Below are 57671 nucleotides of genomic sequence, written 5' to 3' on the forward strand. Positions count from 1 at the left end.
GAATTTTTATTATTTATTTGGAGGAGTATGATATGAAGAAACGTTTCAAATTAGCTGCTATTTTTGTGGCTGAAATGTTCGCAGTTGCCCCTGTTGTTGGTATGGCAGAAACATCAACTACTGTTTCAGCTGATGCTGACATCATGCAACAATACACTTTTAATGACTCGGGTTTGGACTTTACTCCTACTTTAAAGGTTTATATTGCTAAGGGTCACAAATTCACCACCAGTAAAGAAACTGTTTACAAGGCAAAATAATTAGGATTAATTCCGAAAATATAAAGCTGTTAGATTTACCGTGGTCTAGCAGCTTTTTTGATGCAAAAAATACCACTCACCGTTAAATTTAGACCATTCACCTGAATTTAATAATTTAACGAAAATAAGCAGGTATACTAATAATCAATCAAGGAGGGATGCAATTGAAAGTTAAATTGAATATCGATCCAAGTTTACCAGAAGAAAAAGCTGAATTTTGGTTAAAGAAAATGACTGCTAGATTTGAACGGATTACTAAAGAGTTAAATTCGGAGCAGGATTTTCTTTGGTGCTATCGAGATGGGGATGCCTATGAAATTAATTTTTCTCAAATCTATGCAATTCAAATAGAAAATGAAAAAACAATGATTTGTACTCAAAATCAAAAATATGTTTATAGAGGCAGATTGTATCAAGTACAAAGTGTTCTACCTAACGATTTTATAATGATTTCTAGAGGTGCTATTGTTAATTATCATTTTATTGATCATCTAGAAATTATAAATACAGGCAATATTGATGCGCTTTTGGAGAATGGACTAAGAGTACAAGTTTCTCGTAGAAGAATAAAGGATTTAAAAGAGAGGCTAGGATTATGAAAAATATTAAAGATCTTTTATATAACGGTCTGATTAGTGGACTGATTGGTATTGGTATCGGTACGATCTGGATAGCTATGAATTTCTTGTTTTCACTAAATGGTCAAAATCCTGCAACAGCGAAGATATATTTGACGACCTTTCTTTTTTGGACGATTATTTCTTTTCTCATTGGTATTTTCTTTTATCTAGCTAGCTGGATTTTTAATAGTGAAAAATGGTCATTGAAAAAACAAATTTTTATTAACTTCTTCGTCTGTTTTATTGCATGGTTCTTGTTAAACCTCCTAATTGATAATTTTAGTATTTCACTAAAGATGGTTATTAGAGTAACAGTTGATTTTATTATTATGTACGCTATTGCATACAGTGGATATTTTTTACATTTATGGAACACTGTTAGACGAATAAATGCAAAGTTAAAGGAAAAATAGAATACCATAATTAAAAAATGAAAGAGGTACCCTTGCATGACTTTATTATCTGTAAATAATATTTCAAAAACATATCAAAAAGCACATAAAAAGGCAGTATCTGATGTTTCATTTAATGTTGATAGTGGTGATATTGTTGCCTTCTTAGGTCCTAATGGTGCAGGAAAAACTACAACATTAAAAATGATTCTTAATTTAGTTAGTCCTGATAAAGGAACGGTTGTATTCGACGGAAAAGATGTAACTCACAACAATCTCTTTTTATTGAAAAACACTGGCGTTTTATTAGAAGGATCTAGAAATATGTATTGGGCCTTATCACCAATGGAAAATTTTGTTTATTGGGGTGGCCAACGTGGTTTAAGCAAGAAAGAGGCAGAAAAAAGAGGAGAAACTTTCCTCAAACAGTTTGGTCTGTTGGATAAGAAATATACCTCTATTACCAGATTGAGTAGAGGTATGCAGCAAGTTGTGGGAATTTGCTGTGCTATGATTGCCGAACCAAAGCTTTTAATTTTAGATGAGCCAACTTTAGGTTTGGATCTTAATGCTACTCAAATAATGATTAAGAGTCTGAATATGTTATCCGCCAATGGAGTAGGGATTCTAGTTACTACACATCAAATGGAATTTGCTCAAGAGATAGCTAATAAAATTTTATTAATCAATCATGGTAAACTTGTCTTTTCTAATAGTATAAAAGATAGTTTGAAGAAGCTGAATAAACAAGAAATTTTTGAAGTGCATTTCACCCAAGAACTTACCGCCTCAGAAAAAGAGGATATACTTGCAAGCTGTGAACTTACAAAGAAGACTGACGGAGTTTATCGTTTGGGTGTTAAACCGCAAGCATCTCTTTCACAAGTACTTAAACTATTGAGTGAATTACCAATAAGTAGTATACAAACTGTGACTAGAGGATTAGATGAAATTTTTAAGTACTACACGGAGAAGGAAAAATGATAAGTTTTAAAGCTGAATTTTGGCGTCAATTCTATTTATATAAGAGATACCTCTTCAATTATATTTCAGAATTTTTCTTATTAATTTTAATGTTTATGGCTATTTTTTGGGGCGGTAGCTTGTAGGAGGTGGCGTTTTAGGAAAATCATTGAATGCCCTAGTAGTTGGATATGTTTTGTGGAGTTTAATTGAAAACACTATTAGCCAAATGGGATCAACAGTGATGAATAATGCCAAAAGTGGTATTTTAGAACAACAATATCTTATGCCAATTTCTTCTAGAAGATTATTTTTAAATAAAAGTATTGCAAATATTGTTGTGGCATTCGTCCAAGCAATTTTAATTCTGATAGCAGTAATGGCAATTTCTGATCACTGGATTAGTTTTCCAGTAATAATGATTGTTCCATTTATATTAGCTTTACTAACTACAGTGGGATTAGGCTATTTAATTGTTAGCTTAGTTTTACGTTTTAAAAGAATTGGCAGTACCTTAGTGATTTTTCAATATATTTACTTAGGTATACTACTAGTTAATTTTGAAAACTGCTCCAATCTTACAAAATGCTTATCTTGTTTATTGCCAATTTGTCCAATGGTTAGTTGGATGAGATTAGCAGTTAACAATCGACCATACAATTTAGCGTTTTATTTAAGCGAATCTATCTTTAATACCGTATTATGGTTGATTATTGGATTGCTAGTATTTAATTTAGCTGATAAATATGTAAAGAAAAATGGGACTTTATCTTTTTATTGATTTTAGTTGCTAATAAATTCATTCATCCCTGAAAAGTGATTCTTGCCCACAAAAATTCCAAGGAATAACTTCTACTTATGCATTGTTCTGTGGTAGGAACGCTGTAAAGTTTGTGGCTGCAGCTTGGGTAAATAATAACGATCTTCATGTTTAAAAATAGGGCAAAAATTGCTCTATTTTTAGCTCCCATTAGAATTTTCCGTGGCATAATTGACGTATAAATTTGAAAGGGAGATATAAAAAATGAAGAAAAAAGTTTTATCATTTATTGCCGCTTTTTTAGTTGTTTTAGGTTTGGCTAGCGTTCATGCAAACACAGCAAATGCTGCTAGTTAGGGTGCTACCAAACTTTTCACCACACCTAAGAATACGCGTGGTGTTTGGTAACACAAAGAAGCTGGTAAAGTTATTAGAAATAAAATTACTGCACATACTATTAACGGCCTCAAGGTTTATAAGGTATTAAGGGGTAAAGAAGCAGATAAGTGGGATAAAAGGATAAGAAATTAGCCAAATAATTTAATTCAGAAAAGATAATAATTTTATTGACGGAAAAGGGCTAAACGCGTATAATACAACTAGTTGAGAACAAGAAGAAGCTCCCGCTTCTCGCCTAAGTTAAATTAACCTCTGGGCTGATCGATATTTTCTGTTGATTAAAGGCGGGTGATACTTATCCCGCCCTTTTTCTTGTCCTCGAAATTAACACGGAGGTGAACAGTTATACCAAAAAGTTTAATCTTAAACGATAAAATTCGCGCACGCGAAGTTCGTTTAATTGATGAGGATGGTAAGCAAGTTGGCGTCATGAACAAGATGGAAGCTTACGTCGCGCAAGCGATGCTGGTCTTGACCTTGTTTTGATTTCACCAAATGCCAAGCCACCTGTAGCACGTATCATGGACTACGGTAAGTACCGCTTCGAACAACAAAAGAAGCTTAAGGAATCCCGTAAGAAGTCCAAGACAGTTAGTGTCAAAGAAATTCGCTTGAGTCCAACAATTGAAGGCAATGACTTCGAAACGAAGTTGAAGCACGTTCGTAAGTTTGTTTCTAAAGAAGGAGCTAAGGTTCGTGTATCAATCCGCTTTAGAGGTCGTGCCATCACTCATAAGGAATTAGGTCAACAAGTACTTGAGAAGATGGCTGAATCAACTTCCGATATTGCTAATGTAATTAGCAAGCCTAAGATGGAAGGTCGTTCAATGTTCTTAATGCTCGCACCTAAGAGTGAAAAGGACAAAAAATAAAAAGTAGTTAATTGGAGGAAATAGAAATATGCCAAAGATGAAAACACACCGCGCTTCTGCTAAGCGTTTTAAGAGAACTGCAAATGGTGGTTTAAAGCGTCACCACGCATTTACTGGCCACCGTTTCCACGGTAAGACTAAGAAGCAACGTCGCCACTTGAGAAAAGCTGCTATGGTTTCAAGCAGTGATATGAAGCGTATCAAGCAAATGGTTGCTCAAATGCACTAATTATTTGTTCTTGAAAAGACTATAGTAGGAGGAAATTTAAATGCCAAGAGTTAAAGGTGGAATTGTAACACGTAAACGTCGTAAGAAGGTCATGAAGCTTGCCAAGGGTTACCGTGGCGCAAAGCACATGCAATTTAAGGCTGCAAGCACTCAATTATTCGTTTCATACAAGTACGCATTCCGCGACCGTAGAAGACGTAAGAGTGAATTCAGAAAGTTATGGATTGCTCGTATCAACGCAGCTGCAAGACAAAACGACATCTCATATTCTAAGTTAATGCACGGCTTGAAGTTAGCTGGTGTTGACATGAACCGTAAGATGTTAGCTGATATTGCTTACAACGATTCAAAGACTTTTGCACAATTAGCAGAAACTGCTAAGAAGGCATTGAACTAATTAGTTCAAAAATAGAGGCCAGGAAAATTATTCCTGACCTCTATTTTTTTACTATTTTTGAATTAAAGCTCTTAACCTGATTTTTTCATCTGGTGTTGTAAATGCCGCATCAACTGCATTTAGATAAAGCGTCGTTTCTTCTGCTGGCGTTAAATTGGTTTGTTGCTCGAGTAACTTATATTCATGCGGTAAATTAGTATTTGAAACCGTCATATCGTCAGAATTCAGGGTAACTTTCATCCCTTTATGCAGCAATTTTTTAATCGGATAAGAATCAATCTGATCGAATGCTTTAGTGTTCATGTTGGAAGTAGCACAGCATTCAAGCACGATCTGCTTTTTAATTAATTCCTGCGTTAACTCTGGGGCCTCAGTGCAACGAATGCCGTGACCAATTCTTTTGGCACCCATGGCCAGGGCTTGGCGAATAGAATCGGGACCGTCTGCTTCACCAGCATGGATCGTGTAGGGCACGCCAAGTTTTTGTGCCTCATCGAAGAAAGATTTATATTTGATATTAGGGATCGGACCTTCGGCACCAGCTAGATCGATACCTACCACGCCTTTACCTAAAAACTTTTTGGCGAGTTTGACTGTTTCCATATTTTCTTTTTGATTATCAGCAAATCTCATCAAACAAAGAATTAACCCAGCGTGTAATTCGGGCAAGTTCCGTTCTTCTTTTTGATCAGCCAAAAATTTATTTAACCCAGCAATTGCGGCTTTAATTGCGTCTTCTTGGGTTAATCCTTTTTTCGTATGAAGTTGCGGCGCAAAACGAATTTCTGCATAGACCAACCCTTGCTCTTTTAATTCAGTCAGTAAATCATAAACAATCGTTTCAAGATCGTGCCTTGTCTGCATTAGTTTGTTAGGTATGGCAAACTTCTCTAAAAATTGTTCCAAACTTTTGCAGCTGGAGTCAACAGATAGCTCTTGACGTAATTCTTGATCAGTAGGAATGGGTATATCATGTTCTCGCATCAATTTTTTAACTGTAGCAACAGGTACTGAGCCATCTAGGTGAAGGTGCAAATCGATAAACTTTCTCATTTTTCTCCCTTTCTGATTTTTTGATGAAAATAAAATAGGTTAAATTGTTTAGTATTGTATCACTTTTTGCTAAGAATGAAACAAAAGTTTCTAATACAAACGCATTTTTGATATCATAGAGAGTGATAAAAAATGGAGAGTTTATATGTTATTTAGACCAAAATATACAATAAATACTATTTATAATCTGGACCCCCAGAAATTGAATGAGATGGGAATAAAAGCAGTTTTTTCAGACCTAGATAACACGCTTCTTGCTTGGAATAAGTTTGAAACTGCCAAAGAGATGGACAAATTAAACAAGCAATTGGCCAAGGCTAACATTAAGCTGGTCGTAATTTCGAATAATAATGCTCAACGTGTAGGGAAAGTGCTCAATCCTTACCACATTGATTTTGTTTCTGCGGCACGCAAGCCATTGCCGTTTGCAATAACACGTAAACGCGAAGAAATGCATTTGCAAAAGGATCAAGTAATGATGGTGGGTGATCAGCTGATAACCGATATGCAAGCCGGAAATTTGGCTGGAGTTGAGACGGTATTGGTTAAGCCACTGGTTGAAACAGATAAGTGGAACACCAGAATTAATCGATTCTTTGAAAAGATCATCTTTTTCTTTCTTGGTTTATCGCATCGAGTAACATTTAAGGAGACTTTGCAAAATGGATGAGGATATTATTTGTATTGGTTGTGGGGCAGTGCTCCAATCCGATGATCCTAAAAAAGCGGGCTACTTGCCTAAGAGCGCACTAGACAAAGCAAGAAATGAAGAAAACGCAGAAGTTTACTGCCAACGTTGCTTCAGATTGCGTCACTACAATGAGATCATGCCAGTCGATTTAAACAACGATGATTTCTTGGCATTGCTTAACTCACTTTCTGAAAAGAAGGCTTTGATTGTTAACGTTGTTGACTTGTTCGACTTCTCAAACTCACTTTTGTCATCACTAAAGCGTTTTGTCGGCAATAACGATTTTATTTTAGTCGGTAACAAGTTTGATCTTTTCCCTAAGAATTCTAGACAAAGCAAAATCAAAGATTGGATGAGACAAGAAGCTAACCGCATGGGTCTTTATCCTAAAGAAATTTTCTTGGTTTCTGCTAAGAGAAAGGTCAATCTTGAAAGTTTGATTGCTTACATTAATAAACAATCACAAGATAAAGACGTTTATTTTGTAGGAACTACCAATGTTGGTAAGTCTACTTTGATCAACGCTATCATTGACATGATGGGTGATATTCAAGATTTGATTACCACTTCACGTTTTCCTGGCACTACTTTAGATCGAATCGAAATTCCACTTGAAAATGGTCACTTTTTGATCGACACACCAGGGATTATGACTGATAATCAATTGGCTACTCACTTAAATGCTAAGGACTTGGAATTAATCTCACCAAAGAAGCCGCTCAAGCCAGCTACTTACCAGCTTATGCCTGGTAACACCTTATTCTTAGCCGGACTTGGACGAATCGATTATTTAAAAGGCGAGTCAACTAGTTTTACTGTTTATGTAGCGCGCGATATGTACGTTCACCGCACTAAGACGGCCAACGCTGATGCCTTTTATGAAAAGCATGTTGGTGAATTGCTTGCTCCACCTGCTAAGGATGATAAGTTGCCTGCACTTAAGGGTCAGGAATATCGAACTGAATACAAGAGTGATCTTTTATTTGGTGGGATCGGTTTTGTGACCGTTCCAGAGGGATGCGTTGTTAAGACTTACACGCCAGATGGTATTGGTTTAGGAATTCGTCGTGCATTGATTTAGAGGTTTTCGTATGGTAAATCCAAAATGTATTGAAAAAGCACCTGCTGCTGAAGTTAAAGCTCAATTAGAACGTGAAAATGTTAAAGGCCGTCAAATCGGCATTATGGGCGGTACTTTTAATCCTGTCCATATTGCTCACTTGGTTGCGGCCGAACAAGCAATGACTAAATTGCGTTTGGATGAGGTTTGGTTTATGCCAGATAATATTCCACCTCACAAGAATGCACCATTAACATCAGCTAAAGATAGAGCGACGATGTTAGATTTGGCAACTCGTGATAATCCTAAGTTTAGGGTTAAATTGCTTGAATTGTTCCGTGGCGGCGTTTCTTATACTGTAGATACAATGCGCTACTTAAAGGAAAAAGCACCACAGAACAATTACTATTTAATCATGGGAAGCGACCAAGTTAACAGCTTCCATACTTGGAAAGAAGCACCAACTTTGGCTAAAATGGTTACGCTGGTCGGAATTCGTCGCCCTGGCTATCCACAAGATCCGCAATATCCAATGATTTGGGTAGATGCGCCAGATATTCGTCTGAGTTCTACTGCAATTCGTCGCTCAGTGGCAACTGGCACTTCAATTAGATACTTGGTACCAGAACCAGTTAGACAATATATTGAAGAAAAGGGGCTTTACCTTGACGAAACTAACATTTAAAAAGACCTATTCACCATTATCTAGTGATGAAATTATTGCTAAAGAAAAAGCTAACATGGACAAAAAGAGATTTAAGCACTGTGTTCGCGTTAGTGAAACTGCTCGTAAATTAGCAAAGTTGAACCACTATGATGAAGATAAGGCAGTACTTGCTGGATTTGTACATGATTATGCCAAACAAGTTCCCATTGAAGAATACCGTAAAGTAATTAAGGAACAAGACTTTGACAAGGATTTGCTTAATTGGAATCGTGCAATTTGGCACGGTATCGTCGGGACTTACTTTATCGAACACGATTTAAAGATTAGAGATCCCGAAATTTTGACAGCCGTTCGTCGTCACACTACAGGTGATACTGAGATGACTACATTAGATAAGATCGTCTTCATGGCTGATTATATTGAACCTGGTCGTGATTTCGATGGTGTCGAAGAAGCGCGCAAAATTACTTATGCCAACCTTGATGAAGGTGTTGGCTACCAATTGGCTCACACCTTAGAGTTTTTAGTTGAAAAGAGAAATAGAATTTATCCACGCACTATAGAAGCATATAATGTTTGGAGTGCAAAATAATAAAAATAAGGAGAAAAAATTTGACTAGTCAAGAAATTTTAGATTTTACAACAAAAGCAATTAGCGATCGTCACGGTGAAGATACCGAAGCGTATGATATGCGCGGTATCAGTATTTTAGCTGACTACTATGTAATCACTAGTGCAGGTTTCAACCGTCAACTTCACGCTATCGTTAACTCAATCGTTGATGAAGCTCACCAAAATAACTACACTGACTACCGTATTGAAGGTACTAGAGACTCTAACTGGCTCTTAGTAGACTTAGGCGACGTAGTAGTTAACATCTTTACCAAGGAAGCACGTGAGTTTTACAACCTTGAAAAGCTCTGGGCTAACGGTAAACGCGTTGAATTAAAGGAAGACTAATAAAAATGAGCGTTGTGGGGATTATTTCAGAATTTAATCCTTTCCATAGTGGTCACGAATTTTTGTTAAATCAGGCACGTTTAATTGCTAAAAATGATCCGATTGTAGTTATTATGTCAGGCAATTACGTCCAACGTGGCGAAATGGCGATCATGAGCAAATGGGAGCGAGCTAAAGCTGCCTTGCAATCAGGTGCTGATTTAGTATTTGAAACGCCTTTTTCTACAGCGGTTGAACCGGCTGATTTATTCTCATTAGGCAATATTGAACAATTGTCTAAGTTAGGCGTTACCGATTTAGTATTTGGGGTTGAAGATGCCAATTTGAATTTTGCTTACCTTGGTAGCAAAATTGCAGAAATTCCCCAAAATCATATGGACTTTAAGGATTATAGTCAGACCTATTCAACTCAATATAATCAAATGGTAGCCCGAGAAGTAGGCCATGAAATTAATCAACCTAATGCCATTTTAGGTTTAGCCTATGCTGTGGCAAACCACAATTTGGGCTCACCTTTAAAATTGCATCCCATCAATCGAATCGGTGCGGGTCACGACGATTTATTGCAGCGTAGCAGCGTAGTACAAAGTGCCAGTGCAATTCGAAACCTGCTTTTGCATGGCGAAGATACCAGCAATTTGAAGTACTGGATGCCTAAAGCAGAAGCCGCAACTTTGAGCAAGCAAAAAATATATCCTAACTGGAACTTGCTATATCCATTTTTGAAGTACCGCATTGAATCTTCTTCAGTTGAAGAATTGCGTCAGATTTATCAAATGAGTGAAGGACTTGAGTATAAGATGAAGCAAGAGATTCACTTGTCACGTGATTTCACTGAATTCTTGCGTAGAATCAAGTCCAAGCGGTATACTTATTCTCGTTTGCGTCGTTTGAGCTTGTATACATTATTGAATGTAACTCAAGATGATATGATTGCTAGTTTTAATCATGAATCGTTGATGTTACTTGGCTTTAGCAAAATTGGACGTAAATTTTTAAAAAATAACCGTAAGAATTTCCAAACGGAAATTATTTCTAAAGTTGATAAAAGAAGTGCAAAGGATGGTTCTCTTGCACTTCAAGTTAGAACTGATCGTTTATTTGAACAAATAATGGGGGTTGACCAAAACTTTGGCCGGCGTCCAATCGAGGTGTAATATGTTAGAAATTAGTTTTTCTAAAATAAAGAATGCTTCTGAGCCACTTACTCATATTGAACGTGATGTAGAGATGCGCCCAGAATTTTTCAAGCGAAGTAAGGAACTTTTGATTGATGCAAAAAACGTGCATCTATCCGGAGATTTGTTCTATCAAGAACCATTTGTGACCGGCAATTTTTATATAACAGCTGACTTAACAGTTCCATCTAGTAGAAGCTTAAAACCGGTTGCTTATCATGAAGATTTTACTTTTGTAGAAAACTACATTGATCGCAAACCTACAAAAGAAGAATTAGAAGATAATGACACAATTGTGCAAGTAGATAATGATGTTATCGATCTGCAAACTGCTGTTGAAGATAACATGTTGCTGAATATTCCAACTACTATTTTGACACCGGAAGAAAAGGAAAAGAATATTTTCCCAGAAGGTAATGGCTGGGAAGTTATCTCTGAATCTGCCTTTGATGAAGGAAAGAAGAATCAAGTTAACCCAGCTTTCGCAAAGCTGAAAGTATTGCTTGATAATAAAGATGACAAAAACGATAAAAAATAGTAACAAAATTATCGAAACAATCAAAGAAATTTAACTTTGATTGTTTTTTAATCTTGTTTTGAAGTGATATTTAAAGTATCCTTTAATTATACAAACATTTTTTAATTAATTTATTAGTAATAAAGAACAAATTGATCTATGAGGAACTGAGATAACATGGCAAAAATTCTTATTATTGAAGATGAAAAGAACTTGGCTCGCTTTGTAGAGCTTGAATTACAACATGAAAATTATGAAACTGTAGTAGAAAATAACGGTCGTAAAGGTTTAGACGATGCCCTTTCCCAAGATTTTGATGCAATTTTGCTTGACTTAATGCTTCCAGATTTGAACGGTTTGGAAATTGCACGTCGTGTACGTCAAGTTAAGACTACTCCTATCATTATGATGACTGCGCGTGATTCCGTAATTGATCGTGTATCAGGCTTGGATCACGGTGCTGATGACTATATCGTTAAGCCATTTGCTATTGAAGAACTTCTTGCACGTTTACGTGCCGTTTTGCGCCGTGTAAAGATTGAAAAGGATGCTTCTAAAGTAACTGTTGCTAAGCAAAAGATCGTTAAGTTCAAGGACTTGACTATTGAAACTGCCAACAGAATTGTTCACCGTGGTGATGGTAAGGCAATTGATTTGACTAAACGTGAATACAACTTGCTTATGACGTTGATCGAAAACAAGAACAACGTTGTTAGTCGTGATCAATTGTTAAACAAGATTTGGGGACCTGAATCAAACATTGAAACTAATGTTGTAGAAGTTTACGTTCGTTATTTACGTAACAAGATCGATGTACCAGGTCAACCATCTTACATCAAGACAGTACGTGGTACTGGATACATGGTAAGAGATGAAGATGATGATCAAGAATAAAAGAGATAGAGCTAAAGAGACCAAGCATTCATCGCTAGTTGTACGATGGGTAAGTATCGTTGCACTGACGATTACGGTCTCTTTTGTCTTATTTTCAGTTGTGGTTTATCAAATTGTAAGTAAGCAATCGATGAACCAGCAGGAAGAAACTTCCAACAATGTAGTGGTTACGCTTGAGCGGACGTTAAGTTCGATTCCAGATGAGTTGGAGATTTCGAATGTCATTCCGTCGCTATCGCCATCTACAAGGCGAATCTTGAACGGCGGTCCTGCCATTAGCAGCAAAGATACGCGGAACAATGCCTTTAGCGACAACCTGATTTCGTTAATATCCAATCCTGATATTAACGTAGCTGTCTACAATCGGCATAACGAGGTTGTCTTTGCCAATGGTGATACGACGCCAAAGTTTAGTCCTTTTAAGGGTAATCGCAGGGTAGTACAGGTTAAACGAAATAATAAAACGACTCTAGTCACCTACCAAAAGGTGTACTCGGCCGTTAATAATAAATTGACTGGGTATGTGGTTGTCTCAAATAAAATGACGTATTACAACCATTTGATGAGCAACTTGCTGCACTGGATGCTGATTATTTCGCTGATTGCAATTATCTTCTTTGTGGCTATTTCATATGTCTTGGTAGTCAATGTTGTTAGACCGATTAAGACAATGTCTAAAGTGGCTAAGGAAGTTAATGCTGATCCAAATAGTGAGGCCAGAATTAAGCCGCTTAATCGTGACGATGAATTAGCAGAGCTGGCCAGTTCTATCAACCAGATGCTGGATCGGATGCAGAGTTATATTGAACAGCAAAAGCAGTTTGTTGGGGATGTTTCTCACGAATTGCGGACCCCTGTTGCCGTAATTGAAGGACACTTAAACATGCTGGAGCGGTGGGGCAAGGATGACCCGCAAATTTTGGATGAATCAATCAAGCCTCATTGCAAGAAGCCGATCGAATGAAGCACCTGATCCAAGAAATGCTTGATTTAACTAGAGCTGAACAAATTGATGTGCAATATCCATATGAAATAACTAACGTCAATGAAGTAGTACGAAGAGTTGTTTCTGATTTGGCAATGGTTCACCCTGACTTTAAGATTCAGCTTGATGAGGATGACTTGCCTGATGATACTGAGATTCAAATGTATCACGGTCACCTTGAACAACTATTGGTCATTTTGATCGATAATGGTATTAAATACTCAACGGATCGTAAGCAGATCAATGTTTCTGCCGGTGTAACCAAAAAAGAAGTCAGCATCATGGTGCAAGACTTCGGTGAAGGTATTTCACCAGAAGATCAAAAGAAGATCTTTAATCGCTTCTATAGAGTGGACAAGGCCAGAACCCGTGAAAAGGGCGGTAATGGTTTAGGTTTATCAATCGCTCAAAAATTAGTTGATAGTTATAAGGGCGAAATCAGTGTTGAATCTGTAGAAGGACAAGGCAGTCAATTTAAGATGGTCTTCCCAGTTCTTTCTAAAAAGCGTGCCGCTAAATTACGAAAGATTGAAGCAGAAAAACATAAAAATGATGTGCCAGATGGCATTTTAAAGTAAAAAAATAGGACCTGGAATTTTCCAGATCCTTTTTTTGTATCTTAATTATTTTCTTCTTTGTTGCTTACCCTTGTTGCGGTTACGTAAATCTTGGTGCAATTCTTTCTTAGCTTCGGTATTAGCAGTATTGCTTTCGCCGCTAGGATTGAATAAAGCATCAACCTTTTCTTTGGTAACAACTACTTCAACCGGCTTTTCCTTTAATTCTTCAGCCACGTGTTGCTTAACCTTAGGGGTGAGGACGAAGGTGACGATTAATTGTTGGATAATCATTACCAAGTTACCTGCGGCCCAGTATAAAGCTAACGCACCTGAGAATGACAAACTGAAGAATAAAGTCATAATTGGGTTAACGATCATCATCGATTGCATTGTCTTCTTTTGTTCTTCAGGGATGCCGATCAATGAGATGTAACCTTGAATAACTGTGAAGACAGTCGCAATGATAGCCAAAACTACTGATTTTTGACTAAGGGAGATGCCAAAGAATGTTGAGTGCGCTAATTGTGGTGAGTAAAATACCGCTTGGTAAATTCCCCACATAATAGGCAACTGAATAATCAAAGGCAAGCATCCCATACCGCCAGTCAAAGAAACTTGGTTCTTTGAATATAGCTCTCTTTGCCAACCTGATAAGGTCATTTGTTGGTCAGGGGTAATTCCCTTATGCTTCATTGCAGCTTGAATGAGCTTCATTTGTGGCTGCAGACGAGCCATTTTTTCTTGTTGGCGTACGCTCTTATTTTGTTGCACAAGCATAAGAGGCATCAAAATAAGACGAACGACAAAAGTAATGATCACGATACCCCAGCCAGCGCCATTTTCGCCGCCGATCATGTGGGCAGTTTGGATCATAATGTTTTGCAAGGGACGACCTAACCATTGGTAAACCCAACCGTAGATTCCGCTGTGGGGAGCCACATTAGGGTTATTGGTAGCGCCACATGCACTCAATACAAGAGCAGCGACTACTAAGAGTGCCAATACTCCTGTATATCTCTTAATTTTTTTCATTAAAATAATCACCACTTAGTTTCTATTAAAAAATGTATCTCTAATATAATACATTAAAGGTATGCATTTTTTCCACATTTGAGGCTAATTCTTGGTCAATGTTTTCAATATGAGCAAAACCTGATGCAGATGGCAATTTTTCAATAAAGCGATCAAGCTCGCTAGGTTCGCCTTGGATGTAAATAGTTACGGTGCCGTCTGAATTATTTCTTACTGTGCCGGGGATGCCCATTTTATTGGCCAGCATTTGTGTGCTCCAGCGAAAACCTACGCCTTGAACTAAACCCGAAACAACTAATTTTCTAGTTTCCATAGTGAATGCCTCGTTTTCAATTAATTTATCTTTTTTCTATATACAATTATCCATTATAATGGGGACAGAAGCAAAAAGGAGCAGAGAATTATGCAACAAATTAGTTCAGTTAATAATGCAACAATTAAAAAATTAGCTAAATTAAAGCAAAAGAAATATCGTGATGAAGAAAACCGCTACTTAATTGAAGGGTTTCACTTGTTTGAAGAAGCTGTTAAAGCAGGCAAGAAATATCAATATGTCTTAGGAACAGAAGAAGCTCTTGATCAAGTAAACGAAGACTACGATATTGATTTAGATGGCAAAAACGTAATTTTAATCAATAAAGCAATTGCCCGTCATTTGAGCAGCACTAAGAATTCACAAGAAATCTTCATGGTACTTAAGATCGATCAACCTAAGGAATTTCCATTTAATTATGGTAAATGGGTCTTGCTTGATAATTTAGCTGATCCAGGCAATGTTGGTACGATCATTAGAACTGCCGATGCCGCTGGTTTTGATGGCGTGGTTTTGTCACCAGAAAGTGCTGACTTATACAATCCTAAGACGCAACGCGCTATGCAAGGAAGTCAATTCCACATTGATTTGATTAAGCGCGACTTAGCAGACGTCATCACTGATTTCCAAGATTCTGCAATTCCTGTTTATGCCAGCATGCTTGATAAATCAGCTAAGCAATTGCAAGACTTTGAGAAGGTGCCACAACTTGCTTTAATTATCGGTAACGAAGCACATGGCGTAAGCGAAGCTATTGCTAGTTAAGTGATGAAAAGCTCTATATTCCAATCAAAGGCAAGGCAGAATCATTGAATGCGGCTGTGGCTGCCGGTATTATGATTTACCACTTTGCTTAATACTTGTAATTAGTAAGTACTTTCTCTATAATAGATAAGAAAATATATTAATATTTTTATTGGAATTATACCAATGAATAGGGGAGATACTTATGCAAGAAGTTAAAGAAAAAAAGGAGTCAACTCCTTGTAAACCGGAGGATTATGAATTGTGTGGTCACTTTATCAATGCCTTTCGAATTATTGGTAAAAAGTGGAATGGCTTAATCATTAGCTCATTGTGCAACACAGAAGATATGCGCTTTAAGGATCTGGCTCGCTGCATTGAAGCTTGTTCAGATAGAGTTTTAGTTGAACGCTTGAAGGAACTTGAAAAAGACGATATCGTAAAGCGTACTGTCAACCAAGACACAGGCATTATTTCCTATAGCTTGACCGAAAAGGGGGCTGAACTTAAGCCAGTCTTTGATCAAGTTCATGATTGGGCAGATAAGTGGGCCTAAGGGCTTGCAAGAATTCCAAAAAAGAAATATTATATTAGGTAATTACTAAGATCAAGACTAGTAACAATATTGGCTTCTAAAAAGAGAGTCTTCTTTAACAAGCTGAAAGAGAAGATAGAAGAACAGTTGTGAATTTCATCTTGGGAGTAGAATCTAACCCATTCCGGTATTTCACCGTTAACGAAAACTTAAGTGTGGACATACTATGTCCAAACTAGGGTGGTACCGCGAAGCTTCGTCCCTATTAGGGACGGAGCTTTTTTGTTTTTGAAAGGAAAGAATTAATGGACTTATTTGATAAGTTAAAAGAGCTTCATGAAGAAGGACTCAAGCAAATCAATAAAGCTACTGACGAGCAAACTTTAAATAAGGTAAGAGTTGAGCTTGTTGGTCGTAAAGGTGAATTAACCAAAATTTTGCACTCAATGCGTGATGTTGCACCAGAAGACAGACGTAAAGTCGGTCAAAAGGTTAACCAATTGCGTGACTTGTTCAATGCGCAATTAGATGCAGCCAAGGAAGATATTGTTAAAGCTGTTTTAGCTAAGCGTCTTGAAGACGAAAGAATTGACGTTACTTTGCCAGGTCGCGAAGGCCACTTAGGTTCAAAGCACCCAATCAACATCATCTTGGATGACCTTGAAAGTTACTTCATTGGTATGGGCTACAAGGTTGTACAAGGTCCAGAAATTGAAACAGACCACTACTGTTTCGAAATGATGAACTTGCCAAAAGATCACCCAGCACGTGATATGCAAGCTACTTTCTACATTGACGATGAAGATTTGCTTAGAAGTCAAACTTCAGGTGACCAAGCTCGTGTCCTTGAAAAGCATGACTTCTCAAGAGGCCCACTTAAGATGGTTGGTCCTGGTAAGGTTTACCGTCGTGATGATGACGATGCAACTCACTCACACCAATTCATGCAAATGGAAGGTTTAGTTGTCGATAAGAACGTAACCATGAGTGATTTGAAGGGTACTCTTGAAATGATCGCTAAGCACGTCTTCGGTCAAGATAGAGCAACTCGTCTTCGTCCAAGTTACTTCCCATTCACCGAACCATCAGTTGAAATGGACGTATCTTGCTTCAACTGTAACGGCAAGGGTTGTCCTATTTGTAAATACACTGGCTGGATCGAAGTATTAGGTGCCGGTATGGTTCACCCTAATGTTTTGGAAAGTGCTGGCGTTGACTCAAACGTTTACGGTGGTTTCGCCTTCGGTGTAGGACTTGATCGTTTTGCAATTTTGAAATACGGCATTGACGACATCCGTGACTTCTACACTAACGATGTTCGTTTCTTAGAGCAATTCCGCAAGGAGGAAAAATAATAGATGTTAGTTTCATATAATTGGTTACAAGATTTTCTTAATTTAGATCAAGAACCTCACGCTTTAGCTGAAAAGATCACTCGTACTGGTGTTGAAATTGCTGACGTTAAGCACCCAGAAGAAGGACTTAAGAAGCTTGTTGTAGGTAAAGTCCTTGATTGTAAGGCTGTTGAAGGTACCCATCTTCACTTAACTCACGTTGACGTTGGCGAAGATGAACCACTTCAAATCGTTTGTGGTGCTCCTAACGTAGATGCAGGCGAATTAGTAATTGTTGCTCTTCACGGTGCTAGAATTGCTGGCAATGAAAAGATCAAGAAGGGCAAGATCCGCGGCATGGAAAGTTACGGTATGATCTGTGGTTTGCAAGAAATTGGTTTTAACGATTCTGTAGTACCAGAAGAATTCGCTGATGGTATTTACGTCTTCCCTGAAGATGCTGATGTAAAGCCAGGTCAAGATGTTTACGAAGCTTTAGGCATGGATGACTACATCTTAGACTTCGATATTACGCCAAACCGTGCTGATACTTTAAGCATGGAAGGTGCAGCTTACGAAGTTGGTGCTATCGTTGATCAAAAGCCTAAGATCGAAGACGTTGTCTTAAAAGAAGATGGTCCAGACTGGACTGATTCACTTGACGTTAAGGTAGACAAGAAGCTTGCTCCTAAGTTCTACTTACGTAAATTGACCGGTGTTAAGATCCAAGATTCACCACTTTGGATGCAAAGACGTCTTTGGAATGCAGGTATTCGGCCAATCAACAACGTAGTTGACGTAACTAACTATGTCATGCTTTTAACTGGTCAACCAATGCACGCTTACGATGCTAAGACTTTTGCAAATGGCAAGTTAGAAGTTAGATTGGCTAACAAGGGCGAAAAGCTTACTTTGCTTAACGAAAAAGAAGTTGAACTTGATCCAAAGGATATCGTTATTACAGATGGTGAAAAGCCAGTGATGATGGCTGGCGTAATGGGCGGTTTGAACTCAGAAATTACCTCTGAAACTACTGACGTAATTCTTGAATCCGCAATCTTTGATCCAACTTTGGTTAGAAAAGCTGCTCTTCGTCACGCTAACCGTACTGAAGCTTCAAGCCGTTACGAAAAGGGCACCAACTGGGATGCAACTGAAAAGGCAATCAACATGGCTGCACTTCTGCTTAGAAATGATGTTAGTGCCACTGTTGATGAAGGTATTATCAAGGCTGCCGACACTAAGCGTGAACCAGTTGTAGTAAAGACTACTATTTCTTACATTAACAAAGTTTTAGGCTCAGAAATTAGCCCAGAAGATATGCTTAAGATCTTTGATCGTTTAGGCTTCCCAGTTGATCGTGATGGTGACGATATTACTGTTCATGTTCCTAACAGAAGATGGGACATTTCAATTCCTGCAGACTTAGTTGAAGAAGTTGGTCGTATCTATGGCTACGACAATTTGAAGTCTACTCAACCACTTTTGGCTGAAACCCACGGTGGCTATTCAGAAAAAGAAGAAATGATGCGCCGCATGAAGCTATTGTTGAAGGCCAAGGCATGATGGAAGCAATTTCTTACTCATTGACCTCACCTGAAAAGGCAACTCGTTACACTAAGGATCCTAAAGATATCGTTAAGGTACAAATGCCTTTGAACTCAAGCCGTTCAGTAATGCGTCAAAACTTGATGACTGGTTTGGTTGATGCAGCTAGCTACAACTTTGCTAGAAAGCAAACTCAACTGGCATTGTTTGAACAAGGTCGTGTATATGACCATGATGGTGGCACATTTAACGAACATGAACACCTTGCTACTTTGTACTCAGGTAATACTTTAGCAGAAAACTGGCAACACTTGACTCAAAAGGTAGACTTCTACTTTGTTAAGGGTCAATTGACTAACTTGTTTACTGCAATTGGTATTGATCCAGAAAAGGTAGTTTACAAGGCTGAAGGTATTAGAGGGATGCACCCAACCAGAACTGCAGGTATCTACGTTGATAAGCAATATGTAGGTATGATCGGTATGATTGCTCACGCTGTAACCTTCGCTGACAAGGCTCTTCGTAACGCAGAACTTTACGGTTACGAAATCAACTTGGATGCTATTATCTCAATGCTTACTAAGGGTATGACTGCTGTTCCAGCTCCTAAGTTCCCATCAATTGAACGTGACCTTTCACTTTTGGTTGATAAGGAAGTAACTAACCAAGAAGTTGAAAATGTAATTAAGTCTAATGCTGGTAAGTATTTGACTGGACTTAAGGTAATCGATGTTTATGAAGGTGCCCACATTGACAGTGGTAAGAAGAGTTTGGCTTACAGCTTGACCTTCTTGAACAGAAAAGATACTTTGACTGATAAAGTTGTTAACGACGCAATGGACAAGATCGAAGCCGGTTTGGAAAACGATCTTGATGTTAAAGTACGTTAAAGGTTGACTTTAGTGGTGTAAACCAATATCATTGATCAGTGCAAAGCAAATTTAATTTCTGAGGAGTTAAAAATATGCCTGAAAAATCTTATCCAATGACTGCTGAAGGTAAAGAAAAACTTCAAGCAGAATTAAAGAATTTAAAGTTAGTTAAACGTCCGGAAGTAATTCAACGTATTAAGGTTGCTCGTTCATTCGGTGACTTGTCAGAAAACTCCGAATACGATGCCGCTAAGGATGAACAAAGTCACGTAGAAGATAGAATCGCACAAGTTGAAGAAATGCTTAAGTATGCTCAAGTTGTAGATGCTGACAGTGTTGATCCAAACGAAGTTTCAGTTGGTAAGACTATTACCTATACTGAAGTTGGTACAGATGATCCAGAAACCTACACTATCGTAGGTAGTGATGAATCTGACCCATTGAACGGCAAGATTTCAAATGATTCACCAATTGCACAAGCTTTGCTTGGTAAGAAGAAAGGTGAAACCGTATCAATTACCACTCCTGGTGGCCAATTTGACGTTGTAATTAACAAGGTTGAAGCTTAATAATAAAAGAGGGGTAGGTAACTACCTCTCTTTTTGCTCTTTATAGAAAGGATCCCCTTATGAGAAAAGTAGGTATTATCGCTTAGGCCATGTTGGTGCGACTGTTGCGTATACTTTGTTTACTCACGGTATGGCTGATGAATTGGTTTTGCTTGATAAAAATGAAGACAAAGTAGCTGCAGAATACAATGATTTACACGATACATTAGCTAGAAACAATTACTACGTTCGTGTAACTATGCAAGATTGGCATGAATTAAAAGATGCCGATATCGTAGTAACTGCTTTTGGTGATATTGCTGCTAGTGTTAAGACTGGTGACCGTTTTGGCGAATTTGAACTTAATGCTAAAAATGCTAAGGAAGTTGGGGAAAAGATTAAGAACTCTGGCTTCAAGGGCGTATTGATCAACATTTCTAACCCATGTGATGCCGTTTCACAAATTTTACAAGAAACTACTGGTTTATCTAAGAACCAAGTCTTTGGTACTGGCACTTTCCTTGATACTGCTAGAATGCAAAGAATTGTTGGTGAAAAGCTTGGTCAAGACCCAAGAAACGTTGAAGGTTGGGTATTAGGTGAACATGGTTCATCACAATTTATTGCTTGGTCAACTGTTCGTGTAAACAACAAGATTGCCATTCAATTGTTCAGTGAAAATGAACAAAAGAAGTTGAGTAAGCAACCTAATAAGAACTCATTCGTTGTTGCTAACGGTAAGGGCTACACTAGCTATGCAATTGCTACCTGTGCAACTCGCTTGATCCAAGCTGTATTTTCTGATTCTCGCTTGTTTGCACCTGTATCTGTTTACAACCCAGAATACAAGACTTATATTGGCTACCCAGCTATTATTGGTCGTGATGGTATTGAACAAGTTGTTGAATTAAAGCTTACTTCAAGTGAACGTGAAAAGCTTCAAGCTGCAGCCGACAAGATTAAGGAACACCTTAATCAATTGAAGAACAAGTAAAAAATACAAATAATAATTAAAGGACGAAATTTCTAAAAAGAAGTTTCGTCCTTTTTTGGCCCTAAGTCTGATGGCTCTTTGACCCATCTTCATATGCAGATCGTTGGTTTGAATCACAAGGATGGATATCAAGATATTGGCGAAGATAATTTTACTGGATTTGAAGTGGGTAGATCTGGAGATGTAGAGATGAATCTTTCAGCTTATCCAGTTCAAGGTTATCAAGAAGTTAATATTTTGACTAAGCATAATCAAGATTTAGACATTTGGGCAGACTTAATTCAAAAGGAAACACAATATGTACGTTCGGTTTTGTCTCATGGTATGGACTCATATAATTTATTCTTTTATCCTTTAAATGAAGGTGAGGAAACTTGATGTAAAATCATTCCACGATTTTATGCATCCCCATATTTTTTTGGTTATAAGATTTCACAAGTAGATGATGCTTATATATAAATAAGGCTATTGAATATATATTTATTCAAGGCCTTTTATTTTTGCTCTCTGTTGAAAGGCAAAAAGCAATAAATAACAGTAGCTTAAAACATTATAACTGTTACTTAATACTTTTATATAAAAAGCGTAACCGCTTGCAAAAAATTACATACGATATATAATACAGCTGAAGCGTTCAGTATTTAAGATTTATTATGGAGGTTGATATCTATGGATTTTGAGAAAGAACCTAAGTATTCTTTGCGAAAGTTAGCAATAGGTCTTGTTTCAGTAATGTTTGGAACTATTATTTTTGCAGTTTCAAATACCAGTGTGCAAGCAGCTACCAATCAGTCTAATGATAAAACTATTGTACTTGAAAAGGGTGAAGCAGTAGGAACAGATACAGAAACTAAAAAAGATTCAACTGTTGAAGTAGAGAAACCTAAATCAGCTAGTGAACCTACTGATAAAATGGAGTCTAAAGCTAGAGAAACAAAAGAAGGTGTCGAGCCTAATAAAAGCCCAGAAGCTTCAACTGCTAAAGCTGAAATTAACGAAGTAAAGCCAGCAGAAGCCAAGATAAAGACTCAGACTGAAACACAACCAGCCGATCAAACAACTAAAAATGAAGTGGCTACTGAGGATAAAATCAATTGGGCAGCAATCAAATATAAGATATCGGATGACGATAATAGTAGAGGAGTAGAAATCACTGGTTGGGATATAACCAAAGGTGGTTATGATGTTGTGTTGCCAAATACTGCTGATTTTGTCAAAAGAGGAACAATCACTGAAAAGCAAGCCGCATATGTAAGTCGCGATGATTTGCATAATATCTTCTTGACATTGGCAAGTAAAGCTAATAATCCAGAAGGAAAAGATTTTACCATTACTATAAGCCATAACAAGGATTCAAAATTAAGCGACTCACGTTTACATGTAATACCTGCATTTAATTACAACAAAGTCGGTTTTAAAGGTGAATTGACTTCAGCTTTTGGAACCTATTCTGAGCACAATAGAGGTACTGACACACATTACCAAAATAATCTGACTAAGGCTGATTTAGCCAACTTAGATGTTTCAAATGTCTATGACATGTCAAAAATGTTTTGGAATGCTGCAAAACTTAAAGAAGTGAATTTAACCGGCTGGCAAACAAATTCTGTACGTTATTTTGATAGCATGTTCTTTGGTACCAAGCAATTATCAGATTTAAAATTTACTAATTTGACGTCTTATCCAAGTGCAACTCTCGCGCATATGTTTGATGGTTCAGGTATTGAAAATCTAGATTTAAGTACTTGGAATGTTTCAAATGTTGCTGATTTTACATCTATGTTTGCTAACACTAACAATCTAAATGTTTTAAATATTAGCGGCTGGAAACTTAATGAAACCGTTGAATTTAACGGTATCCCGGGGGTTAGTGGTCTTTTCTTATTTGGTAGAGGTGCTAATAATAGTTCAGTTAGAACAATCATTGCCAATGATACTGACTTGAATGGACATTATTTGCAAGCTTTCAAGCAATCACATCCAATGGAAATTATTTCAAATACTGATAAGCCTATCTTCATCAAGGGTAATTTCGTTATTAAGGATCCAACAAAACCATCAAGTATTGGTTCACCGAACTTTGTATATGTAACATTTGTTGATAACCAAACAGAAAAAATTATTGCTCAGGACCCATATGCACAAGTTAAACGTCCAGTTAGAGATGCAGTGGATCAACGGCAAGCCTTTAATGAAGCAATTCAAGCATCCTATGACAAACCACTAAAAGCTAATGACAAATCACTAAAGGATAAGGGTTATGAAATAGTAGGTGAAAAAGCATTTAAAGTAGTTAATGGCAAAATCGATCCAGCTCAATTGGCTACCAAGCCTGATGAATTAGTTGACAACTATTATGACAGTAGTAAAAATTCTCCAATTATGTGGAAGGTTTACTTAAGTCATAAAACGACTACCATTTACCCGAATGCTGTACCAGAGGGAATGAACAAGGATGATTTTGTCAAAACGGTTAAGAGGGTTATTAATATTACTGATCCACAGACAAATCAAACCAAGACCATTACTCAAGAAGTAACATTTACTCGTTTAGGCGTTTTGGATGAAGTAACAAAAGGGCTTACTTATAAGCATTGGAGTGAAGATGGCAAACATACCTTTGATAAGATTGATGTGCCAACAATTCCAGGCTATACTCCAAGTCAAGAAACTATTGACAGTTTAGTTGTAACGCCAGATACAGATAGTAACAAGACTACTGTAAATATAACTTACAGTAAAAATTCAGCTGATGAGATTAGCTATACAGCTAATAAGACCTCAGAGCAACCAAATTACAGCAAGGACAAAGGTAATAATGACAACAATGGTGGTAACAATTTAGATGCGATTGTGCCAGTAAATCCTAGTGACAATAATTCAAATACTGCACCAACTGACAATAATACCGATACGTCGAAGCCAACTGATAACAATACTGATACCTCAAAGCCAACTGACAATAAGAAGCCAACGCGCACCAACAGAACTGATGATATATCTCCTAAGGCAAATGTTATGAACATGACTAAGCGAACCACTAAATCTGGTACGATTAGCCCTAAGGCAGTCGCTTTAGCTAATACTACTGCTGGTCCAGCTACTTCAGCTAAGGCAAATATGGAAAACGGTATTGCCAAGAACAACAGCCAAAATTCTCAAACTTTGCCACAGACTGGTGAAAATGAAAGTAAGGTAGCATTTACCGTTGCCGGGTTGTTAGCAGCTGCTTTGGGTATTTTTGGTATAGCTATTAATCGTAAAAAAGAAAATTAATGGCTCTTTGTCAAATGGCGTTGATAAAAGTCAATTAAAAATTAAATAATAGGGAAAGGCATTAGGCTGCTAAATAGTAGTCTGATGCTTTTTCTTTAATAATGGCATCCTTTTCTTCTAGCTTGATTCTGGTTACTAGATGATTGAAGTTAGCGTAACCGCAGGCAGTACGTTCAATCTGTTTAATCTTACGGTTGGTTCCTTCAAGGCAACCGTTTGATTCATCGAACTTAGCAGCGTTGAGAATATCATGTAGATTACGTTTGAAAGTATTTAAAGTGGTGTGCATCATATTGCCAACATGATCTTTGCTTTGAATTAGGCTTCGTAACTTCTTGGTATCTCTATCTTTTAAAGCTTTACTGATATCTTGCATAAGGTTATAAGTATTTTCAAGCTCATTGTTTAAAGAAAGCCCATCAGCCACGATTTGTTCTTGAGTTAGGGTATCTTTTAATCTGGATTAATAGCACGGCTTAACTTTTTCCAGGTCATCAAAAGGCTTAAGATAAAATTTCCAGTAATATTTAAGCAGGTTGTATTCCCATGAACCTTTTTTGTGCTTCTTCATTTCTTGAATGCGACAGGAATTAAAGGAACGATTAAGCATCTGAACGATATGGAAACGGTCGAGGATTACTTGAGCATTAGGAAAAAGCTCCTTAGCCATAATGTCATAATAGTAATTAAGATCCATAGTTACAGTCTTAACCTTGTTTCTTACGGTTATTGGGAAACGTTTAAAGTAATTGATAATATCTTTTTTTTAATCTGGTAGGCAGTACCTTAACTATTTTGTGCGTGTGACCATCAATGGCAATAAAGTGCAGCCGTCTGCCAACGCCTCTGAATTCATCAAAAGCCAGGCATTCCGGCAGCCAGTCGGTATCTTCAAAGGAAGACGGACTATATTTCTCTAGTACGCGTTGCACGGTATTGGTTGAAGTTGAAGTTTGTCTGGCAATGCTCTTCATGGACCAGTCTTCGGTTAAAGAGCCAATAATTTTACGCTTGGTGGCATTAGAAATACAGCAGTATTTATCTACTAGTTCCGTTTGAGCCATCGAATTCGTCTAACAATTACGGCAGATAATTCTTTCTTTAGCTATTCTGATAAAGACAGGTAGACTAGCATCTAAAGCAGGATAACGCACATTTGAATATAAGTGACCATTATGTACGATGTTATCTGAGCCGTAGTTTAAGCAATGGTCTAAATGTACAATAGCGTGGTAGAACTTGGCTTCACGATTACGATATTTGCCAGTTGAGATATCCAAAAATTCTAACAAAGGGTCTTTAATATTCAGAGAAAATTTAATACAATCATTACAAGAGGACATAAGCAATTCATCTTAATTTCTAAAGAGTGGTATCAAAGGACATTATGCAGTGAGGCTTGTGCCTCTTTTTTAATGCAAAAAATCCTATTGATAGAATATCATAGAAATCTATCAACAGGATTTATCATAGAACCAAATTATACAGCCCTTTTTTTATGTAAAAATTAGTGTAAAATTAAATAAAGATTAATTTTTGAACAGGAGGAATTTTATGTCCTTTTACGATTTAGACTTTATTGAAAAAACATTTATCCATTACGCTAAAGAAAATACTAGATCTTATGAAGAAAATCATGACCAAGTGCCAACATCTCCTAGTCAAGTTAAGATGGGCAAAGAACTAACTAAGCACCTTCAGGATATTGGTCTAGATGCCTATTACAATGAAAAAACTGGTTTTGCGATTGGTCACTTAAAGAAAAATGTGTCAGATGAAGTAACACCGATTGGTTTCTTTTCTCACATTGATACGGCAGATTTTAATGCAGAAAATATTAGACCACAGGTTCATCGCAATTATGATGGTAAAAGAGTGGTACTAGATGAAAAAGAAGGGATTTATCTTGATCCAAAAGATTTCCCAGCTTTAGCCAGTTGCAAAGGTGAAACTTTGATTACTTCAGATGGTCACACTTTGCTTGGAACAGATGACAAAGCAGGAATTGTCGGTATTTTAAGCATGCTTAAGTATTTGACTGAACATCCAGAAATCGAGCATGGGGATATTTATATCGGTTTTGGTCCGGATGAAGAAATCGGTTATGGTGGTCGTCGTTTTGATGCAAATGATTTCCCTAATGTTGAATTAGCCTATACTTTGGAAAATGGTCGTCCCGGTGATTTTGAATATGAAACCTTTAATGCCACAGAAGCGCAAATCCATATTCGTGGCACTGTTGTTCACCCAGGTGAAGCTTATGGCTTGATGGTGAATGCCGCAACGTTGATGAATGATTTCTTGGATCGTTTACCAAAAGATGAAGTACCAGAAAAATCTAAGGGATACGATGGTTTTATCTTGGTGTTAAATGCGACAGGTTCAGTTGATCATGCTGACATTAGTTTGATTATTAGAGATTTTGATTGGAATAAATTTACTGCAAAAGAACAATTAATTAAAGATATTGTTGCTGAACTTAATAAAAAATATAGTGATCGTTTTTCACTGAAGATGCGGCGTCAATATGAAAATATCTACAACGTGATTAAGGATCAACCATATGTGGTCAACTTGGCGCTTGATGCATATAAAAAGCTTGGTATTAAGCAAAACATTCAAACTTTTAGAGGCGGCACTGACGGTAACTTCATTACGCAAAAGGGTATCCCTACGCCTAACTTGTTCAACGGTGGCGGTAATTACCATGGTCGTTACGAATATGCGACAGTTGAACAAATTGATAAATTGGCCGAAGTATTGACCGAAATCGTGAAAGAGCATTTATACCAGACTAGAAATGGTCGTGATGAGGCACCTTTGAAGAAATATTGGTAAAATTAAGCGATAGATATTTTTTAAGGGGATAAGTATGAAGAAAATAATTGCTAAACCGGTAGGGATGTTTGAACTTTTTTACGATTTAGTTTTTGTTTATGCAATTTCAAAGACCACAGCCATGGTTCACCATCCAGTAAATGGCGGTATTCCGTGTTTGCCAGTTATGTGAATTTTTCTAAAAAAATCATCAATCATCATCAGATAAGCAAATGTTTTATCTTGATGTATAGTCACATTGAAATCGTAGTGGCTATTTTGATGACGACAGTTGCTACCATATATTTGAATTTAACAAAGGTAAATTTTACTTTTGTAGCATGGCTCATAGTGGCATCAATTGGGCTATATTACTTAGCTAATATTAATTTTCATTGTCGGTGCCGTACTTGTTCTTGCTTTACGTCAGAGCATGGTGGCAATGATGATTATCTTGTTCATTTGGAATGCAGCTTATGCTATGTTTGTTGGCATAAAAAGTCAAAATGAGTAGAAAAAAGAGATCCGAAATTTTCGGATCTCTTTTTTGTGTAACTATCAGAACTTGGATTAACGATCTTCGTGGTTAGTGAAGTAACGGTAGTCCTTACTCTTGTCGAACAATACGGCACGAGCGTTTTCACCGTTTGAAATTGAGAAGATTACGTCAGGATACTTGCTCTTAACTTCGTCTTCTACAAGGCCTCTAAGCATAGAGTTGTTAGCTAAAACTGAACCAGTTAAAGCAATCTTCATTGGCTTAGGATCTTCGTAACGATCCAAACCAATAAGAATGTCACGAGCTAAAAGATGAGCTTGTTCCTTAATGATCTTAGTTGCATCTTCGTCGCCTTCGTCAGCAAGCTTAGCAACGTGAACAGCCATACCAGCAACTTCTGGGTTAGACATCTTGTAGAACTTAGCGTTACATTCATCCATGTGTTCAACGTTGAATAAATTGGTAAACATATCGATAAGTGAGTTGTGTTCACGTTTGTCCCAGCTAAGAAGAGCAGATTGCATAGCTGAACGAGCAATAGCGTAACCTGAACCTTCGTCACCTAAGATGTTGCCGTAACCACCTACAGCGATTAAGTGACCGTCTTGTAAGCCGTTGTAAACAGAACCAGTACCAGCGATAACTAAAGCACCGTCATCACCTTCAAGGCCTGCGTAAAGAGCTAAAAGTGAGTCAGTAATAGCACGAGTTGGCAAGTTGTTGATTCTTGATGAAATAGTTGCGGCAACTTCTGGAGCGTTACCAACAACAGAAAGACCAGCGATACCAACTAAAACACGCATGCAGTCACCATCAACCTTGTCGATTAATTCGTTGATAGTATCTGAAATATTTTTAATTCCGCCTTCGTAGTCAGCGTTAATTTGACCTGGACCGCCTTCGGCACGACCAAGTTCTTTTCCATTTTCATCATATGCGATTGCAGTTGAGTGAGTACCACCTGCATCAACACCAATTTGGTATGTAAGAGCCATATTCTAAATCTTCCTTCTATATTAATTTATCCGAATGATAACGTATACATTTTATCCTATTTTTGTATGACAGGTCTAGTATTAATTTTAATGTTAGCGCTAACACTTATTATTTTCTAATTCTTAGATAAAGAAATAGAGTAAGCAAACTAAGAAAAATTCCTGCCAAAAAGATCCATGGAACATAGATTAAAGTGATTTTATGAGTGCCTTTATTTAACTTGAAGTTTAAAAAGGTGTTCATAAATAAGATTTTATTTTTGTGAACTACATGTCCATTGTCTAAAACAATCCAATTGAAATCATTAGGGATCGTTGAATTCATTGTTTCAGTCTCTTTAGTAGTAAAAGCATCTGATCTAATCGTTAAGGCAGAAGTTTGTTTAAACTGAGGCTGCCTTTTCTTAAAGGCTGTTATTGTTTGTTCGAGCTTCTTGGTGTTTAAACGCCAAAGATTAGCTGCATTTAGATTTAATTGATTGTTTTTAAGCGTGAAAACTAGATGAATAGTTTGACCACGTTGACGGCTGCCTAAGTTGATTAAACGAGAATTTTGATCACGTACGCTGGTAGTAATGTTAGTCCCATTTACAGTTAAATCAATTAGATCTTCATCGACATCACCAGGAAGCTCAAGGTAATAAGAATCATCAGTTTGTGGCTTAAAGTTGAAAATGACACGACCTTCTTGGCTTTTATTCTTCTTGGTATATTGCATCCAGCCGCCGTCCCAGCTTGAAACATTAATTAACTTGGGGTCTGGCCAAATTACGCTAGAAAAGAGCTTTTGTTTGTTTCCTGTAGCTGCTTCAAAAAATTTGGTTTGATTGCCTGTAATGTCAGATGAATCAAATTTGATTTTCTTAGTAGCGTTAGGACTTAAGAATAAAAATGGTAGGGCATCATCATTTCTCATTAAGAATAATTGCTTAAAGCGTTTTTCGATAGCGTAGTCACTGGTATCAATACGATTATTTGAGTTGCTATATGTCATCTGCTTTTTAGTCTTAAGCGGTGTGATATCGTCGTTAGGCAAAATATAGTATTTAATGCCAAATAAATCATCAGTGATAGGCGTGCCACCAAAGTTAGTGTATGAATTGCTGTTATTAACGAAACCTAAGTTGCTTACCAAGTTTAAAACACGCTGGTTAGAGATTGAGTTGAAGGTACTCAAACCATAATAGTTTGCACTAAATGGATCGTCGTCAGAGCGATAGAATGTTTTTTCTGTTCGATATAAAGTATCATCATGATCTTTGGTATACTGAGTAATTTGACTGGTATTTTGTACGAAATTGCGATAATCAGCATTGTCTTGGTAAGCCAAATTATTCAAAGAGAGAACTAAATTAATGATCAGTTCTAGTTCAATAATCAAGCAAAAGAACGGAGCAGCAAAACTACTTCTATTGTAGATAAAGCCAATGAAGAGAATGCCCAAAGCCAAAAAGGCCGCTGAGGCAGTCTGTGCATTTTGATTTAAAAAGGCAAAGGACTTGGAGTTTAAAGTGATAAAGACGATTAAACCAATAGCTAATAAAATTAAGATGCCTATTTGCCAGAATTTAACTTTTTCACGTTGATTTAGCGCAATTATTGCTAAGTTCAGTGCAAAGAAGATTAAAACAAAGGAGAAACGGCCTGGATACCAGACTGGGAACTGACCTAAGTGCCAAATTAAAACTAGTGGTGTCCAGAACAAAGAAGCTAGCAAAAGGATTAATAAGAGACCATTAGCTAATTTATGTTGCCAATCAATTTTTTTGCTTAAGAAATAAAAGACGGCGAGTAAAACAAAGGGCAGAGCAATGTAGATGTTAGGCATTCCTTCTTGCATTTCATGGAAGTCATATGCACCGTCTGCTAGCTTGGCTAATTCGTTATACGGAGTAAATTGGAAACCTAAAGACCAATCAGCACTCGAAGCCGCCTTCCCTTGCAGCATTTCAACAGCCACAGGTAAAAGCATGAATGCATCTAAAAATGAGCCCCACATGTTTTTCTTAAGGTAATCCCAGAAAAGTGGCCAACGCTCTTTTTTATCGAAGAAAAATAATTTGCTTAAAAGATAAAACAAACCAAATGCTAGAGCCATATAAGCAGTGTAAAAATTGGTGAACCACAATAAAAAGGTGATCAAAATCAAATGATTCTTTTGTTGTGCTAATACACGATCGATTGCATTAATTAATAAAGGCAAAAGCAATACCGAATCTAGCCACATTAGGTTAAAATGGTTAGCGATGGTGTAGCCAGATAGAGCATAAGCGGCACTAGCTGCTAAAGCGTAAAATTCATTATCGATTTTTTGTTTCCAATAATAATAGCTAGTCAGACCTGCCGTCGCAATTTTGGTAGCGATAATGATTAACACCATCTCCGGCAGGAATCTCTGCGGCGCCAAAAATAAGAGCAGGTTAAAAGGACTAAATAAGTAATAAGCATCTGTTGCCAGCATCGAACCGCCTAAGCCGTTAGCAAATGAATAAATTAGTCTAAGCGGGTGAGTAAACAGATTACTTCTGAAAAAGGCTAAGAAGTCAACATATTGCTGTCCTAGATCAACAGTTAAAACACCATTTTTGGTATAAAAGAAATAACTTAAGAAAATAAGGCTAGGTAAAACAAAACTTATCAGATAAAGCACTTTTTCTTTATTGAAATTTAACTTAAGCGTTTTAGAATATTTGGTCATATTAAAATTTATCTAAGCTCCATACTCAATCATAGAATTAACGTTCAGTTTTTGTTAAAATACATACAGTTTTAGTAAGGGACGATTTACGTGGATTATTTTAGAAAAAATAGTGGGACTGGTTCAAATAAGCAGTCCTCAACTCCAATAAGAATGCGAATCATTCTGGGTGTTATTCTCGTGCTTTTTGCGATGCTGATAGGACAATTAGCATATCTGCAATTGGTCTACGGTTCTCGCTTTAAAGCGGAGGTACAAAAGTCTGATTCAACAGTTGTATCTAATCAAGTGCCCCGTGGGGTAATGTATGATGCTAAAGGGCGCGTTTTAGTAGGGAATAGGCCAACTAATGCCATTACTTATACTAAGAGCGCCTCGACTACTACGACGCAGATTTATCAAATCTCAAATGCGTTGAGTAATTATATTAAGATTACCGATGAAAAGCCAACAAAGCAAATGGTAGCCGATTATTATTTAGCTGATGAAGATAATAATACCAAGATTTCAGCGCAGCTTCCTAAATCAGCCAAGGTTGATGCAGATGGCAATAAGAAGACCAACTCAGAAATTTATCAAGCTGAAATTCAATATGTTGAAAAGCTGAATCCAAAATTGACTGAAAAGCAGAAGACTGCTGCTTTAATCTTTAATAAGATTTCCGGAGCGTATACTTTATCAACTATTTATATTAAGAATAAGGGCTTGACTAATAGAGAAATTGCTCAAGTTGGTGAGCACTTATCAGATTTACCAGGTGTTGGTATTGGTACGGACTGGCAAAGATCATATCCAAATGGTTCATCAATCCAAAGTATCATTGGCTCAGTTTCAACTGAAAAATCTGGTTTGCCAAGTGATAATTTGCAATATTACTTAAGAAATGGTTATTCAAGAAACGACCGTGTTGGTACTTCATATCTTGAAGAAGAATATGAACCTCTTTTAAAGGGGACTAAGTCAACTAGTCGAGTAACTACTAAAGCTAACGGTAATATTCAACAAACTAAGACTGTTTATAATGGTCAAGCTGGTGCCAGCTTAATGCTTACAATTGATGCCAAGTATCAAAAGCAAGTTCAAGCCGCATTAAAGCGTGTATACAGCTCTGCCGAATCAGCTGGTGCTGCTCGCTATTCAAACGGTGCATATGCTGTAGCGATGAATCCTAAAACAGGTGCGCTTTTAGCTGTTGCTGGTATTAACAGAAATACTAATACAGGCAAGACTACTGATAATGCGTTAGGTGTAATTAATCAATCATTTGTTATGGGATCTGTTGTTAAAGGGGCAACTGTTTCAGGTGGTTTGATTAATAAAGTAATTACGCCAACTAACAATACTTTGCCTGATACACCAATTTACCTTCCAGGCTCTCCAGTTAAGAAATCTGTTTACCCAATTGGTACTTTCAGTTCTCTTGATGCAGAAACAGCCCTTGAAGTTTCAAGTAACATTTACATGATGCACCTTGCTATGAAGTGGGTAGGCGCTAAATATGTACCTAAGTCATACATTCATATGCCTGATGATTCATTTAATATTTTACGTAGAAACTTTGCTATGTTTGGTTTAGGCCAAAAGACTGGTGTTGACTTGCCAGGTGAAGTTGCAGGCATTGAGGGTAAATCATTCAACTCTAAAGGTAATATCTTGTCTGGGTCAGTACTTGATTTGGCCTATGGTAACTACGATGCATATACACCAATTCAATTGGCTCAATATGTTTCAACTATTGCTAACGGCGGCTACAGAATGCAACCTTACATCGTACAATCTGTTGGTAAGACTAGCAAAGATGGTAAGAAGATTTACATCAATTACAATAAAAAGCCAAATGTTCAACAAGCAATTCCTTGGACACCAGACGAATTGAATGTTGTAAGACAAGGTTTCTGGCGCGTAGTTCATGGTACTAACGGTTGGGGTACTGCTCACCCATTGAAGAACGTTAAGCCTTCAATCTCAGGTAAGACTGGTACTGCCCAAACCTTCTACTACGATGCAGAGCACCCTAACAGAAAACACAATATTGAATTAATTAACGCAACCTTCATTGGTTACGCTCCATCTAAGAATCCAAAGCTTGCGGTTGCAGTAGTCTTCCCAGGACTTGATCCAGATGGTGAAGGTACATATACTTTGCAAGTAGCAAAGGCAATGATTCAGGATTATTTCAAACTTTATTCAACAAAATAATGATTAATACTGGTCAAATTGCTTGAAAAATGCTATCCTAGTACAGTCAGAATAAAAGTGTAGGTGGTGAAAGAAATGGCAGATAACATCATTTTAGAATGCACCGAATGTGGCGATAGAAGTTACTTATCTAAGAAGAACAAGCGTAAGCATCCGGAACGTTTATCTTTGAAGAAGTATTGCCCAGTTGAAAGACGAGTAACACTTCACCGTGAAACTAAGTAATAAACCAAAATAGCAGGTTCAGTGCCTACTATTTTTTTTGTTTTTGGACGAAAAAATGAAGAAATCAGAATTAAGAAAAGTACAAATAAACAAATTAAAAGAATTTGCGAATACTAAAGAAAAAAAGACTGAAGATAGAATCTTATTAGAGAAATTAATGACCACTAATTTGATCAAGACTAGTCAAACAATTGGTGTGACAGCTTCTTTGCCCTTTGAAGTAGATACTTCAGAGTTAATCGCAAGATTATGGGAAGCCGGCAAGAAGGTCTATTTAGCTAAAGCCAGAGCAGATCAAGATCATACATTGGATTTTCTTCATTACACTTATATGAGTAAATTGGTTAAATCAAAATTTGGCGTTGAAGAAATTGCTGATGAAAATGCAGAAGTCAATAATGAGCTTGATTTAGTTATCGCACCGGGACTTGCTTTTGCGTTAGATTCACATGTCCGCTTAGGCTTTGGCGGTGGCTACTATGATCGCTTTTTGGCCAAATACAATCCTAAGACTGTATCGCTTGTAAGTACGCCAATGCAGTTTGCTAGTTCAGAATGGCCAGTAGAAAAAACAGATATTCCAATTCAAACAATTGTGACGACCGATAAAATCTATTAGAATATACCAAAATAACGAATTTTTAAGGGGATTGTTAGATGAATCGAAAAATCAACCTGTCGCAATCGATTGTGACGATGGGTATTTTAATAGTATTGTTGATCGTCTTCTTAGTTGAAGTGTTCCTTGGCGGCTCAGAAAATACCAATGTATTGATGAAAATGGGTGCCATGAGCAACTATGCAGTTGTAGTTGGACATCAATGGTGGCGTTTGTTTGCCGCGCAATTTTTGCATATTGGTGTTATGCACTTGGTTTCCAATGCCGTGATTATTTACTACATGGGTCAGTATATGGAACCAATCATGGGCCATACTAGATTTTTAGTGACCTATCTTTTAGCTGGTATGGGCGGTAATCTAATGAGTTTAGCCTTTAGCTCTGACAGAGGCTTAAGTGCTGGTGCTTCAACAGCTTTGTTTGGTCTTTTTGGTGCGATGACTGCAATTGGACTTCGCAATATCCATAATCCAATGATCAGTTATTTGGGTAGACAAGCCTTTGTATTGGCTTTGATCAACTTAGCTCTGGATATTTTTGTTCCAGGAATCGACATTTTGGGCCACATTGGTGGCTTGATTGTCGGATTCTTGCTTGCGATTATTATGGGCGATCGCGTAATGAGAACTTATAATCAAGTGGCGCGTTTTGGCTGGTGCTGTGTTGATTTTTTATATAGTTTGGACAGTTAGAACAGGAATGGTTATTAACTTCTAATGAAGACTTTATATGATGTACAGCAGCTTTTAGAAAAATATGGCATTTTAGTTCATGTTGGTAAAAGAATCTGGGATATTGAACTGATGGCTCTTGAACTCGATAATATTAATAAAGCCGGTTTAATTGACCGGCATGATTATATGGTGGCTAAACTTATCTTGCGTAAAGAACACCGCATTGAAGAACTCGATGAAAAAAAGAAAGATGAGAAAAACAATAGCAAGTAAATTAGTTTAGCGGTATCATTATATTTGTAAACTTTTATGGAAGGGCAGATTAGATTTTATGTCGAGTTTTTTAATTGTCTTAGATACTGTTTTATTAGTCATTCTTTTAGCCATCGGTGGTGTTTGGGCCTGGAATAAGATTCAAGCTAGATCCCTTGGCGGTGAATTGACTAATGAAGAATTTAAGGAAGGCATGCGTAAGGCACAAATTATTGATCTGCGAGAAAAAGAGCCTTTTAAACGCAAGCATATTGATGGTGCACGTAGCTTGCCATATACAATGCTTAAGTATCAATATAATGAACTTAGAAGCGATTTGCCGGTTTACCTTTACTCAGACTCAAACACAATCACATTGAGAGCTGCCCGTTTCTTGAAGAAGAAGGGCTTTGTTTCAGTCCACTGGCTTAAGGGTGGCTTTGAAACCTGGGACGGCAGAACTAAGAAATCTAAATATTAATTTTAAAAACACATTTGGGAGGAGAATCTGCTCAAATGTGCTTTTTTCGTATAAAAATGAATTGTGAAAGATGATTATATGCAAAAAGTATTAGCCCTCGTTGGTCCGACCGCTATTGGCAAGACCGATTTAGCGATTGCACTGGCTCAAAAACTTAATGGTGAAATTGTCTCAGGCGACTCGATGCAAGTTTATCAAGAAGTCGAAGTAGGAACAGCCAAGGCAACTAAAAAAGAACAGAGCAAAGTTAAACATTACCTAGTTGATACGCGTTCTGTTTTTGACGAATTTTCTGTCAAAGATTTTGTCGATGAAGCAACAAAGGCAATTGATGAAATTAGTGCTAAAGGGAAATTGCCCATTTTAGCTGGTGGTACAGGCTTTTATGCAAATGCCTTGCTTAATAAAATGCAGCTAGGTGAAAAGAAGGAAGAGAATCGTGGTACTTCTCAAAAATGGAAAGACTATCTTGCTCGCTACGGTCCAGAAAAGTTGTGGCAGGTTTTAAATGAAAAGGATCCAGCTGCAGCTGAAAAGATTCCGGTGCCTAATTCACGCAGAACAATGCGTGCTTTAACCGTGATTGATCGAACCGGCAAGAGATTTTCTGAACAACAAAAGAAGATCGAACCTCGCTATGATTATTTGATCATCGGCCTTAATTCTGATAGACAGGAAATCTATCGCAGAATTAACTTGCGAGTCGATAAGATGATGCAAAAGGGGATGCTTGATGAAGCTAAGTTTATCTATGAAAATCGCGCTAAAGAGCATCAAATTTTGCAGGCAATTGCTTACAAGGAATTCTTTACTTACTTTGAAGGTAAAGAAGATTTAGACAGCTGTATTACGCAGTTAAAGACTGCTTCAAGGCGGTATGCTAAACGACAATTAACTTATTTTAGAAATCAACTGCCTGTTGTTTGGTTTGATCCGCTGAATGATCCTGATTGTAAACAAAAGATTATTGCAAAAGTCGAGGAATGGAAAAATGAATAATTTACCAGAAAAATTACAAAAGATTGTAAAAGAAGTCGATCAACGAATTGCTCCTAAATTGGCAGAAATTGAAGATCAGATTGTTTATAACCAAGCTAAGGTACTTAAAGCTTTCCAAGATAATGAAGTCGCAGAAGCCGATTTAAACGGTTCTACGGGATATGGTGATGACGATATGGGCCGTGACAAGCTTGATCGTATTTATGCCCAGGTTTTTGACACTGAAGATGCTTTAGTACGTCCACAATTTGTTTCAGGTACGCATACTTTATTTGTTGCTTTAAACGGTAACTTAAAGTCAGGTGACACCTTAACTTACTTAACTGGTCAACCTTACGATACTTTGCAAAAAGTAATTGGCTTGACTGATGATAAGCGCGGAACTTTAGCTGAAAAAGGCGTTAAGTTTTCATACGTCCCATTAAACGATGAAAACACTGTTGATTACGATGAAGCAGAAAAAGTTTTAAAGCGTGATCAGCCAAAGATCGTTGCTATTCAACGTTCACGTGGTTACTCAACTAGAAAGACTTTCACCATTGAGCAAATCAAAGAAATGATTGCCTTTGTTAAGAAGGTTAGTCCTAAGAGTATTGTCTTTATCGATAACTGCTACGGTGAATTCTCTGAAAAGCACGAAGCAACTGAATATGGTGCAGACCTCATGGCTGGTTCTTTGATTAAAAATGCCGGCGGTGGTCTAGCTAAGACTGGTGGCTACATTGTCGGTGAAAAGGACTTAGTAGAAAATGCCAAACTTGCTTTGACTGCACCTGGTTGTACTGACGAAGGTGCCACTATCGGCAACTTGCATGATTTCTATGAAGCTTCTTCTTGTCACCTAACGTAACTGGCATGGCCGAAAAAGGTATGATCTTTGCGGCTGCTTTGTTTGACAAGATGGGCATGAATGTAACGCCTGCCTGGGATGAAAAGCGTAGTGACATTATCGAAACGATCATCTTTAACGATCCAGACAAGATGGTTAAGTTCGTCCAAGAAGTCCAAAAGAACTCACCAATTGACTCATTCGTAACACCTGAAGCTGTTCACATGGAAGGTTACGAAGATAAGATTATTATGGCTGCCGGCAACTTCGTTTCAGGTTCAACAATCGAATTTTCTGCAGATGGTCCAATTAGACCACCTTACGCAGTTTACATGCAAGGTGGTTTGACCTACGCTCATGACAAGGTTGCAATCATTAATGCGGTTCGTGATACATTCTTTAACAAAAAATAAAGTTTAAAAAATTTAGTAGACCAATTTGACATTTCAAAATTGGTCTGCTATTGTATTATACAGTTCTAGGAGATAAGAATTAATCATAGGACCATACCAATTTAATATTTTTTGTTTTTATAGGTGGAAAAGCTATGAGTAAACAATATACTGCAGAAGAAATTAGAAAAGAAGTAGCAGACAAGGACGTTAGATTTTTACGTTTGTGCTTCACTGATATTAACGGTACTGAAAAGGCTGTTGAAGTACCAACTAGTCAATTGGATAAAGTTTTGACTAATGATATTCGTTTCGACGGTTCTTCAATTGACGGCTTTGTTCGTCTTGAAGAAAGTGACATGGTTTTATACCCTGACTTCTCAACTTGGTCAGTATTGCCATGGGGAGACGAACACGGTGGTAAGATTGGTCGTTTGATTTGTTCAGTACACATGACTGATGGTAGACCATTTGAAGGTGACCCAAGAAACAACTTGCAACGCGTTCTTGGTGAAATGAAGAAGGCTGGTTTTGATACTTTTGATATCGGCTTTGAAATGGAATTCCACCTCTTCAAGTTAGATGAAAATGGTAACTGGACTACTGAAGTTCCAGATCACGCTTCATACTTTGACATGACTTCAGACGATGCAGGTGCACGTTGCCGTCGTGAAATCGTTGAAACTTTGGAAGAAATTGGTTTTGAAGTTGAAGCTGCTCACCACGAAGTCGGTGATGGTCAACAAGAAATCGACTTTAGATTCGATGATGCTTTAACTACTGCTGACAGATGCCAAACCTTTAAGATGGTTGCTCGTCACATTGCTAGAAAGTACGGCTTGTTCGCAACATTTATGGCTAAGCCAGTTGAAGGTCAAGCCGGAAATGGTATGCACAACAACATGTCACTCTTCAAGGACAACCACAATGTCTTTTACGACAAAGATGGTGAATTCCACCTTTCAAACACCGCACTTTACTTCTTGAATGGTATTTTGGAACATGCACGTGCAATTACTGCAATTGGTAACCCAACTGTTAACTCATACAAGCGTTTGATTCCTGGTTTTGAAGCTCCTGTATACATTGCATGGGCTGCTAAGAACCGCTCACCACTTGTACGTATTCCAAGTGCTGGTGAAATTAACACCCGTTTGGAAATGCGTTCAGCTGACCCAACTGCTAACCCATACTTATTACTTGCTGCATGTTTGACTGCTGGTTTGAACGGTATCAAGGAACAAAAGATGCCAATGAAGCCAGTTGAAGAAAACATCTTCGAAATGACTGAAGAAGAAAGAGCAGCACATGGTATTAAGCCACTTCCAACCACTCTTCACAACGCAATCAAGGCATTCAAGAAAGACGACTTAATCAAGAGCGCTTTAGGCGACCACTTAACTCACAGCTTTATTGAATCAAAAGAATTAGAATGGTCCAAGTATTCACAATCAGTTTCAGATTGGGAACGTCAACGTTACATGAACTGGTAATTTGAATTAGATCAGATAATGAAAAAGAGTTCGAGAAAATTTTTCTCGACTCTTTTTTTACCCAAAATCAAGTATTAAGTGGTCAATTAAAGATCTTCTAAGATCATTTGTTGTTCGACAAATTTATCAAAGTAGGGCAGTAAAAAGCTAACATAGCCGTAACCGTTAGGTTTGATAACTTAATCGTCAATTAGATTTCTACGATATACTGCAATGTAATTGGCACTTTTATGCATGATTTCACCAATTGTCTGACTTTTTACTTTAGTAGAATTTGCTTTAACCATTGCTTGTACAAATTCTTTTTCTTTAAAAAGATACAAGGAATTGGCTGTGGCACAATTGTTTCAGCAGTGACCGTAGGAAAGATGATAAATTTATTTAATAAATTTATACCTAGAATTGTATGATTTATTTGGAATAGTTAATAGGTAGGCAGACTTTTACCAAATTTAAAATAATAAAGACTGCAAAATAGCTTAAAATGCTTTATAATGGTAAAAAATAAAGGTGATAATATCCCTAATCAGTTTAGGGATATTTTTGTGTTGTAATTAGAATTTGGAGTCTTTTTGGAATGAGTAGAAGAATATTAACATTCATGTGTTTAACTGCTGCCGTTTTAGGGCTAACAGCATGTGGCAATAATTCCCATACTGATAATAAAAGTGGCAGTGCTTCTAGTACTCAAAAACAGGCTCCTAAGAAATTAATTGCCAAAGACTTATCTGCTTCTGAAAAGGCGAGTGCAATTACCATTTATGGTGCGCAAAAATATAAAAAAGCATGGCAAAAGACCTACCAAACTGCAGAAAAAAATGGCCTAAGCGTTGCCGTAAAAAGTCCTACTGCTTTTAGACATATTAAAGATAAGGGCTATATTTACCAAGTTAGTGGCAATGGCAAAGAACCAGATACTTACTACATCCTGGAAGGCAATACCGTTAACTTTTATAATCGTAAAAAAGTAGGCAGTGCAAGCTTAAACAAGATTGTGTCCTATTTAAACGATAAAAATGAAATTAAGAATGTCAGAAAATTGACTGCATATACGACTATGGGTGCATCAATTACTTCTGATAAATATGGCGTTAAAGGCGACAATGGCCTTGCTACCATTCCTAAGAAATTGCAAGGTACTTGGTACAATCGTCGCGGTAAGAAATTAGTGATCGATGCCCACAGTATTAATGGCGAAGAAATTCATAAGGTTACTGGCAGCTTAGCTCCAACTTCTTTTGATCAAACCAAAAAGTGGGCTAGAGCCAGAATGGAAAATATCAATGGGATTGATTGTTATCACGTTCAGGCTTTGAATGCCCAAAACTTTGGCAGGCTATATACCGTTCAAAAGAAAGGCAAAAATAAGGCTGTAGCGACATATAGCGTTGATACTGGCAGTTGCACCGGTAGCTACTGGAAGTCTGTTAAGCTAGCTAAAGCTAATGTAGACGCTAAATTTGCTAGCCTCAGTTAATTCGTAAATTTTCTATAATATCTTTGATAAAAGATTGGCTTATTACTTTTTTTATAATAGTATTATGTCAAAGAGATAGATTTTATAGAAGGGAAGAATCTTTTTGAAACGCAAATTAACCGTACTTGTGGCAATCTCAGCCGCTTTAACTTTGGCAGGATGCTCACAAAGTACACAAGGAAATATGCAATCAGAACAATCTAAGAGCAGTCAAGTTTCTAAGAAGAGCTCAAACAACAGCAATACCTCATCAGACTCTAGTTCGAAGAGCAGTGATTCAGGTAAGCTCTCTGCAGAAAACATGGACTACAAGACTATCGCCAGTGCAATTGCAGTTTATGCTTCACAAAAGTATGGTGATACCTGGGAGATCGCAGTAAATGCTGCTAAGCAAAATCATTTGAGCGTAGCTTTTAGAAGCAAGGCTGAAACTGGTATTACTTCAGACAATAGCGGCTATGTTTACGAAGTTAGTGGTACAGGCAAGAGCAGTAACGCTCGTTACATGCTTAGCGGCGATGGTGCTAATAAGCAAATCACTATTTTTGTAAAGCAACGTAATGTTGGCACAGCTAGCTTGTCTGACATTGTAAACTACCTAAATGATAAAAATGATGCAGATTTAGTTAACCAATTAGCTAAAAACGCTGAATTAAACGCTAAACTTGAAGGCGATGGTGCTACAACTAAGGATACTGCTAATGTAAATAGCGTAATTCCAGCAGCTCTTCAAGGTACTTGGTACACTGCCGATACTGGTAATGGCAATATCGATACTTTGACTGTTACAGGCAACAAGATCAACGATGAAGCCGGCTTTAGCATGAACGTTAAGAAGAATAATACCAATAGTTCATCTGATTCATTATCAGGCTACATGAAGCAAACTACCATGAATGGCATTAACTTCTACAGTTTCACTAATATGGGTCAAGAACCTGGTCAAGGTAGCACTTACTTGGCTCGTCATACCGAAAATGGTCAAGATGTGATCGTTTCAGCTAACTCTAAAGGGACTACGAATGCTGTTTACTGGAAGAGTAAAGATTTGGCAAAACAAAACTCAAATAAGCAATTTAGCGATTTGAAGTATTAATTAAAAAATCAGAAGGGCGTCGAAAGACGTCTTTTTTGTTTATTTTGGGCATTTATTATCCATGAATTCGCTTATATAAAATTTTTACTTACGAAGAAAAATTTTTCTGGTAAAGTAATCAACGTCGCAAAAAAGAAGGAAGAAGAATTAATGGATAATGCTTAAACAGGGATGCAAGCTCGTGTTAATGTTAAACGCCCATGGCTTGCCATTCTCCCATTAATGCTAGGATCATTTGTAGGAATGTTCAGTGAAACCTCACTTAACATTGCCTTACCACAGTTGATGAAGGCTCTTCAAGTTGGTCAGTCTTCAATTCAATGGCTGGTTACCGGCTATATGCTCGTAATCGGGATAGTCCTGCCACTTTCAAGTTTGTTCACTAAGTGGTTTGCGACCAAAAAATTAGTTTTATTTGGCCTGGGTGCCTTTATTGTTGGTTCGCTTATTTCAGGATTCGGAGTTAATTTCCCAATGGTTTTAATTGGTAGAATGATTCAGGGTATCGGAACTGGAATCATTTTGCCATTAATGTTTACTATTGCAATGCTGATTTTTCCACCTAACAAGTTATGTACGGTTAACGGGGTTCTTGCTTTAGTAATTATGTTTGCGCCAGCAATTGGTTCAACTTTGACTGGATTGATTTTAGCGGTTGGTACGTGGCGCGACATTCGTCGTGTTTTTAGTCATTGCCTTTGTAATCGGCTTATTTAGTTTGAAGAATGTTAATCAAATTACTAAGCCAAAAGTTGATTTTGTGTCCATCATTTTGTCAATCTTTGCCTTCTCAGGTTTGATTGCAGGTGCAAGTTTTGCTAGCGAAATGGGTTGGCTTTCAGCACCAGTTCTTGCATGTTTAACCGTCGGTGTTATTGCCTTGATTTTCTACGTAAGACGTCAATTGAAGCTTGAAGTTCCGGTATTAAACATGCGTGTATTTAGACACCGTAACTTTACTTTAGGTGCAATTTTAGTTATGGTCGATTTTGGCATCATCTTGTCAGACATGTACTTATTACCACAATATTTGCAAAATGGTTTGCTTGTAGCTGTCGCTTTAACTGGTATTATCATGCTTCCAGGTGGAATTATCAACGCGGTAACTTCAGCCTTTGCTGGAAGAATGTATGATAGTTTTGGTGCAAAGTGACCAGCACGAATTGGTTTTATTATTGCCTTTGTTGGTGCTTTAATGCTTAGTTTAGTAACTACACACAGTGCCATTTGGTATGTAATTTTAGCTCACATCATCTTAATGATTGGTGCACCACTTGCAATGTCACCATCACAAACTTCAGCCTTGAATTCACTTAAAGGTCTTGAATCGGCTGATGGGTCCGCAATTTTGAATACTATGCAACAGATCGTCGGTGCTTTGGCAACTGCACTTTCTACTAGTTTCTTGACTGTTGGTAGAAATGCAGTGAGTGGCTCAGCTGCTTACAAGTTTACTAATAGTGTTCACTACGGGATGTACTTTACTATTGCTTTGACGATTATCGGCTTCGTCGTTGCCTTATTTGTTAAGGATGACGGTAAGTATATTGATTAATTTAGATAATAAAATATATTAAAAAGGAGAGGACTTAATTTTAGTCTTCTCCTTTTCTTATAGAATCTTTCATTTAAGATGAGCTACTTTCATTATATCTCGTTCGATCATTAATTCTTCATTGGTAGGGATGAGCATAGCTGCAATCTTAGAGTCAGGACGTGTGATTAAGCCTGCCTCATTAGCTTTATTTTTATCTTCGTCTGGCACTACACCCATAAAGTTAAGTGCGTCCATTACTTTTGCTCGAACGCCGAAATCGTGCTCACCAACACCAGCAGTAAAGATAATACCGTTTACACCGCCCATTTCTACAATGTAGGCGCCAATATAGCGGCAAATTCGGTTAATGAAGATGTTTCTTGCTAAGTTGGCTTTCTCTTTTTGATCATCATTTAAGCGAGACATGTCATCTCTCAAATCACGCATATCTGGTGAAATTTCAGAAATACCCAATAAACCTGATTTGTGGTTTAAGATATCAATCATTTGATCCATGTCGATATTTTCTTTTTTCATAATATAAGCTAGTAATGAAGGATCGACATCGCCGGATCTAGTACTCATCGTGATTCCTGCAAGGGGACTAAAGCCCATGGAGGTATCTAACGATTTACCATTTTTGACTGCGGTAATCGATGCACCAGAGCCTAGGTGACAAACTATTAATTTTAATTGATCTAGAGGCTTGTTTAGTAGCTTTGAAGCTTCTTGAATTACGAAACGAACTGAAGTCCCATGTGCACCGTATTTTCTTGCCTTATACTTTTCATAATATTTGTAAGGAAGAGAATATAAGTAATGCACTGGATCAAGTGACTGGTGGAAAGCAGTATCGAAAACTGCCACTTCTGGAACATTTGGTAATAATTCAAGGAAAGCCTTAATAACGTCTGCTTCGGCTTTATCATGCAGAGGAGCATATTCTGTTAAATCATAAATTTTTGGCAGGTTGTCCTTATTAATTAAAGTAGACTTTTTAAACGTCTCACCACCAGCAACAATTCTATGACCAATACCAATTATTTCTTTAGGATCGTCAATTACCTGATGCTTCTTTAAGTTATCCAATAAAATTTTTACAGCCGTAGTTTGATCAGGAATTTCAATTTCTTCAGAATGTTTAGTTTTATCAGCTAATTTCAATTCAAATGAAGAATCATCTAAACCAACGCGATCGGCCATACCTTCGGCAATAACGTCTTCTTTTGGAAAAGAAAATACTTTAAATTTAAAAGAAGAACTGCCAGCATTAATTACTAAAATTTTTTTCATAGTTTCATCTCGTTTTACTCTATATAAAAATCTAATTATTTAGAACGCGCTTACATGTTTATATTATATAACTTATAAAAATAAATACCAACTTTTTCTAAAAGTGGTTGGACCAATATTTATAAAAATACAGGTATATCGGAGTTTGATATACCTGTATTTTTGTTCTAAATTTTTACAGTTATGGAGTGCAGTGGAAAGGTAAATTAGTTGTCCAAAGTCTTAGTAGTTTCTGGATCGAAGAAGTGAGCCTTGTTCATTTCAAAGCCCATCTTGATGGTTGCACCAGGTTTAGTAAAGTCACGAGCGTCAACCTTTGATACCAAGTCAGAATTACCAACCTTGCAGTAAAGTTGAGTTTCAGCACCCAGAAGTTCTGAAACAACGACTTTAGCAGTAACTACTTGGTCTGGGAAACTTTCAAGGAATACTTCCTCGGTGTGAACGTCTTCAGGACGAATACCAAAGACTAATTCTTTGCCATCATAACCCTTGTCTTTCAAGATCTTAAGCTTACCTTCAGGTACAGGAATTTCGAAGTCATCGTGGTCCTTATCAATGATCTTGCCATTCTTTAAAATTACGTGGAAGAAGTTCATAGCAGGAGAGCCGATGAATCCAGCAACGAAGATGTTTGCAGGCTTGTTATAAACTTCCATAGGAGTACCAACTTGTTGTTGAATACCATCTTTGATAACAACGATTCTGTCAGCTAAAGTCATGGCTTCAGTCTGGTCGTGGGTTACGTAGATGGTAGTAGTCTTTAATTGTTGGTGCAGTTTAGCAATTTCTGCACGCATCGTAACACGAAGCTTAGCGTCCAAGTTTGATAAAGGTTCGTCCATTAAGAAGATAGGGGCATCACGCACGATCGCACGACCCAAGGCAACACGCTGACGTTGACCACCTGACAAGGCAGCAGGCTTACGTTTTAAGTATGGCTTCAAGCCCAAAATTTCAGCAGCTCTTTTTACTTTCTTATCAATTTCTTCTTTTGGCGTGTGACGCAGTTTTAAACCAAAGGCCATGTTGTCGTATACCGTCATTTGTGGGTACAAAGCGTAGTTCTGGAATACCATGGCGATATCACGGTTCTTTGGCGCAACATCGTTCATGACCTTGCCACCGATCTTCAAAGTGCCCTTGGTAATGTCTTCAAGTCCGGCGATCATACGTAAGGTGGTTGACTTACCACAACCTGATGGACCAACGAATACGATGAATTCTTGGTCGTTAATGTGCAAATTAAAGTCAGAAACTGAGTATTGATCGTTTCCCTTGTATTCCTTATATACGTGATCCAAATCTACTTTAACCATTTTAATTTCTCCAATCTTAGTTATTCATTAATTGCTTTTAATTCAAAAATCTTGGTATCAAAATCTGTCTTTGCTTGAGACCAGTAGTCATCTTCGTGGCCCCTAAAGTCTTCAGTCAGCGGCAACCCAATATTCATTAATTCATCGCCGTAAAGCTTACGTTTGCCGTTAACTTCATAAAGTTGGTTAGGGTCAAGACCGGCTAGTTTCACGTGATAATAGCCGTGATTTGGCTCGCTTAAACCGTAGAAGTAGCAGACTACCGCATGCTTTTTATCTTTTGAGTTAACTTCCCAAGCGCCGTGATTTGGATTGCTTGGTTCTAGACGATAGAAGTCGCCTTTGAAAATTAAATCGTGGAAATGACGGAGTTGTTTAGTTCCTTTTTTAAGTTCTTCTTTTTCATCAGGACTTAACTTAGTTAAATCAAATTCATAGCCATAGGTACCAAATATAGCGATATTGACTCGTGAATGAAGGGGAGTGACACGGCCTGTTTGATGGTTAGGTACGATCGAAACGTGGCTACCCATTATAGCTGGCGGATAAACATATGAGGTACCGGTTTGAATTTGCCAGCGTTCGTATGCATCCGTGTCGTCGCTAGTCCAAGCTTGTGGGGCGTAATAGAACATGGCCAGATCATAACGACCACCACCACCGGCACAAGATTCAAACAAAATGTCAGGATATTTTTCCGTCAACATTTGGTAAAGGTGGTAAACACCTAAAATGTAGCGGTGGAAGACTTCGCCTTGTTCCTCTTTAGGTAGGTAGTTTGAATATGGCTCGGTAATATTTCTATTCATATCCCACTTAATGTAGTCAGGATGAATTTTATCGATAATCTTACTCATCTTTTTAAACAAGAAGTTAACAGCGACAGGGTTGGCAAAGTCGACTAAGTATTGGTTGCGACCTTGAGAAAGGTGCTTTTTATTATTGCCGAGTAGCCAGCTGTTGTGACCTTTATAAAGATCTGTGTCTTTGGATAAAGCTTCTGGTTCAAACCAAAGGCCGAATTTCATATCTAAATCATGAATTCTATTAACCAAATGATCTAAGCCATCTGGCAATTTGTCTTTATCAACTTCCCAGTCACCCATTGAGCCTGAATCGGTTGTTCTGTGACCAAACCAGCCGTCGTCTAAGACGAAGAGATCACAGCCGATGTCTTTGGCTTCTTTAGCTAATTTAACTAGCTTTTCCTCGTTAAAATCGTAGTAGGTGGCTTCCCAGTTATTGATTAAGACAGGACGCTTAGGATTTTGCCAATGCTTTTCAATGATGTGGTCACGAATTAAATCATGGTAATTATGACTTAAGCCGTTGAAGCCTTTGTCTGAAAAGCTCACTACTGCTTGTGGCGTAACAAAGTTAGACATTGGTTCAAGAATCCAATCAAAGTCAGCATCGTTGATTCCCGTCATCATTCTGGTTGTGCCGTAGGTGTTAACATCGATAGTTTCTTGGTGATTGCCAGAATACATCAAGGTTATGCCGATGACGTTACCAAGATTTTGTGTCGTATTTTTATCAGCCAAAGCGATAAAAGGATCATGAATATGTCCGGTTGCTCCGCGGACCGAGCCGATTTCTTGGATGCCCGGTCTAAGTGGGGTGCGGTTAACATGACGTTCGCGGGCCCAAGCACCGTTTAAGGTGACTAGATCATAATTTGAAGTAGGCAGATCTAAGCTGGCACTTTTTGCCGATAAGATATGATAGGCATTTTTACCAGGATTAAAGAATTCGGCGTTTCTAACGATGATGTCAATATCAGGGAAGATGGTGTAGTTAAGTTTCAGCTCTAAATCGCTATATTGATCTTTGAGCAAAATTACCAATGTTGCCGCATCGTCTGCGTAGCGCACATGTGGCATATCCTTATAGAAAGGTGTTCCATCTAAAACTTGATAGCTATCATATTGAAAATTGCTGATCTTGTCGCCGTCTTCGTATTTGATTTCGAAGGCAGGCTTTCTAAAATCGGTTGAACCATAGGTGGGGTATTCTTGTCTTCTGTGTTCTAGGGATGCAATTCCCGTATTAGGGAAGATTTGACAGCCAGAACCTGGTTCGTATTCATCTAAGTTATGTAAATCATCTCTAACGTGAACAGCTTTACCAAAGTAAACAGATTCAAGCTGCTTGATCTTAGGCATAACCTTCATGATGTAAGAGATGTGACCATTAGTTAGATGAAATTCTAATTTATCTTGATTGATGTAAATTAAATTATTCAATGAAAAAACTCCTTGTTTCATCACCTAAGTGAGGGAGATATTCATGGCCGTATTCAGGTTCGACGTAAAGTTTCTTTTTCGATTTGATCCTGTTATAGGCGGCCATTTGTGTGTCAGGTGGTACAAGCTGATCGCTGCCACCAATCTCCCAAATCACTTTGGCTTTAATATTTTCTGCTAGATATTTAATATCAATATAATCAAGCAAGTTGAAGAAGTCATCTTCTTTTTGATGAAGGGGATCACGGTACTTGAACCAGTAGCTCAATTCGCTAAAGGCTGTATTTGGTCCATATTGATATGCTTTCCGATAATCTGATAAGAATGGATATGCGACTTGAACTTTGTAAATTTCGGGTACTAAGCCAGCACAAGCGATTGATAAACCGCCACCTTGTGAAGCACCTTGCGCAAAAATCTTCTTTTCATCAACATGATCCATTGACATTAAGATATGTGCTGCTTGGTAGGTATCTAGAAATACTCTATAGTAGTAAAGCTTTTCGGGATCCCATTCTTCAACGCCTCGAATGATCAAGCCGTTTAAAATATCACCTTTAACAGCAACATTGTCTTCGGATAAACCGCCTTGACCACGACAATCAAGTGCCAATGAAACAAATCCTTCAGCAGCCCAGCCAACTTTATCTTGGAAATCGCCGCTGTCGCAGTGATAGCCGTGGAAAAGTAATACGCCAGGATGTTTTCCTTCTATTTTCTTAGGAACAACTAGTTGAGCATGAACACGAGCTCCGCTAATTCCTGTGAAATATAAATGATAGAAGTTAGCAACGTGAGAAGGAAGATCAACTTGTTTTAATTCATAAGAAGTACCTAATTTATCTACTTCTTTTTTACCTTTATTCCAAAATTCGTCAAAGTCATCAGGCTTTTGGCCTAATCCTAAGTAGTTTGTAAAATTGTTTACGTTTACCAAAACAATCCTCCGTAGTATGTAAAAATAATTGTTTATCACTTTTATTTGTATTCGCTTACAGAAGCTAATATATTGCTACATAATGCGGTTTGTCAAGAAATAATTTAAATATTCCGTATGTAAACATTTTACGTTTACAAAGATTTTGCATTTTAAAAACTCGGTGCTATATTAAAACCGTAATCAATTTGAAAGCGCTTTTAAAAGAGTGCGGAGAGAATTATTCTAGTAGAATCGAGGATTTTTAGATATGGATAAGGGTAAATTTAAAGCAGCTCTTAAATGTGCTGCAGGATTCGCAGCTATAACTGCTTTTGCTGTTGGATTAACTGGTTGTGGTAAGTCCAGCAATAAACAAACCATTACTTTTATCAACCAAAGAACTGACTTAAAACAAGACGGTACTTGGGATAAATATATAAAGGAATTCCAAAAGAGTCACCCAAACATTGAAGTTAAAGTTCAAGCTTTGAATGACTACGCAACTAATATGAAGACTCGTATGAATTCCAGCAACTACGGTGATGTCTTTATGCTTCCTGACTCAGTAAACGCTAAAGACTACTCACACTTTGTAGAACCACTTGGTAAAGTAAACAAGTTGGAAAAGAAATACTACGGTATGACTGCAAAACAATATAAGGGTACTGTTTACGGTATGCCTTCAATGATCAATGCCAACGGTGTAGTTGCTAATATGGAAGTATTTAGAAAAGCCGGTTACAAGATTTTCCCTAAGACTCCTAAGACATTCATCGCAGCTTTAAAGGCAATTAAGGCTAAGGAAAAGGGCGTAACTCCTTTGTACACTAACTACCACTCAGGATTCGCACTAAGTAACTGGGATAGTCAAACAGTTGGTGTAACTGGTAACCCTAACTACTTAAACGAAATGATGAAGATGAAGAATCCATTCGCACCTGGTAAACCAATGAACAGTGTTTACAACATTCTTTACACTGCATGTAAGGATAAATTGGTTGAAGGCGACCCAACTACTTCTGACTGGGAACAATCAAAGCAAGACATGGCCGACAACAAGATTGGTGTTATGGTTTTAGGTTCATGGGCATTGGAACAAATCCAAGCTAAGAGCAAGGCTGCTAAGAAGAACATTCAATATGAAGCATTCCCAATGACTGCTAAGAACGGTAAGCAATACGTTTCAATCGGTGCTGACTACTCATTGGCTGTTTCAAAGCACAGTAAGAACAAGAAAGCCGCTAAAGAATTCGTTGACTGGTTCGTAAACAAGTCAAGCTACGCAAGAGACAACGGTGCTATTCCTACTCTGAAGAGTGCTAAATGGCCAGCAGCTATGCAATCATTAAAGGCAGCAGGTGTAGGTATCTTGCAAAACACTCCAGCTCCTAAGGGCGAAGAAGACTTGCTTCAAAGAGTTAACAACGATGCCGAAATTGGATTCCAAACTACTGAAGATTACAAGCAAAAGATTGTTGATGCTGGTGTAGGTAACAACAAGGAAAGCTTTGCAGCCATCATGAATGAAATGAACAGAAAATGGAACAAAGCTGTCGACAAGGAAGTTAAGTAGTTGCTGTTTAACAATGCTGGAATCTTCAGATAGATCCCAGCATTTTAGTTAGGAGAATTTTTATGCAAAGCGCGATAGAAAAATTCAAAACGAATTATCGTTTGCAGAGAAGAATTATTGTAGTTCTCTTTACTATTGTTCCGGTTGCATTGCTATTGGTATTCTCGTATTTGCCTTTGGTAAAGATGATTCAATACAGTTTTACCGACTGGGACGGAATTAGTGCAAACAGTCATTTCGTAGGTCTGCAAAACTATAAGACCGTTTTAACTAATCCACAATATATCCAAGTATTTAAGGTAAGTTTGTACTACTTTGCAGTTGCCATCTTGCAACTTGCTTTAGCAATGCTTCTAGCGGTAGTTCTTTCTTACAAGGTTAAGTTCCCTAATTTATGGAAGGGATTAGTCTTCTTCCCATACTTAGTTAACGGTGTTGCCATTGGTTTCATTTTCCTTTACTTCTACAAGCAAAATGGTACTTTGGACACGATTCTTAACTTCTTCCACTTGGACAGCTGGATTAAGTTGTGGCTAGGTAACCGTAGTACTAACAACTGGGCTATTGCCATGACTTCACTTTGGAGATATACAGGTTACAACTTCCTCTTATTCTTCGGTGCAATTCAATCAGTTGATCCGGAAATCTATGAAGCTGCCGACATGGATGGTGCCAACAAGTGGCAACAATTTAGATACATCATGTTTCCAGCTATTAGAGAAATTTTCTTAGTAAACGTTATCTTGAGTGTAAGTGGATGTTTAAGCGCATTCGATACACCATATATTATGACTAACGGTGCCAACGGTACTTCAACATTCGTTATCCAAACTATCAACACGGCCTTCAAGTTCAACAAACTTGGACTTGCCTCTGCGATGGCGATTGTCTTGTTGATTATCATTATTATCGTTACTGTCATTCAACGTTTGGCCACTAGAGAGAAGGACTAATTTATGAATCAGAACGAAAATAGACGGGAGAAGGAGATCGCTGCTCAAGCGGTTGACGAGATACCTGTAAACAAGCATAAACATTACACAGCAGGTCAGATCTTCTGGAAAGTATTGAAATATGCCTTTCTGATCTTGGTCAGTCTGTGTACCTTGATCCCAATTGTTGTGGTAGTTTTGGGTTCATTTAAGACCCAAGCCGAATTCTTGCATGGTAATGTCTTTGCTTTACCAAAGTCATGGAGTTTTGAAAACTATAAAACCGCATTTATTGACGGTGGGATGCTAGAAGGTTTCCGCAACACTGGTTTCATTTTGATCGTCTCAATGCTAGGTAAAATCTTCTTTGGTGCGATGTTTGCCTACGCTGTTAACAGATTCGACTTTAAGTTGAAGAAGCCAATCATGACCTTGTTCTTACTCGCAATGCTTATTCCAGCTATTGCCAGTCAGGTTGCTACATTCCAAATCATTAACGGAATGGGCTTGTTCGACACTATCTGGTCCGTAATTTTGCTGAACTTGGGTACAGACGCAATGTCTATCTACATTTTCTTGCAATACTTACGTGAAATCCCATATTCATTGGATGAAGCAGCACTGCTTGAAGGTGCAACTTACTTCCAAATCTTTAGAAAAGTTATTATGCCGTTGTTAAAAGCACCTATTGTAACCATCATTATTATTTCAGGTGTTGGTATTTACAACGACTTCTACAATCCATTACTGTACATGCCTGATGATAGTTTGAAAGTTATTTCAACTGCACTTTATGCCTTCAAGGGCCCTTACGGAACTAACTGGCCTGTAATTTTGGCAGGTGTTATCATCGTTATGCTTCCAATTTTGATCTTGTTCTTGACTTGTCAAAAGTACATTTACAACGGTGTATCAGGTGCTGTTAAGTAGTAAATAAATTAATAGAAATGATGATTAATTGTGCGTAGTAAAGTAATTAGAGTTGTAGAGTATTTCTACATGTGCGTAATGATGTCGGTTAAATTCTGGTGGCTGATTATTAGAAACTTCGTTATTTGTGGCATAGCCGCCGGTATTCATGGGGTAATGGCTTATTTCGCCAGTCCAAAAGAAGAAAAAGATCTGCATCAAAAAGTAAATAGCGATGTTCATTTTAAGTTAAACAACGTCCAGTTCCTATCAGCAGCCGTAATGCTTTTGCTTTCCTTATGCTGGACAGCAGGAATCTTACTAAGAAGAACGCCCAACATGGTCTTGAGTGCAGCGTTTTGGATCTTAGCTATCTGGTCGATCTTGGTTTTAACTTATTTGACAGAGCTTGGCATTGTTGCGACAGTGAACGAATTTAATGATGATAAAAAATACTATTTACGCGGCATTGTCTTGTTCATTCGTTGTCCGCAACTAACTTTAACTACCATGGTATTATGGGTGGTAACTGGTTTACTAATCGCCAAACAACCAGTCATTGGTGTCTTGGTGATGCCGGGATTATTAATGGCAGTAGTCAGCAGCATGTATAAGAAACTGGAAAAGCAACAGTTATTGCCTAACTAATATGTGCAATTAATAGAAAGAGTACTTATGATTAAATTTCTTAAGAATTTTGCATGGGGTGCGGCAACTTCTGGACCGCAGTCCGAGGGATGCTTTAAGAAAAAGCACCAAAATGTCTTTGACTATTGGTACTCAATCGATCCCAAAGCCTTTTACAATGGTGTAGGTCCTGACACTGCATCTAACTTTTATAATGATTACAAGTCAGACCTGAAATTAATGCGTGAAGCAGGGATTAAGAACCTAAGAACTTCGATTCAATGGTCACGCTTAATTGATGACTTTGAAGAAGCAACGGTCAATCAAGATGCTGTCGACTTTTACAACAATGTGATCGATGAAATGATCAAAGATGGTATTACACCTTATATCAATCTTTGCCACTTCGATATGCCGATTGAACTGCAAAAGAAATACGGCGGCTTTGAATCGAAGCATGTTACTGATCTTTATGCCAGATTCGCTGACAAATGCTTTGAACTATTTGGCGATCGCGTTCATCACTGGTTTACTTTCAATGAACCTAAGGTAATCTTGGATGGTGGTTACTTATACAAGTTCCACTACCCACTAAAGGTTGATGGTCCATTAGCAGTGCAAGTTGCCTATAACATCAACTTGGCCTCAGCTAAGGCAATTAAGAAATTCCATGAACGCTTTACTGATGGAAAAAACAAGGTCGGTATTATCTTGAACTTAACGCCTGCATATCCTGCTTCAGATAAAGAGGGCGACTTAGCCGCTGCCCGTTTTGCTAACCTTTGGGACAACAATATGTTCCTTGATCCAGCCATCTTGGGCCATTATCCAAAAGACTTGGTGAAAATCTTAAAGTCTGATGGCGTCCTGTGGCAATCTACACCTGAAGAACTTCAATTAATCAAAGAAAACACTATTGATGAATTAGGCGTTAACTTCTATCATCCAGAAAGAGTGCAAGCTCCGCAAGTTTCTCCTAAGAGTCTGCAAGATTGGATGCCTAATATCTACTTTGATAACTATGAAATGCCTGGTCGCGTCATGAATGTTGATAAAGGCTGGGAAATTTATCCTAAGACTTTGTATGACATTGCCATCAATATTCGTGATAACTATGGCAATATCGATTGGTTTGTTTCTGAAAATGGGATGGGCGTCTCACGCGAAGAACGTTTCATCAAAGACGGTGTAGTGCAAGACGATTACCGTATCAAGTTTATTAAGGATCACTTAATCGAACTTCATAAGGGTATTGAAGCAGGATCGAACTGCCATGGCTACTTCGTTTGGACCGGTATTGATTGCTGGTCGTGGATGAATGCCTACCGTAATCGTTATGGTTTGATTCGTGACGATATTCATACTCAAATCAAAACAATTAAAAAGTCAGGTCACTGGTACCGCAAGCTGAGCGATAACAATGGCTTTGATGAATAATCTTTAACACTTAAATAAATAATATTTTCTCTCCCTAGACAATAAAAAGAACGCTAGATTTAAATTAATCTAACGTTCTTTTTTAGTTAAGACTAGTGATTGAATCGCGTTTATTGAATTTGCTATGACAAGTAATAGTTAATGGAATTGGAATTTTTTCGGTAATGAGATCTTTAGCTAAACGAATGGTAGCTTTGCCCATTTCTTCAGTATTCATATCGATACTTGAAAGAGTAGGGGTTAAAAAGCGATTAATTTCTACATCGTCGAAACTGGCAACCGAAATATCGTTTGGGATATTAACATTGGCATCATTCAGGGCCTTGTAGACGCCTAAGGCCATTGGGTCACTAGCAACGACGATCGCTGTTGGTCGATCTTTTAGCTGCAATAGTTGATTGGTAGCTTCTAAAGCTTCATCAGCTGACCAGTTAGCAGTAAAGGTGTGACAATACTGATCTAAGTTGTGTATTTTCATCCAGGCGATGTAGCCGCCTTCACGCAAGTCGTCTTTTCTTAAAACAATTTTACCATCTAAGTTAACTACGGCAGATTTACCACCGATATAGGCGATGTTTCTGTGTCCCAGGTCATAAAGGGTATCCAGGATATTAGTGGTTGCTTCAATGAAATCGTTGCGGACGATATTACAGTCACGGATGTTGGTGTTTACGTCTAGGAAAATCACATTCGGATTGATATTTTGAATCTGTTCGATAGCAGCTGAAGTCATTTCGCCTTCGATAATAACTGCACCGTAATTTGCTAGATCGGTCCAATTTTTATCTGGATCATCAAGTTTAAAAGGCTGTTCAACGCGTAAGTGCCATTTTTTAGCCTCTTCGTCGATTCCTTTATGCATATTCAAAAAGTAGGGGTCGTTGAGTTCACGCATGTTGCCATAGCGCATAACTAAAGCAACTGAAAGGGAAGAATCAGGTTGTTTGGGTCTGCGCTTTTTGTTGGCTTTGTTGTAATTTAGCTTTCTGGCAATCTCGATTACACGACCACGTGCAGCTTCATTGATATGAAAGGTGGGATCATTGTTTAAGATTCGCGAAACGCTAGCAGGGGATACGCCTGCAATTTTGGCGATGTCTCTAATACTTGTCATAAAATTCCTCCATTTGTTTCATCAACTATTATACAATATCAAAATAACAATGGTCTGTACCAGGATTTGTGCCAAAGAAAAATGCCAGTTGATCGGACTGACATTTTTTGATAATAGAAAATAGAAATAGTTAAAAAGATAGGGTTAGATTTTATTTTAATTTACTTTACTTTATTACTTATCTTCGTAGCCCTTTGGGTGACTCTTGTGCCACTTCCAAGCGGTTGCGATTACATCGTCGACATTTTCGTGCTTTGGCTTCCAGCCTAAAATGGTTCTTGCCTTAGTTGAGTCGGCAACAAGTGAGTCAGGGTCACCGCCACGACGTGGTCCCATAGTATAAGGGATGTCGATACCGGTAACTTTCTTAGCACTTTCCAAAATTTCAAGGTTTGAGTAGCCGTGAGCAGTACCCAAGTTAAAGACATCTGACTTGTTGATCTTCATCATGTGCTTTAAAGCTAAGATGTGAGCGTCAATTAAGTCTTCAACTTGAACGTAGTCACGGACATTAGTACCGTCTTCAGTGTTGTAGTCATCACCGAAGATGGTAAACTTGCCGTCACCAGAAATAGCACTCTTCAAAATGTTTGGAATAAGGTGAGTTTCTGGAGCGTGGTCTTCACCGATTGTACCGTCGCTTGAAGCACCAGCAACGTTGAAGTAGCGAAGAGCAGTGTACTTAATGCCGTCAGCCTTGTCGGCCCAAGCCATGATCTTTTCCATCATCATCTTGGTTTCACCGTATGGGTTGATTGGGTTAAGTGGGGTGTCTTCTGTGATTGGCAACTTCTTAGGAATGCCGTAGGTAGCGGCTGAACTTGAGAAGACTAAGTACTTAGTACCAGCGTCATTCATTGCTTTCAAAAGTGAAATCATTCCAGCAACGTTGTTGTCGTAGTACTTAAGTGGTTTCTTAACTGATTCAGGTACCAATGAATATGCAGCAAAGTGCATAACAGCATCGATCTTTTCATCACGTAAAATCTTTGAAACTAAGAAGGTATCTTCGATATCGCCTTGGTAAAACTTGGCCTTTGGATCAACTGCTTTTCTGTGACCGGTGTACAAACTGTCTAAGACAACTACATCGTTGCCTTCTTTTACTAATTCACGAACGGCGTGTGAGCCGATATAGCCCGCACCACCAATAACTAAAACTTTCATATTAGCTCCTTTTTTATCAGCATTTATTGAAATCGATTACATTATAACACAATATTTAGTAAATTATTTACTAAAATAAAATAAAATAAATTATTTAAAATGCTAGTTGATCGTAAATGAGAATTCATGATCTTGCTCAGGATCGATGTGGTATTGCTCTTCTACATCGGAGCCCCAGCTGTCAATGCCGCCTACGCCGC

Annotated in this window: 48 protein-coding genes, 11 pseudogenes and 2 other annotated features (1 of these 61 running past the window's edge); of the genes and pseudogenes, 45 read left to right on the forward strand and 14 right to left on the reverse strand. The window is 37.7% G+C overall.

The window, feature by feature from the left end; translation table 11 throughout:
* Positions 1-32: 32 nt before the first annotated feature.
* The 8 genes and pseudogenes from JCM1039_RS06575 (at position 33) to rplT (ending at position 4892) form a co-directional block, all read left to right on the forward strand.
* Positions 33-260, forward strand: a complete 228-nt coding sequence (locus JCM1039_RS06575) for a hypothetical protein (protein ID WP_025015153.1) — start codon at positions 33-35, stop codon at positions 258-260.
* Positions 261-424: 164 nt separating this feature from the next.
* Entirely contained in the window at positions 425-859 is a 435-nt protein-coding gene (locus JCM1039_RS06580; protein ID WP_025015154.1) for a LytTR family DNA-binding domain-containing protein, read from the forward strand.
* Positions 856-1293 carry a DUF3021 domain-containing protein gene (locus tag JCM1039_RS06585; protein ID WP_025015155.1) on the forward strand — a complete coding sequence of 146 codons (438 nt, stop codon included), beginning with the start codon at positions 856-858 and terminating at the stop codon, positions 1291-1293. Before JCM1039_RS06580 ends, JCM1039_RS06585 begins: the two co-directional genes overlap by 4 nt.
* Before the next feature lie 36 nt (positions 1294-1329).
* Positions 1330-2256 carry an ABC transporter ATP-binding protein gene (locus tag JCM1039_RS06590; RefSeq protein ID WP_005719918.1) on the forward strand — a complete coding sequence of 309 codons (927 nt, stop codon included), beginning with the start codon at positions 1330-1332 and terminating at the stop codon, positions 2254-2256.
* Positions 2253-3016, forward strand: a pseudogene (locus JCM1039_RS10990) (ABC transporter permease). Before JCM1039_RS06590 ends, JCM1039_RS10990 begins: the two are co-directional and overlap by 4 nt.
* A 584-nt stretch (positions 3017-3600) precedes the next feature.
* Positions 3601-3712: a sequence feature (ribosomal protein L20 leader region), on the forward strand.
* A gap of 27 nt (positions 3713-3739) precedes the next feature.
* A pseudogene (gene infC / locus JCM1039_RS11000) lies at positions 3740-4266 on the forward strand (translation initiation factor IF-3).
* A 28-nt stretch (positions 4267-4294) separates the two neighbouring features.
* Positions 4295-4495, forward strand: coding sequence for a 50S ribosomal protein L35 (gene rpmI, locus JCM1039_RS06610; protein ID WP_013642294.1), 201 nt, complete (start codon positions 4295-4297; stop codon positions 4493-4495).
* A 40-nt stretch (positions 4496-4535) separates the two neighbouring features.
* A complete protein-coding gene (gene rplT / locus JCM1039_RS06615; RefSeq protein ID WP_003627118.1) occupies positions 4536-4892 on the forward strand; it encodes a 50S ribosomal protein L20 in 357 nt (118 codons plus the stop codon).
* A 51-nt stretch (positions 4893-4943) separates the two neighbouring features.
* Here the strand turns inward: rplT and add are convergent, their stop codons facing one another.
* A complete protein-coding gene (gene add / locus JCM1039_RS06620; protein ID WP_025015156.1) occupies positions 4944-5945 on the reverse strand; it encodes an adenosine deaminase in 1002 nt (333 codons plus the stop codon).
* Positions 5946-6090: 145 nt separating this feature from the next.
* Between add and JCM1039_RS06625 the strand changes: the two genes are divergently transcribed.
* The 9 genes and pseudogenes from JCM1039_RS06625 (at position 6091) to JCM1039_RS11005 (ending at position 13475) form a co-directional block, all read left to right on the forward strand.
* The gene (locus tag JCM1039_RS06625; RefSeq protein WP_025015157.1) at positions 6091-6615 is read left to right on the forward strand and encodes a YqeG family HAD IIIA-type phosphatase; all 525 of its coding nucleotides are present in this window, start codon (positions 6091-6093) and stop codon (positions 6613-6615) included.
* The gene (gene yqeH, locus JCM1039_RS06630) at positions 6608-7717 is read left to right on the forward strand and encodes a ribosome biogenesis GTPase YqeH (RefSeq protein ID WP_025015158.1); all 1110 of its coding nucleotides are present in this window, start codon (positions 6608-6610) and stop codon (positions 7715-7717) included. Before JCM1039_RS06625 ends, yqeH begins: the two co-directional genes overlap by 8 nt.
* 10 nt (positions 7718-7727) lie before the next feature.
* Positions 7728-8381 (forward strand): nicotinate-nucleotide adenylyltransferase, encoded by a 654-nt coding sequence (locus JCM1039_RS06635; RefSeq protein ID WP_025015159.1) that lies wholly within the window; start codon positions 7728-7730, stop codon positions 8379-8381.
* Entirely contained in the window at positions 8362-8955 is a 594-nt protein-coding gene (yqeK, locus tag JCM1039_RS06640; RefSeq protein WP_025015160.1) for a bis(5'-nucleosyl)-tetraphosphatase (symmetrical) YqeK, read from the forward strand. The genes JCM1039_RS06635 and yqeK overlap by 20 nt, the downstream gene beginning before the upstream one ends.
* A gap of 20 nt (positions 8956-8975) precedes the next feature.
* Positions 8976-9323: a ribosome silencing factor gene (rsfS, locus tag JCM1039_RS06645; protein WP_025015161.1), complete on the forward strand. Its 348-nt coding sequence runs from the start codon at positions 8976-8978 to the stop codon at positions 9321-9323.
* Positions 9324-9328: 5 nt separating this feature from the next.
* Complete coding sequence (locus JCM1039_RS06650) at positions 9329-10480, forward strand: nucleotidyltransferase (protein WP_025015162.1); 1152 nt, start codon at positions 9329-9331, stop codon at positions 10478-10480.
* 1 nt (position 10481) lies between these two features.
* Positions 10482-11039 carry a DUF177 domain-containing protein gene (locus tag JCM1039_RS06655; RefSeq protein ID WP_025015163.1) on the forward strand — a complete coding sequence of 186 codons (558 nt, stop codon included), beginning with the start codon at positions 10482-10484 and terminating at the stop codon, positions 11037-11039.
* 156 nt (positions 11040-11195) lie between these two features.
* The gene (locus JCM1039_RS06660; RefSeq protein WP_013438395.1) at positions 11196-11912 is read left to right on the forward strand and encodes a response regulator transcription factor; all 717 of its coding nucleotides are present in this window, start codon (positions 11196-11198) and stop codon (positions 11910-11912) included.
* Positions 11890-13475: pseudogene (locus JCM1039_RS11005) on the forward strand (HAMP domain-containing sensor histidine kinase). The gene JCM1039_RS06660 and the pseudogene JCM1039_RS11005 overlap by 23 nt, the downstream one beginning before the upstream one ends.
* Before the next feature lie 45 nt (positions 13476-13520).
* Here the strand turns inward: JCM1039_RS11005 and yidC are convergent.
* Together yidC and JCM1039_RS06675 are read right to left on the reverse strand one after the other, a co-directional pair.
* On the reverse strand, positions 13521-14489 hold the full coding sequence (gene yidC, locus JCM1039_RS06670; RefSeq protein WP_025015164.1) for a membrane protein insertase YidC: 969 nt from the start codon (positions 14487-14489) through the stop codon (positions 13521-13523).
* Positions 14490-14529: 40 nt separating this feature from the next.
* A complete protein-coding gene (locus JCM1039_RS06675; RefSeq protein WP_025015165.1) occupies positions 14530-14802 on the reverse strand; it encodes an acylphosphatase in 273 nt (90 codons plus the stop codon).
* A gap of 90 nt (positions 14803-14892) precedes the next feature.
* On the opposite strand from JCM1039_RS06675, the pseudogene JCM1039_RS11010 reads away from it, so the two are divergent.
* The 8 genes and pseudogenes from JCM1039_RS11010 to JCM1039_RS12015 all read left to right on the forward strand — a co-directional run bounded on the left by JCM1039_RS11010 (position 14893) and on the right by JCM1039_RS12015 (position 24653).
* Positions 14893-15659 (forward strand): annotated as a pseudogene (locus JCM1039_RS11010) (TrmH family RNA methyltransferase).
* A 92-nt stretch (positions 15660-15751) separates the two neighbouring features.
* Positions 15752-16102 carry a winged helix-turn-helix transcriptional regulator gene (locus JCM1039_RS06685; protein ID WP_025015166.1) on the forward strand — a complete coding sequence of 117 codons (351 nt, stop codon included), beginning with the start codon at positions 15752-15754 and terminating at the stop codon, positions 16100-16102.
* A gap of 38 nt (positions 16103-16140) precedes the next feature.
* Positions 16141-16348, forward strand: a binding site (T-box leader).
* Positions 16349-16386: 38 nt separating this feature from the next.
* Positions 16387-17436 carry a phenylalanine--tRNA ligase subunit alpha gene (gene pheS / locus JCM1039_RS06690; RefSeq protein ID WP_025015167.1) on the forward strand — a complete coding sequence of 350 codons (1050 nt, stop codon included), beginning with the start codon at positions 16387-16389 and terminating at the stop codon, positions 17434-17436.
* Positions 17437-17439: 3 nt separating this feature from the next.
* Positions 17440-19853, forward strand: a pseudogene (gene pheT / locus JCM1039_RS11015) (phenylalanine--tRNA ligase subunit beta).
* Between the two features lie 74 nt (positions 19854-19927).
* A complete protein-coding gene (gene greA, locus JCM1039_RS06700; RefSeq protein ID WP_025015168.1) occupies positions 19928-20404 on the forward strand; it encodes a transcription elongation factor GreA in 477 nt (158 codons plus the stop codon).
* A 59-nt stretch (positions 20405-20463) separates the two neighbouring features.
* Positions 20464-21377: pseudogene (locus JCM1039_RS11020) on the forward strand (L-lactate dehydrogenase).
* Positions 21378-21431: 54 nt separating this feature from the next.
* Positions 21432-21836: pseudogene (locus JCM1039_RS11025) on the forward strand (DUF4931 family protein); the annotation flags it as partial.
* Positions 21837-22046: 210 nt separating this feature from the next.
* Positions 22047-24653: a mucin-binding protein gene (locus JCM1039_RS12015; RefSeq protein ID WP_025015169.1), complete on the forward strand. Its 2607-nt coding sequence runs from the start codon at positions 22047-22049 to the stop codon at positions 24651-24653.
* Between the two features lie 61 nt (positions 24654-24714).
* On the opposite strand, the pseudogene JCM1039_RS12020 reads toward JCM1039_RS12015, so the two are convergent.
* A pseudogene (locus tag JCM1039_RS12020) lies at positions 24715-25996 on the reverse strand (ISL3 family transposase).
* 211 nt (positions 25997-26207) lie between these two features.
* On the opposite strand from JCM1039_RS12020, the gene pepT reads away from it, so the two are divergent.
* The gene (pepT, locus tag JCM1039_RS06735) at positions 26208-27491 is read left to right on the forward strand and encodes a peptidase T (protein WP_025015172.1); all 1284 of its coding nucleotides are present in this window, start codon (positions 26208-26210) and stop codon (positions 27489-27491) included.
* A gap of 34 nt (positions 27492-27525) precedes the next feature.
* Complete coding sequence (locus JCM1039_RS06740; RefSeq protein ID WP_025015173.1) at positions 27526-27663, forward strand: low temperature requirement protein A; 138 nt, start codon at positions 27526-27528, stop codon at positions 27661-27663.
* A 377-nt stretch (positions 27664-28040) separates the two neighbouring features.
* On the opposite strand, the gene JCM1039_RS06745 is transcribed toward JCM1039_RS06740, so the two are convergent.
* Both JCM1039_RS06745 and JCM1039_RS06750 read right to left on the reverse strand, forming a co-directional pair.
* On the reverse strand, positions 28041-28964 hold the full coding sequence (locus JCM1039_RS06745; protein ID WP_025015174.1) for an N-acetylglucosamine kinase: 924 nt from the start codon (positions 28962-28964) through the stop codon (positions 28041-28043).
* A 109-nt stretch (positions 28965-29073) separates the two neighbouring features.
* Positions 29074-31662, reverse strand: coding sequence for a YfhO family protein (locus JCM1039_RS06750; RefSeq protein WP_025015175.1), 2589 nt, complete (start codon positions 31660-31662; stop codon positions 29074-29076).
* Between the two features lie 90 nt (positions 31663-31752).
* On the opposite strand from JCM1039_RS06750, the gene JCM1039_RS06755 reads away from it, so the two are divergent.
* The 9 genes and pseudogenes from JCM1039_RS06755 to glnA all read left to right on the forward strand — a co-directional run bounded on the left by JCM1039_RS06755 (position 31753) and on the right by glnA (position 39825).
* Positions 31753-33861, forward strand: a complete 2109-nt coding sequence (locus JCM1039_RS06755; RefSeq protein WP_025015176.1) for a peptidoglycan D,D-transpeptidase FtsI family protein — start codon at positions 31753-31755, stop codon at positions 33859-33861.
* A gap of 75 nt (positions 33862-33936) precedes the next feature.
* Complete coding sequence (gene rpmG / locus JCM1039_RS06760; RefSeq protein ID WP_006351577.1) at positions 33937-34086, forward strand: 50S ribosomal protein L33; 150 nt, start codon at positions 33937-33939, stop codon at positions 34084-34086.
* 55 nt (positions 34087-34141) lie between these two features.
* Positions 34142-34705 carry a 5-formyltetrahydrofolate cyclo-ligase gene (locus JCM1039_RS06765; protein ID WP_025015177.1) on the forward strand — a complete coding sequence of 188 codons (564 nt, stop codon included), beginning with the start codon at positions 34142-34144 and terminating at the stop codon, positions 34703-34705.
* Between the two features lie 38 nt (positions 34706-34743).
* Positions 34744-35422: pseudogene (locus tag JCM1039_RS11045) on the forward strand (rhomboid family intramembrane serine protease).
* Positions 35422-35652, forward strand: a complete 231-nt coding sequence (locus JCM1039_RS06775; protein WP_025015178.1) for a YqgQ family protein — start codon at positions 35422-35424, stop codon at positions 35650-35652. The pseudogene JCM1039_RS11045 and the gene JCM1039_RS06775 overlap by 1 nt, the downstream one beginning before the upstream one ends.
* A 58-nt stretch (positions 35653-35710) precedes the next feature.
* Entirely contained in the window at positions 35711-36112 is a 402-nt protein-coding gene (locus JCM1039_RS06780; protein ID WP_025015179.1) for a rhodanese-like domain-containing protein, read from the forward strand.
* A gap of 78 nt (positions 36113-36190) precedes the next feature.
* A complete protein-coding gene (gene miaA / locus JCM1039_RS06785; RefSeq protein WP_025015180.1) occupies positions 36191-37111 on the forward strand; it encodes a tRNA (adenosine(37)-N6)-dimethylallyltransferase MiaA in 921 nt (306 codons plus the stop codon).
* Positions 37104-38353, forward strand: a pseudogene (locus tag JCM1039_RS11050) (methionine gamma-lyase family protein). Before miaA ends, JCM1039_RS11050 begins: the two are co-directional and overlap by 8 nt.
* 134 nt (positions 38354-38487) lie before the next feature.
* Complete coding sequence (gene glnA, locus JCM1039_RS06795) at positions 38488-39825, forward strand: type I glutamate--ammonia ligase (RefSeq protein WP_025015181.1); 1338 nt, start codon at positions 38488-38490, stop codon at positions 39823-39825.
* 179 nt (positions 39826-40004) lie between these two features.
* On the opposite strand, the gene JCM1039_RS13015 is transcribed toward glnA, so the two are convergent.
* The gene (locus JCM1039_RS13015) at positions 40005-40148 is read right to left on the reverse strand and encodes a DUF8462 domain-containing protein (protein WP_507743326.1); all 144 of its coding nucleotides are present in this window, start codon (positions 40146-40148) and stop codon (positions 40005-40007) included.
* Between JCM1039_RS13015 and JCM1039_RS13020 the strand changes: the two genes are divergently transcribed.
* From JCM1039_RS13020 to JCM1039_RS11055, 4 genes and pseudogenes are all read left to right on the forward strand, one after another.
* Complete coding sequence (locus JCM1039_RS13020; protein WP_507743328.1) at positions 40116-40235, forward strand: DUF6198 family protein; 120 nt, start codon at positions 40116-40118, stop codon at positions 40233-40235. The two genes, JCM1039_RS13015 and JCM1039_RS13020, sit on opposite strands and share 33 nt — an antisense overlap.
* Positions 40236-40402: 167 nt before the next feature.
* The gene (locus JCM1039_RS06805; RefSeq protein WP_025015182.1) at positions 40403-41302 is read left to right on the forward strand and encodes a hypothetical protein; all 900 of its coding nucleotides are present in this window, start codon (positions 40403-40405) and stop codon (positions 41300-41302) included.
* Between the two features lie 103 nt (positions 41303-41405).
* A complete protein-coding gene (locus JCM1039_RS06810) occupies positions 41406-42398 on the forward strand; it encodes an LptM family lipoprotein (RefSeq protein WP_025015183.1) in 993 nt (330 codons plus the stop codon).
* 171 nt (positions 42399-42569) lie between these two features.
* Positions 42570-43953 (forward strand): annotated as a pseudogene (locus tag JCM1039_RS11055) (DHA2 family efflux MFS transporter permease subunit).
* A gap of 69 nt (positions 43954-44022) precedes the next feature.
* On the opposite strand, the gene JCM1039_RS06820 reads toward JCM1039_RS11055, so the two are convergent.
* From JCM1039_RS06820 to JCM1039_RS06835, 4 genes are all read right to left on the reverse strand, one after another.
* Positions 44023-45228, reverse strand: coding sequence for an acetate/propionate family kinase (locus tag JCM1039_RS06820; RefSeq protein ID WP_025015184.1), 1206 nt, complete (start codon positions 45226-45228; stop codon positions 44023-44025).
* A 206-nt stretch (positions 45229-45434) separates the two neighbouring features.
* Positions 45435-46547 carry an ABC transporter ATP-binding protein gene (locus JCM1039_RS06825; RefSeq protein ID WP_025015185.1) on the reverse strand — a complete coding sequence of 371 codons (1113 nt, stop codon included), beginning with the start codon at positions 46545-46547 and terminating at the stop codon, positions 45435-45437.
* A gap of 20 nt (positions 46548-46567) precedes the next feature.
* Positions 46568-48793, reverse strand: coding sequence for an alpha-galactosidase (locus tag JCM1039_RS06830; protein ID WP_025015186.1), 2226 nt, complete (start codon positions 48791-48793; stop codon positions 46568-46570).
* Positions 48786-49730, reverse strand: coding sequence for an acetylxylan esterase (locus tag JCM1039_RS06835; RefSeq protein ID WP_025015187.1), 945 nt, complete (start codon positions 49728-49730; stop codon positions 48786-48788). The genes JCM1039_RS06830 and JCM1039_RS06835 overlap by 8 nt, the downstream gene beginning before the upstream one ends.
* Positions 49731-49980: 250 nt before the next feature.
* Here JCM1039_RS06835 and JCM1039_RS06840 point away from each other — a divergent pair, with 250 nt between their 5' ends.
* From JCM1039_RS06840 to JCM1039_RS06860, 5 genes are all read left to right on the forward strand, one after another.
* Positions 49981-51285, forward strand: coding sequence for an ABC transporter substrate-binding protein (locus JCM1039_RS06840; RefSeq protein ID WP_025015188.1), 1305 nt, complete (start codon positions 49981-49983; stop codon positions 51283-51285).
* Between the two features lie 62 nt (positions 51286-51347).
* Positions 51348-52238 carry a carbohydrate ABC transporter permease gene (locus tag JCM1039_RS06845; protein ID WP_141685532.1) on the forward strand — a complete coding sequence of 297 codons (891 nt, stop codon included), beginning with the start codon at positions 51348-51350 and terminating at the stop codon, positions 52236-52238.
* A gap of 3 nt (positions 52239-52241) precedes the next feature.
* The gene (locus JCM1039_RS06850; RefSeq protein ID WP_025015190.1) at positions 52242-53147 is read left to right on the forward strand and encodes a carbohydrate ABC transporter permease; all 906 of its coding nucleotides are present in this window, start codon (positions 52242-52244) and stop codon (positions 53145-53147) included.
* 30 nt (positions 53148-53177) lie between these two features.
* The gene (locus JCM1039_RS06855) at positions 53178-53774 is read left to right on the forward strand and encodes a hypothetical protein (protein ID WP_155831145.1); all 597 of its coding nucleotides are present in this window, start codon (positions 53178-53180) and stop codon (positions 53772-53774) included.
* 27 nt (positions 53775-53801) lie between these two features.
* Positions 53802-55190: a glycoside hydrolase family 1 protein gene (locus JCM1039_RS06860; protein WP_025015192.1), complete on the forward strand. Its 1389-nt coding sequence runs from the start codon at positions 53802-53804 to the stop codon at positions 55188-55190.
* An 82-nt stretch (positions 55191-55272) separates the two neighbouring features.
* Here JCM1039_RS06860 and JCM1039_RS06865 read toward each other — a convergent pair whose 3' ends face one another.
* The 3 genes from JCM1039_RS06865 to JCM1039_RS06875 all read right to left on the reverse strand — a co-directional run.
* The gene (locus JCM1039_RS06865; RefSeq protein WP_025015193.1) at positions 55273-56304 is read right to left on the reverse strand and encodes a LacI family DNA-binding transcriptional regulator; all 1032 of its coding nucleotides are present in this window, start codon (positions 56302-56304) and stop codon (positions 55273-55275) included.
* A gap of 174 nt (positions 56305-56478) precedes the next feature.
* Entirely contained in the window at positions 56479-57471 is a 993-nt protein-coding gene (gene galE, locus JCM1039_RS06870; RefSeq protein WP_025015194.1) for a UDP-glucose 4-epimerase GalE, read from the reverse strand.
* A 102-nt stretch (positions 57472-57573) separates the two neighbouring features.
* Positions 57574-57671, reverse strand: the final stretch of a protein-coding gene (locus JCM1039_RS06875) for a beta-galactosidase small subunit (protein WP_034533115.1). It continues 850 nt past the right edge of the window; 98 of the gene's 948 nt are visible here — the last part of the coding sequence; the start codon falls outside the window, past its right edge; its stop codon occupies positions 57574-57576.

Origin of the sequence: Lactobacillus kitasatonis DSM 16761 = JCM 1039 (assembly GCF_000615285.1) — a bacterium.
In the GTDB taxonomy this organism is placed as follows: domain Bacteria; phylum Bacillota; class Bacilli; order Lactobacillales; family Lactobacillaceae; genus Lactobacillus; species Lactobacillus kitasatonis.

What these genes read in the sequence shown, in the direction of transcription:
- JCM1039_RS06575 (WP_025015153.1), top strand. Translation starts at nt 33, where the DNA reads ATGAAGAAACGTTTCAAATTAGCTGCTATTTTTGTGGCTGAAATGTTC.
- JCM1039_RS06585 (WP_025015155.1), top strand. Translation starts at nt 856, where the DNA reads ATGAAAAATATTAAAGATCTTTTATATAACGGTCTGATTAGTGGACTG.
- JCM1039_RS06590 (WP_005719918.1), top strand. Translation starts at nt 1,330, where the DNA reads ATGACTTTATTATCTGTAAATAATATTTCAAAAACATATCAAAAAGCA.
- rpmI (WP_013642294.1), top strand. Translation starts at nt 4,295, where the DNA reads ATGCCAAAGATGAAAACACACCGCGCTTCTGCTAAGCGTTTTAAGAGA.
- rplT (WP_003627118.1), top strand. Translation starts at nt 4,536, where the DNA reads ATGCCAAGAGTTAAAGGTGGAATTGTAACACGTAAACGTCGTAAGAAG.
- add (WP_025015156.1), bottom strand. Translation starts at nt 5,945, where the DNA reads ATGAGAAAGTTTATCGATTTGCACCTTCACCTAGATGGCTCAGTACCT.
- JCM1039_RS06625 (WP_025015157.1), top strand. Translation starts at nt 6,091, where the DNA reads ATGTTATTTAGACCAAAATATACAATAAATACTATTTATAATCTGGAC.
- yqeH (WP_025015158.1), top strand. Translation starts at nt 6,608, where the DNA reads ATGGATGAGGATATTATTTGTATTGGTTGTGGGGCAGTGCTCCAATCC.
- JCM1039_RS06635 (WP_025015159.1), top strand. Translation starts at nt 7,728, where the DNA reads ATGGTAAATCCAAAATGTATTGAAAAAGCACCTGCTGCTGAAGTTAAA.
- JCM1039_RS06650 (WP_025015162.1), top strand. Translation starts at nt 9,329, where the DNA reads ATGAGCGTTGTGGGGATTATTTCAGAATTTAATCCTTTCCATAGTGGT.
- JCM1039_RS06655 (WP_025015163.1), top strand. Translation starts at nt 10,482, where the DNA reads ATGTTAGAAATTAGTTTTTCTAAAATAAAGAATGCTTCTGAGCCACTT.
- JCM1039_RS06660 (WP_013438395.1), top strand. Translation starts at nt 11,196, where the DNA reads ATGGCAAAAATTCTTATTATTGAAGATGAAAAGAACTTGGCTCGCTTT.
- yidC (WP_025015164.1), bottom strand. Translation starts at nt 14,489, where the DNA reads ATGAAAAAAATTAAGAGATATACAGGAGTATTGGCACTCTTAGTAGTC.
- JCM1039_RS06675 (WP_025015165.1), bottom strand. Translation starts at nt 14,802, where the DNA reads ATGGAAACTAGAAAATTAGTTGTTTCGGGTTTAGTTCAAGGCGTAGGT.
- JCM1039_RS06685 (WP_025015166.1), top strand. Translation starts at nt 15,752, where the DNA reads ATGCAAGAAGTTAAAGAAAAAAAGGAGTCAACTCCTTGTAAACCGGAG.
- pheS (WP_025015167.1), top strand. Translation starts at nt 16,387, where the DNA reads ATGGACTTATTTGATAAGTTAAAAGAGCTTCATGAAGAAGGACTCAAG.
- greA (WP_025015168.1), top strand. Translation starts at nt 19,928, where the DNA reads ATGCCTGAAAAATCTTATCCAATGACTGCTGAAGGTAAAGAAAAACTT.
- JCM1039_RS12015 (WP_025015169.1), top strand. Translation starts at nt 22,047, where the DNA reads ATGGATTTTGAGAAAGAACCTAAGTATTCTTTGCGAAAGTTAGCAATA.
- pepT (WP_025015172.1), top strand. Translation starts at nt 26,208, where the DNA reads ATGTCCTTTTACGATTTAGACTTTATTGAAAAAACATTTATCCATTAC.
- JCM1039_RS06740 (WP_025015173.1), top strand. Translation starts at nt 27,526, where the DNA reads ATGAAGAAAATAATTGCTAAACCGGTAGGGATGTTTGAACTTTTTTAC.
- JCM1039_RS06745 (WP_025015174.1), bottom strand. Translation starts at nt 28,964, where the DNA reads ATGGCTCTTACATACCAAATTGGTGTTGATGCAGGTGGTACTCACTCA.
- JCM1039_RS06750 (WP_025015175.1), bottom strand. Translation starts at nt 31,662, where the DNA reads ATGACCAAATATTCTAAAACGCTTAAGTTAAATTTCAATAAAGAAAAA.
- rpmG (WP_006351577.1), top strand. Translation starts at nt 33,937, where the DNA reads ATGGCAGATAACATCATTTTAGAATGCACCGAATGTGGCGATAGAAGT.
- JCM1039_RS06765 (WP_025015177.1), top strand. Translation starts at nt 34,142, where the DNA reads ATGAAGAAATCAGAATTAAGAAAAGTACAAATAAACAAATTAAAAGAA.
- JCM1039_RS06775 (WP_025015178.1), top strand. Translation starts at nt 35,422, where the DNA reads ATGAAGACTTTATATGATGTACAGCAGCTTTTAGAAAAATATGGCATT.
- JCM1039_RS06780 (WP_025015179.1), top strand. Translation starts at nt 35,711, where the DNA reads ATGTCGAGTTTTTTAATTGTCTTAGATACTGTTTTATTAGTCATTCTT.
- miaA (WP_025015180.1), top strand. Translation starts at nt 36,191, where the DNA reads ATGCAAAAAGTATTAGCCCTCGTTGGTCCGACCGCTATTGGCAAGACC.
- glnA (WP_025015181.1), top strand. Translation starts at nt 38,488, where the DNA reads ATGAGTAAACAATATACTGCAGAAGAAATTAGAAAAGAAGTAGCAGAC.
- JCM1039_RS06805 (WP_025015182.1), top strand. Translation starts at nt 40,403, where the DNA reads ATGAGTAGAAGAATATTAACATTCATGTGTTTAACTGCTGCCGTTTTA.
- JCM1039_RS06820 (WP_025015184.1), bottom strand. Translation starts at nt 45,228, where the DNA reads ATGAAAAAAATTTTAGTAATTAATGCTGGCAGTTCTTCTTTTAAATTT.
- JCM1039_RS06825 (WP_025015185.1), bottom strand. Translation starts at nt 46,547, where the DNA reads ATGGTTAAAGTAGATTTGGATCACGTATATAAGGAATACAAGGGAAAC.
- JCM1039_RS06840 (WP_025015188.1), top strand. Translation starts at nt 49,981, where the DNA reads ATGGATAAGGGTAAATTTAAAGCAGCTCTTAAATGTGCTGCAGGATTC.
- JCM1039_RS06845 (WP_141685532.1), top strand. Translation starts at nt 51,348, where the DNA reads ATGCAAAGCGCGATAGAAAAATTCAAAACGAATTATCGTTTGCAGAGA.
- JCM1039_RS06850 (WP_025015190.1), top strand. Translation starts at nt 52,242, where the DNA reads ATGAATCAGAACGAAAATAGACGGGAGAAGGAGATCGCTGCTCAAGCG.
- JCM1039_RS06860 (WP_025015192.1), top strand. Translation starts at nt 53,802, where the DNA reads ATGATTAAATTTCTTAAGAATTTTGCATGGGGTGCGGCAACTTCTGGA.
- JCM1039_RS06865 (WP_025015193.1), bottom strand. Translation starts at nt 56,304, where the DNA reads ATGACAAGTATTAGAGACATCGCCAAAATTGCAGGCGTATCCCCTGCT.
- galE (WP_025015194.1), bottom strand. Translation starts at nt 57,471, where the DNA reads ATGAAAGTTTTAGTTATTGGTGGTGCGGGCTATATCGGCTCACACGCC.